Source organism: Streptomyces sp. NPDC046831 (assembly GCF_040645305.1).
GTDB lineage: Bacteria > Actinomycetota > Actinomycetes > Streptomycetales > Streptomycetaceae > Streptomyces.
Genome location: NZ_JBEYXZ010000035.1, coordinates 10,240 through 67,152, shown reverse-complemented (window position 1 = coordinate 67,152; position 56,913 = coordinate 10,240). Strand labels below are relative to the sequence as shown.

Below are 56,913 nucleotides of genomic sequence, written 5' to 3'. Positions count from 1 at the left end.
GAGCGACTTGGCGACGGCGAGCGGATTGTCGCTGCCGCCCGCGATGACGACGAGCCGGTCGCCCAGCACCCCCGTCAGCACCTGGAGCTTGGCGTGCCGGGCCGCCCGCCGGATCGCGTCGACCGTCAGTTCCGAGTCGCCGTCGGGCGCGGTGCCGAGCACCACGCACACGTGCTCGGGCGAGTTCCAGCCGAGGGCGGCGGCGCGCGAGACGGCCCCCTCGTCCGCCTCGCCGCTGAGGACGGCGTTGACGACCAGTGACTCCAGGCGGGCGTCCCAGGCACCGCGTGCCTCGGCGGCCTGGGCGTAGACCTGGGCGGTGGCGAAGGCGATCTCGCGGGCGTAGACCAGCAGCGCCTCCCTGAGCACCGACTCGTCCCCGGGGGCCGCCACTTCGTCGATGGCGGACTCCATCACCTCGATCGTGGTGCGCACCATTTCCACTGTCTGCCGCAGGGTGATGGCCCGGGTCAGCTCGCGGGGCGCGGTGCCGAAGACGTCGGTGGAGATGGCCTGGGGCCTCTCCGGGCGCCGGAACCACTCGGTGAAGGCGGCGATGCCGGCCTGCGCCACCAGCCCGATCCAGGACCTGTTCTCCGGGGGCATGGCCCGGTACCACGGCAGCGTCTCGTCCATGCGCGCGATGGCCTGGGCGGCGAGCGATCCGGAGGACTTCTCCAGCCGCTTCAGGGTCGCGGAGTGCGGATGGAGGCCGTGCGCGGCGGGTTCGTGGGTGCGGATCTCTGGTTCGGGCACGGGGACAAGACTGCCTTATCCGGACTCCGGGGCGTGCCGGGGGTCACGGCCCGGCCGGCGGCCGGGGACTACGGTGGTCTGCGTGATGGACGTACGGCGCGCCGACGAGCGCTACCGGGGCGGTGATCCGGATGCCGGGATCGAGTCCCGGCACGCCTTCTCCTTCGGCCCGCACTACGACCCCGGCAACCTCCGCTTCGGCGCGCTGATCGCCTGCAACGAGGAGCACCTCGCCCCCGGCGCCGGCTTCGGCGAACACCCGCACAGCCACACCGAGATCGTCACGTGGGTGGTCGAGGGCGAGCTGACGCACCGGGACTCGGCGGGCCACGCCACGGTCGTCCGCCCCGGCGACGTGCAGCACCTGAGCGCGGCGGCGGGCGTGCGCCACGTCGAGCGCAACGACGGCACGGCCCCGCTGACCTTCGTGCAGATGTGGCTGGCCCCCCTGGAGCCCGGCGGCGCCCCGTCCTACGAGGTGGTGCGCGGCCTCACCGGCGCCACGCCGTACGCGGTCCGCCGGGCGGGCGCGGTCCTCCACGCCTTCCGCCTCTCCCCGGGCGAGCGCAGGGCACTCCCGGACGCGGCCTCCGCGTACGTCCACGTCGTACGCGGAGAGGTCCGCCTGAACGGCGAACGCCTGGGCCCGGGCGACGCGGCCCGCATCACGGACGCGAAGGACACGGAGGCGGTGGCCGTGACGGCGGCGGAACTCCTCGCATGGGAAATGCCGGACCCCGCCCCGAACCCCGCCGAACCGCCGAGCAGTTGAGCCGGCGTTTCGGCTGAGGTCGGCCATGCCCACCGGCCCGTCCGGTGTTTCAGCCGAGACCGGCCACCTCGCACCGGCCCGTCCGGCGTTTCAACGAGGCTGACCGTCCCCACCAGCCCGTCCGGCGTTTGAGGACGAGGCCGTCCAGGCCGAACGGGGGGCCGGGGGCGCAGCCCCCGGTACGGGACGGGTAGGGGCGGCGGGGGCGAGAAAAAGCCCACCCCGAGCCCCGCCCCCGGCCAACCTCAGCCCCGCACCTCCGCAAGCACCGCGTCGGTGAACCGCGGCCACACCTCCACCGCCCACGCCCCGAACGCCCGGTCCGCCAGAGCCACGCACGCCACCCCCGCATCCGGATCGACCCACAGAAACGTCCCCGACTGCCCGAAGTGCCCGAACGTCCGCGGCGACGACGACGCCCCCGTCCAGTGCGGCGCCTTCCCGTCCCGGATCTCGAACCCGAGCCCCCAGTCGTTGGGGTTCTGGTGCCCGTACCCCGGCAGCACCCCCTTCGTGCCCGGGTACTGCACCGTCATCGCCTCGGCGACCGTCCGCGGGTCCAGCAGCCGGGGCGCCTGCACCTCCGCCGCGAACCGGGCCAGGTCCTCCACCGTCGACACCCCGTCCTTCGCCGGGGAGCCGCCGCCGTCCAGCGTCGTGGCCGCCATGCCCAGCGGCTCCAGGACCGCCTGCCGCAGGTACTCCGCGAACGGGATCTCCGTCGCCTTGGCGACATGGTCCCCGAGCTGCTCGAAGCCGGCGTTGGAGTACAGCCGCCGCTCACCGGGCGGGGCCGTCACCCGGTGCTCGTCGAAGGCCAGCCCCGAGGTGTGCGCGAGCAGGTGACGGACCGTCGATCCCGGCGGGCCGGCCGGCTCGTCCAGCTCGATCGCGCCCTCCTCGTAGGCGACGAGGACCGCGTAGGCCGCCAGCGGCTTGGTGACCGATGCCAGCGGGAAGCGCCGGCCGGCCGGGCCGTGCGAGCCGAGCACGGTGCCGTCCGCGCGGACGACCGCGGCGGCGGCGGTGGGGACGGGCCAGTTCTCGATCAGCGCCAGGCTCTGCAAGGACATGGCTACGAATCTAAGCGCTCCGGTCGCGCACCCCGCACCGAGGGGTCGCTCCGCGCCCGGGACGCCCACCCGGCACGGGGCGGGGGACCGGTCCGCGCCCGGGACGCCCACCCGGCACGGGGCGGGGGACCGGTCCGCGCCCGGGACGCCCACGCGGGGTCCGCGCACGGGACGCCCACCTGGCACGGGGCGGGGGACCGGTCCGCGCCCGGGACGCCCACCCGCACGCGGGTCCGCGCCCCGGTGGCCCACCCGGGACGGCGGGACCGGTCCGCGCACGGAACGGCACCCGCACCGCACCGAGGGCCCGGTCCGCGCACCGGACCCGCACCGCATCCAGGGGGCGTTCCCCGCACGGGCCGGGGGCGCCGCACCGGCGCCCCCGGCCCGCACGCCGGGCCGCGCAGGCCCCCGCGGCCCGGGGCCCTCCGGGCCGCCGCCCGAGCCCCACCGCGGAGCCCGCCCCCGCCGCCTCACAGCTGCAACCGCATCGAGGGGTCCGGCTTGCGCACGAACCCCAGCGACGCGTACAACGGCTCGGCCTCCGCCGACGCGTTCAGGTCGACCTGGCGTACGCCCTGACTCCGGAACCACTCCAGCAGCGTCTCCATGCAGGCGCGGGCATAGCCGCGGCGGCGCACGGCCGGGTCCGTCGCCACGCTGAAGACGTGGCCCACCCGCCCGTGCGGATTGCCCGCACGCCCGATCCGGTACTCGACCGTCCCGGCCACCAGCGCCGCCAGCGCCCCCGGCCGCTCCGGGTGGTCGACCACGAACGCCGCGAAGCCGCCGTCCGGCTCCGCGAGCCGGCGGCGCACGGTCGGCAGGGACTCCGTGTGCCACTCCGCCGAGGAGTCGGCGGAGAAGACGGAGTCGATCATCACCTGGCGCAGGCGCAGCAGTTCCTCGGCGTCCTCGGGCAGGGCGCGGCGTACGGCAGTCATGGCGGCACGGTAGCCACCGGAGCCGTGGCGCGTCCTCCTCGTTTCGCGACGGGTTCCGCTTGCCTGGAGCGCACTCCAAGGTCATAGCGTGGAGGCCATGACGGTGACGCAGACCACGGCTGCCGGAGTCGAGGACACCGGGCAGACCGCAGGACCCGCCACGGGCAGCGCCGACCCCTGCTCCGCCCCGCCCCCGCGGCACCCGCGGCCCGACGGGCAGGACGGCTACACGATCAGCGAGGTCGCCGCCCTCACCGGCCTGACGGCCCACACCCTGCGCTGGTACGAGCGGATCGGGCTGATGGCCCACGTCGACCGTTCGCACACCGGCCAGCGCCGCTACACCAACCGCGACCTGGACTGGCTCGACCTCGTCGGCAAGCTGCGGCTGACCGGCATGCCGGTCGCCGACATGGTCCGGTACGCGGAGCTGGTGCGGGCGGGCGAGGCGACGTACGGCGAGCGGTACCAGCTGCTCCAGGCCACCCGCCGGGACGTCCTGGCCCGGATCGCCGAACTCCAGGACACGCTCGCGGTGCTCGACCGCAAGATCGGCTTCTACGCGGACGCCGGGCGCGCCTACGAAACGGAGAGGACTCGATGACCGACAGCAGGTTGCCGACCGTACGGCTGGGCGAGAGCGGGCCGGAGGTCGGCGTGCAGGGCCTCGGCTGCATGGGGATGAGCTTCGCCTACGGGCCCTCGGACGCCCGGGAGTCGCGGGCCACGCTGGAGCGTGCCCTGGAGCTGGGCGTGACCCTCTACGACACCGCAGACTCCTACGGCGCGGGGGAGAACGAGCGCTTCCTGTCGCCGTTCTTCCGGGCGCACCGCGACGAGGTGGTGATCGCCACCAAGTTCGCCCTGTCGATCCCGCCGGACGAGCCGACGAAGCGGATCATCCGCAACGACCCGCCGTACATCCGCCGGGCCGTCGAGGCGAGCCTGAAGCGCCTGGACGTCGACGTCATCGACCTCTACTACATGCACCGCCGTCACGTGGACGTCCCGATCGAGGAGAGCGTCGGGACCATGGCCGAGCTGGTGCGCGAGGGCAAGGTGAAGCACCTGGGGCTGAGCGAGGTGACGGCCGGGGAGCTGCGGGCGGCGCAGGCCGTGCACCCGATCGCCGCCGTGCAGTCGGAGTGGTCGCTGTTCAGCCGGGACATCGAGGCGCACGTCGTGCCGGCCGCCCGGGAGCTGGGCGTGGGGCTGGTGCCGTACTCGCCGCTGGGCCGGGGTTTCCTTGCCGGCACGTTCACCGACGCCGAGCAGGACCTCACGAACGACGACTTCCGCCGCACGATGCCGCGGTTCCAGGGCGGCAACGCCGCAGCGAACGCGGCGCTGCTGGAGCCCGTCCGCGCGGTGGCCGGGGCCCACGGCGTCTCCCTCGCCCAGGTGGCGCTGGCCTGGGTGCAGCAGCGGTCGGCCGTGCACGGCCTGCCGGTCGTCCAGATCCCGGGCACCCGCAAGCCCCACCGGGTGGAGGAGAACGTGGCGGCGACGCGGATCGTGCTGACCGAGGAGGAGCTGGCGCTGCTGGAGCCCGTCGCGGCGAAGGTCGCGGGCACCCGCTACGCGGACATGTCCTTCACATCGGCGGGCCGCGAGTAGCGAACGGCGCGGAACCAGCCCCCCGGGGCGGGGCGGTTCCCCGGCCGCGGTCGACCGCCGGGGCCTCACGGCTCGTCCGGCGCGGAACCAGACCTCGAACGAGGCGGGAAACCCGGTCTCGGCCGTCGGCCGCCGAGCGCCCCCGGCCGGCCGCCGGACGCACCGCCGCCCGCCCGGCGCAGCTCCCGCGACGGACAGGCAGGCGTCCGCGACGGCCCGTGGGGGGCTCATCCGGCCGGGAAGCACCACCCGGCAGGCAGTCCCTGCCCGGCGGGAACCAGCCACGGCCAAGCCGTGGGCCCGGCCCCGCCGGCGGACGGCCGGCGGCCCGCCCGGCGCAGGCCCCGCCACCGAGCAGGCACGCCCGGCACGGCCCGCGGGGGTTCCTCACCCGGTGGGGAACCCCGCCGGCTACAGCTCCGCCAGCAGCTGCGCCTTCTTCGTGGTGAACTCCTCGTCCGTCACCAGGCCCGCCCGGTGCAGTTCGCCGAGGTGGCGGATCCGCTCGGCGATGTCGGCCGGGTCGCGGCGCGGGGCCGGGACCGGCAGGGGCGTGGCCGGGCCGCTCGCCCGGGCCGCGGCCAGCACGGCCGCCGCGAACGGCAGCGACTCGTGCACCGGCCCGTACCCGAGGCCGAACACGACCGCGGCCGGATCCTGGTCCGGCTGCGGGGGCCGCGCGGCGTCCGGGACCCGGCGCAGCAGCCGCAGGTGCCCCTCGAAGACCTCGGGGGAGCGCCACTCCACTCCGCCGAGGTCGGCGACCGGGAAGCTCTGGTCGCCGGCCTTCCACTTCGCGGACGACGCGCCGGCCCAGGACCACCGGAAGCGCACCGTCGTGCCGTCGAAGGACGCCTTCGCGTCGTACGCCTTGAACCGCAGCGGCGCCTCGGGCGCGGCCACCAGGTGGCGCTCGGCCGGACCGGTGCCGCCGAGCCGGCCGCGCAGTTCGTCGGCGTAGTACTCGGCGAGCGTCTCCCGCTCGGCGGGCAGCACCAGCCGGTAGGGGTCGCATCCCTCCCGCAGCTGGCCCGCGGCCGCCTCCATCAGCGGATCGGCGCCGGGCCGGGGCTCCGCCCGCAGGACGACGGTCCCGCGCCGGCCCGCCGTCAGCGTCACACCCGCGAGCGCGGCCAGCGGTACGCGGCGCTCCCCGAGCGCCTGCAAGAGCTTCGGTGTGCGCAGCCCCCGCTCGTAGCGGATGAGGACGGAATCGGACGTGAACTCCCAGGCGGCGTGAAATCCGGCCAGTACGTCACCCATGCGGCTCATCGTAGGCGGCACGAGCTTCTTCGTCCCCTCCCCGCGCGGACCGCGGTTTCTGCGCCGCTACGCGCGTCCGGCCGTCAGGGTGCCGGTCACGTCCCGCCGGCACCCGTCGTCGTCGGTGGCGCACCGGACGGTGTCATATGCGCCAACTCCGATCTCGGCGAGGTTCGTCAGGCTGTCGGTGCCCGGCTCGAAGTACCCGGCGTGCCCCCTGGCCTGCCGCGCCGAGAGCACCCGCGCCCCGAACGCGGAGGAGACCGGGTCGGCGCCGTGCCCGAGGCCTCCGAGCTCCAGGTAGGGCACGTCCTGGATCCAGTCGGTGGCGTCCCGCATCGCCCACACCCGGGCGGTGGTGCGCAGGTGTGCCGCGCTGGGCACCCGCATGCCGGGGCTGCCCGCCACCGCGATGTCGCTCACCCGGGCCGGCAGCGAGCGGGCGCCGACGCCGCACACCACGGAGCCGTAGCTGTGGCAGAACAGCGAGACCGGTCCGCGGCCGGGCAGCGCCCGCACCAGCGCGTTCAGCCGGACCGCGCCCTCCTCGGCGCGCATGGCGGTGGCCGCGTCCACGCCGAGCCCGCTGGGCGCGGTGTAGTCGGCCCAGGCGATCACGGCGGTGCGGGTCGCCGGGCTCGCCGTGCGCTCGGCCGTGTGCAGCGCCTTCGCCATTCCGGCCGGCGCGGAGTACGGGCGGGAGGTCCGCTGGAAGGTGAGCACGTCGGTGTCGACGCCGGGCACGACGACGGAGATCCGCTCGGCCTTCGCCAGATCGCCGAACACCTCCGCGACCCGGCCGGAGCCCTGCGGGTCGAAGGCGAGGACCTGCCGATTCCCGGCCATCAGCGCCGTGTAGCGGTGCATGCGGCGGCCCGCGTCCTGCTGCCCGGCGGCGGTGAGCCGGCTGTCGTGCATGCGTTCCAGCTCGGCCGCGCGGGCCTGCCGGAGCGCCACGCGGTTCGCCCGGTAGCGCAGCTCGACGGGCGCGCCGTTCATGTTGCCGACCGCGAGCGGATAGCGGCGGGCGAGCCGGTTGCGGTCGTGGGCGGTCAGGGAGGCGAAGAAGCGGGCGATCCGCGCGGGCGCGGCGTCCGGGCCGGGCAGCCGGTGGCCGCGCAGGTGCCCGTGCTCCCAGGCGGTCACCGAGGCACGGAGCGCGTTGGCCCCCGGGTGGCTGCGCAGGGCGGTCCAGCCCGTGGTCGCCAGCATCACGAAGACCACGGCCAGGGCGAGCAGCGCACGCCAGACGTTGAATTGCGGGGAGGTGTCGAAGGAAGTCACTGAAAGGACACACTAGGAGAACGAGAGGGTCTCGCGTCAATCGAGTGACAGGGATCACGTTTTGATCCGCGCGATCGGGGCTCCGGCCCGCACGCCAGTTCAAGAGTCCCTGTGCGTACGGCAGTTCAGGTGCCGTCGTGGGTGCGCCAGTTCCCGGTGAGCGCGGGACCCACCTGGTCCAGATACGCGGCCGTCAGGGCCCGGATGGCCGCCAGGCTGACGTCGTCGCCGCAGCTCCACTGACGCCTCGTCACCCGCATCACCCCGCCGAAGGCGGCCACCGCCAGCCGCGGCCGCGGGTCGGCGTCCACGTCCAAACCCTCCCGCTGCGCGAGCAGGCACGCGATCCGCTCCTCCGTCTCCGCGGACCGGCGCAGATGCGCGGCCAGCAGGACGGGCGTCGACTCGATCAACCGGAACATGCGCAGGTACAGGTCGACCGGGACGACGGCCGCGACGGCGTCGCCGATGGTGTCCCAGCCCTCCAGGACGGCCCGGCGCAGCGCCTCCAGCGGGGCCTCCCCGGGCGGACGGGCGCGCAGCGACCGCACGAAGTGGGCCTCCACCATCTCCTGCACGGCGAAGGCGGCGTCCTCCTTGCCGGCGAAGTAGCGGAAGAAGGTGCGCTGGGAGACCTCGACGGCCTCGGCGATCTCGTCGACGGTGGTGCTCTCGTAGCCCTTGGTCGTGAAGAGTTCCAGCGCGACCCGCAGGAGCGCGTCCCGCGTGCGCCTCTTCTTCAGCTCGCGCAGGCCGGGAGGTGGCGCCGCCCCGGCCTCGGCGGCAGCCGCCGTCTTGCTCAACTCTCTCCGCACCTTCCGGGGCCGTGCCTGATCCCCCAGGTGAACCGCTTCCCCAATTCAGACTATAGGGGTGCGACATGTCAGTGACCGACAGGTGACCCGCTTTGTCAACTGTCAGTGGCTGTCACTAGCCTTGAAGTATGACTAGTCAGACCACCGTCGATTCGACCGGGCCGGGGGGCAAGGCGTCTTCGGGCCCGTCGGGCCCGGCGCCGGCCGGGGGACTGCGCGGGCACCCCTGGTTCACGCTCATCACTGTCGCCGTAGGGGTCATGATGGTGGCCCTGGACGGCACCATCGTGGCCATCGCGAACCCGGCGATCGCCAAGGACCTCGGCGCGAGCTTCGCCGACGTCCAGTGGATCACCAACGCCTACTTCCTCGCCCTCGCGGTCTGCCTGATCACCGCGGGCAAGCTCGGCGACCGCTTCGGGCACCGGCAGACCTTCCTCATCGGCGTGACCGGCTTCGCCGCCGCCTCCGGAGCCATCGGCCTGTCCCACAGCATCGCGATGGTCGTCACCTTCCGGGTCTTGCAGGGACTGTTCGGCGCGCTGCTGATGCCCGCCGCGCTCGGACTGCTGCGGGCCACCTTCCCGGCCGAGAAGCTCAACATGGCCATCGGCATCTGGGGCATGGTCATCGGCGCCTCGACCGCGGGCGGCCCCATCCTCGGCGGCGTCCTGGTCGAGCACGTCAACTGGCAGTCCGTGTTCTTCATCAACGTGCCGGTCGGCCTGCTCGCCCTGGTCCTGGGCGCGCTCATCCTGCTCGACCACCGGGCGGAGAACGCGCCGCGCTCCTTCGACATCCTCGGTATCGCGCTGCTGTCGGCCGCGATGTTCTGCCTGGTGTGGGCGCTCATCAAGGCCCCGTCGTGGGGCTGGGGCGACGGGTGGACCTGGGCCTTCATCGGCACCGCCGTCCTCGGCTTCGCGCTGTTCGCCTTCTGGGAGACCAGGGTGAAGGAGCCGCTGGTCCCGCTGGGGCTGTTCCGCTCCGTCCCGCTGTCGGCGGGCGTGGTCCTGATGGTCCTCATGGCCATCGCCTTCATGGGCGGCCTGTTCTTCGTCACCTTCTACCTGCAGAACGTGCACGGCATGAGCCCCATCGACGCCGGCCTGCACCTGCTGCCGCTGACCGGCATGATGATCGTCGGCTCCCCGCTCGCGGGCGTGCTGATCACCAAGCTGGGCCCGCGCGTCCCGCTGGCCGGCGGCATGGCGGCCACCGCGGTCGCCATGTACGGGATGTCCACGCTCGAGGTGGACACCTCCAGCGCCACCATGTCCCTCTGGTTCGCCGTCCTGGGCTTCGGCCTCGCGCCCGTCATGGTCGGCGCCACCGAGGTCATCGTCGGCAACGCGCCCCTGGAGCTGTCCGGCGTGGCCGGCGGGCTCCAGCAGGCCGCGATGCAGATCGGCGGCAGCCTCGGCACGGCCGTCCTGGGCGCCGTGATGGCCTCCAAGGTGGACAACGACCTCGCCGGCAACTGGGCCGACGCCAAGCTGCCGCCGCTCACCCCGGCGCAGCTCGACCAGGCCTCCGAGGCGGTGCAGGTCGGCGTGGCCCCGGTGCCCAAGGGCGTGCCCGAGCAGGTCGCCGCGCAGATCACGTCCGTCGCGCACGACACGTTCATCTCCGGGATGAGCCTCGCCTCCCTCGTCGCCGCCGGCGTCGCGGCCGTGGCCGTCCTGGTCGCGCTGCTCACCAGGCGCGGGGTGAACGCCGAGGCCGGCGCGGGCGTCGGCCACCTCTGACGGTCCGTCGGTCCCGCGTTCGCTCGTCAGGGTGACTCCGCTCAAGATCGCTGGCCCTCGGCGCGCGCCGCAGGTCACAGTGGGTCAAGCCCTCCGCAGGGCATGGGGGGTGGACGGCTGCGGCGCGCTGCTGGAGGGGGGCAGCGCGCGGGCAGCGGCACCGGAGCCGCGAAGGACCCCGGTGCGGGGAGGATGGCGCGCCGCCACCGGGGTACCCGCACCACAGAACCCCGTGCACGACAACGCTGCACAGGGTTCGGGGAGTTGATGACGGCGGGCACGGGCACGACGCGCGCGGGCACCCCGGTTCACGTGGCCGGACGGGACTACGGAACCGGCCGGACCGCGCGACGCCCGGCGTCGTCGGGATCGTCCGCGCGATCGGCGGCCGCGGGGTCCCCGGCCGCCGGCCGGGGACCGGCCCCCGCCAGCACGGCCACCTCCGCCCGCAACGCCCGCACCTCCGCGGCGAGCGCCTCGATCGCCTCCGTCTGCCGCCGCTCCTCCTGGTCGTCCCGCTCGAACCGGGCGATGAACCACGCGGCGATGTTCGCGGTCACCACACCGAGCAGGGCGATCCCGGACAGCATCAGCCCGACGGCCAGCACCCGGCCCAGCCCGGTGGTCGGCGCGTGGTCCCCGTACCCCACGGTCGTCATCGTCGTGAAGGACCACCACACCGCGTCGCCCAGGGTACGGATGTTCCCGTTCGGCGCCTCCCGCTCCACCGACAGCACGGCCAGCGACCCGAACATCAGCAGCCCCACCACGGCACCGGCCACGTACGTCGTCAGCCGGATCTGCGAGGCCAGCCGCGCCCGGCGCCCGACGAGCAGCACCGTCGCCACCACACGCAGCAGCCGCAGCGGCTGGATCATCGGGAGCACCACGGCGCACAGGTCGAGCCAGTTGCGGCGGACGAACTCCCATCGCCGCCGGGTCAGCGACAGCCGTACGAGGTAGTCCACGGCGAAGGCGCCCCACACCACCCACTCCACGGCCGTGCAGGCGGACGTCACCGGCCGGCTCGCCCCGCTGTCCACGATCGGCACGGCATAGGCGGCGGCGAACGTCACCGCGAGGGCCAGCAGCGGGCGCTGGGTGCGCCGTTCCCAACGGGTCTGCGCCGAGACTTGGTCCATGGCCGCATCGTAGGGACACCGGGGACGCCGCAGGGGGCGGCGGAGCCTCGAGCCCCGCCGCCCCCTGCGAAAGGACGCGCGTCGCGCGCGTGTCAGGCGTCGCCGCCCGCCGTGCCCGGGTCGGCCGCCGAGACGTCGAGCAGCCGGTAGCGGTCGACGGCCTGCTTCAGCACCGACCGGTCCACCTTCCCCTCACGCGCCAGCTCCGTCAGCACGGCGACCACGACCGACTCGGCGTCGATGTGGAAGAACCGCCGGGCCGCCCCGCGGGTGTCCGCGAAGCCGAAGCCGTCGGCGCCCAGGGACTGGTACGTGCCCGGCACCCAGCGCGCGATCTGGTCCGGCACCGACCGCATCCAGTCGGACACCGCCACGAACGGGCCCTCGGCCCCGCCGAGCTTCCGCGTCACGTACGGCACCCGCTGCTCCTCCTCGGGGTGCAGCAGGTTGTACTCCTCGCAGGCGACGGCCTCGCGGCGCAGCTCGTTCCAGGAGGTCGCCGACCAGACGTCCGCCCTGACGTTCCAGTCCTCGGCGAGGATCCGCTGTGCCTGCAGCGCCCACGGCACCGCCACGCCGGACGCCATGATCTGTGCCGGCACCGCGCCCGAGGTGCCCTCGCTCAGGCGGTGGATGCCCTTGAGGATGCCCTCGACGTCCACGTCCGCCGGCTCCGCCGGCTGCTGGATGGGCTCGTTGTAGACGGTGAGGTAGTAGAAGACGTCCTCGCCGTGCGGGTGCTCCTCGGAGCCGCCGTACATCCGGCGCAGTCCGTCGCGGACGATGTGCGCGATCTCGTACGCGTACGCCGGGTCGTACGCCACGCAGGCCGGGTTGGTCGAGGCGAGCAGCTGCGAGTGGCCGTCCGCGTGCTGCAGGCCCTCGCCGGTGAGCGTGGTGCGGCCGGCGGTCGCGCCCAGGACGAACCCGCGCGCCAGCTGGTCGGCCATCTGCCAGAACTGGTCGCCGGTGCGCTGGAAGCCGAACATCGAGTAGAAGACGTAGACCGGGATGAGCGGCTCGCCGTGCGTGGCGTAGGCCGAGCCGGCCGCGATGAGCGAGGCCGTGCAGCCCGCCTCCGAGATGCCGTCGTGCAGCATCTGCCCGGTCGGCGACTCCTTGTAGGCGAGCAGCAGGTCGCGGTCGACGGACTCGTACTGCTGGCCGAGCGGGTTGTAGATCTTCGCGCTCGGGAAGAAGGAGTCCATGCCGAAGGTGCGGTACTCGTCCGGCGCGATCAGCACGAACCGCCGGCCGAGCTCCTTGTCCCGCATGAGGTCCTTCAGCAGCCGGACGAAGGCCATCGTCGTCGCGATGGCCTGCTGGCCGGAGCCCCGCTTGACCCCCGCGTACGCCTTGTCGTCCGGCAGCGCCAGCGGCTTGGAGCGCACGACCCGGGTGGGCACGTAGCCGCCGCAGCCCTTGCGCCGGTCGTGCATGTACTGGATCTCCTCCGAGTCGCGGCCCGGGTGGTAGTACGGCGGCGGGCCGGACTCCAGGGCCTTGTCGGAGATCGGCAGGTGCAGGCGGTCGCGGAAGCGCTTGAGGTCGTCGACCGTCAGCTTCTTCATCTGATGGGTGGCGTTGCGGCCCTCGAAGTTCGGGCCGAGCGTCCAGCCCTTGACGGTCTTGGCCAGGATGACCGTCGGCTGGCCCTTGTGCTCCACGGCCGCCTTGAAGGCCGCGTAGATCTTGCGGTGGTCGTGGCCGCCGCGGCCCAGGTGCAGGATCTGGTCGTCGGTCATGTTCTCGACCATCGCGCGCAGGCGGTGGTCGTCGCCGAAGAAGTGCTCGCGGATGTACGCGCCGGACTCGGTGGCGTAGGTCTGGAACTGGCCGTCCGGCGTGGTGTTCATCTTGTTGACCAGGATCCCGTCCCGGTCCTGGGCGAGCAGCGGGTCCCAGGTGCGGTCCCAGATCAGCTTGATCACGTTCCAGCCGGCACCCCGGAAGACGGACTCCAGCTCCTGGATGATCTTGCCGTTGCCGCGCACCGGGCCGTCCAGCCGCTGCAGGTTGCAGTTGACGACGAACGTCAGGTTGTCCAGGCCCTCGCGGGCGGCGATGGACAGCTGGCCGAGCGACTCCGGCTCGTCCATCTCGCCGTCGCCGAGGAAGGCCCACACGTGCGACTTCGAGGTGTCGGCGATGCCCCGGGCCAGCATGTAGCGGTTGATCCGGGCCTGGTAGATCGCGCCGATCGCGCCGAGGCCCATGGAGACCGTCGGGAACTCCCAGAAGTCCGGCATCGAGCGCGGGTGCGGATAGCTGGAGAGGGCGAAGGGGGCCTTGGACTTCTCCTGGCGGAAGCCGTCCAGGTGCCGCTCGGTCAGCCGGTCCAGCAGGTACGCGCGGGCGTAGATGCCCGGGGAGGCGTGGCCCTGGAAGAAGACCTGGTCGCCGCCGTCCCCCTCGTCCTTGCCGCGGAAGAAGTGGTTGAAGCCGACGTCGTAGAGCGAGGCGGAGGAGGCGAAGGTGGCGATGTGCCCGCCGACGCCGATGCCGGGGCGCTGGGCGCGGGAGACCATCACCGCGGCGTTCCACCGGGTCGCGTTGAGGATCCTGCGCTCGATCTCCTCGTTGCCGGGGAAGAACGGCTCGTTCTTGGTGGGGATGGTGTTGACGTAGTCCGTACTGCGCATCTCGGGCACGGCGACGCGCTTCTCGCGGGCTCGCTCGATCAGCCGGAGCATGAGGTAGCGGGCCCGCTCGCGGCCTCGCTCGTCGACCGCGGCGTCGAGCGAGTCCAGCCACTCCTGGGTCTCCTCGGGGTCGAAGTCAGGAACCTGACTCGGAAGGCCGCCAATGATGATCGGGTTTCGATCGGATCCGGAAGCCACGCTGTTCCTTACCTGTCAGTGGGCGACAATTCTGATACGTTGACCAGGATTTTCCTGGGTTTTCTGCCTGTGCCTGCACCGTTCCCCATCGTGTACCTCGGGGAGGGCAAAGTCATCTCTACCGAGGGGTAGTCGGGGTACTCGGGACCAATGGCCCGGTCCGGCAGGGTTCCGAAACGGGCAAAATCGGGCAGAAGGGTGTGGTGTGCGTCACCCCCGGTCGCGCTACGGTGTCAGGAGTTGCGGCGACACCGCCGGGATCGTCACCGTTTCGGCGGTCTGAACCGCCGGGTACTTGCGCGATCCGGCCCGCCCGTGTGGACTACGGCCAATGCTTCGCGCACGCGCGTGGCTGAAGACCTATCTCGCAACATCATCAGGAGGCAACCCGTGAGCGCGACCGCGGACCACGCGGAGGAGCGGACTAACCCGGCCGTGAGGCTGGGCTTCCAGCCCGGGCAGGTGGTCCAGGAGATCGGCTACGACGACGACGTCGACGAGGAGCTCCGCGAAGCCATCGAGGACGCCGTCGGCAGCGAGCTCGTCGACGAGGACTACGACGACGTGGCCGACGCCGTGGTGCTGTGGTTCCGCGACGACGACGGCGACCTGACCGATGCGCTGGTGGACGCCACCACGTACATCGAAGAGGGCGGCCCGATCCTGCTCCTGACGCCGAAGACCGGCCGATCGGGGTACGTGGAGCCGAGCGACATCTCGGAAGCCGCGACGACGGCGGGTCTGACGGCCAGCAAGAGCGTCAGCGTGGGCAAGGACTGGAGCGGCAGCCGGCTGGCGACGCCGAAGGCCGCGAAGTCGAAGAAGTGACCGTGCGCGGGGCGGTGCGGTACCTCCCCGGGGCCCCGCGCCCCCGGCCCCCCGCCCCGGCCCGAACGGCCGCGTAGCCCCACGCCCCGGGCCCGTCGGGCCCGGGGCGTCGCGGACGGGCCGGTGCCGCACCGGCCCGTCCGCCGGCCCGCGATGGCCGCTGCGTAGGGTGTTCCCACCCGAACAGCTCCGTCGAAGGGATGCAGGACATGGCGATCCAGGCAGGCGACAAGGCCCCCGACTTCGAGGTGAAGGACAACCACGGCCGGACCGTGCGGCTGTCCGACTTCCGCGGCGAGAAGAACGTGGTGCTGCTCTTCTACCCGTTCGCCTTCACCGGCGTGTGCACCGGCGAGCTGTGCGCGCTGCGCGACAACCTGCCGACGTTCGTCAACGACGACACCCAGCTGCTCGCCGTGTCCAACGACTCCATCCACACCCTGCGGGTCTTCGCCGAGCAGGAGGGCCTGGAGTACCCGCTGCTCAGCGACTTCTGGCCGCACGGCGAGGTCTCCCGCGCCTACGGCGTCCTCGACGAGGACAAGGGCTGCGCCGTGCGCGGCACCTTCATCATCGACAAGGAGGGCGTCGTGCGCTGGACCGTGGTCAACGCCCTGCCCGACGCGCGTGACCTCAACGACTACGTGAAGGCCCTCGACACCCTGTAGATCTGTCGGCTCCAGGGCCTGCGGGAGGCGGGAACCCGTCACTAGGATCGACACGTTGATCCCATATCCGATGCACGACGGGGCTCCCCGCCCCCGGACACCAATGGAGGACTCGTGGGAGTCAGCCTCAGCAAGGGCGGCAACGTATCGCTGACGAAGGAGGCCCCGGGCCTGACCGCCGTCATCGTCGGTCTGGGGTGGGACGTGCGCACCACGACCGGCACCGACTTCGACCTGGACGCCAGCGCGCTGCTGCTGAACTCGTCCGGCAAGGTCGCCAGCGACCAGCACTTCGTCTTCTTCAACAACCTCAAGAGCCCGGACGGCTCCGTGGAGCACACCGGTGACAACATCACCGGTGAGGGCGAGGGCGACGACGAACAGATCAAGGTCAACCTCGCCGGCGTGCCGGCGGACGTAGAGAAGATCGTCTTCCCGGTCTCCATCTACGACGCCGAGAACCGCCAGCAGTCCTTCGGCCAGGTCCGCAACGCGTTCATCCGCGTCGTCAACCAGGCCGGCCAGCAGGAGATCGCCCGGTACGACCTGAGCGAGGACGCCTCCACCGAGACCGCCATGGTCTTCGGCGAGCTGTACCGCCACGGCGCGGAGTGGAAGTTCCGCGCCATCGGCCAGGGGTACGCCTCCGGCCTGCGTGGCATCGCCCAGGACTTCGGCGTCAACGTCTGAAAGCTCCTCAGGCTCTCCGAGGCGAGGCGCGTCTCGGCAATCGTCCGGCGTCGCACGGTTTGCGTGCGGCGCCGGACGTGCAGGACAACGAGGGAAGTACTACGGGGAGGACCAGCATCATGGGCGTCACGCTCGCCAAGGGAGGCAACGTCTCCCTGTCCAAGGCCGCACCCAACCTGACCAACGTCATGATCGGGCTCGGCTGGGACGCGCGCTCCACCACCGGAGCCCCCTTCGACCTGGACGCGAGCGCGCTGCTGTGCAACAGCGGCCGGGTGCTGGGCGACGAGTGGTTCGTCTTCTACAACCAGCTCAAGAGCCCCGACGGCTCCGTGGAGCACACCGGTGACAACCTCACCGGCGAGGGCGAGGGTGACGACGAGTCGATCCTGGTGGACCTCACCAAGGTGCCGCTCCACTGCGACAAGATCATCTTTCCCGTCTCCATCCACCTGGCCGACGAGCGCAACCAGACCTTCGGCCAGGTCAGCAACGCCTTCATCCGCGTGGTCAACCAGGCCGACGGCCAGGAGCTCGCGCGCTACGACCTCAGCGAGGACGCCAGCACGGAAACGGCCATGATCTTCGGTGAGCTCTACCGGTACCAGGGCGAATGGAAGTTCCGGGCTGTGGGACAGGGGTACGCGTCCGGTCTCCGGGGGATCGCTCTAGACTTCGGAGTCAACGTTTCGTAAAGCCGAGTGCGGCGCGGGGTAAACCTACCCCCAGACACCGTCTGGGGAGGGCCCCCAACACACGATGGGGTAGCCAGTGCTTCTGAAAACCTTCGGCTGGTCGTTCGCGGTCACCGCGCTCGGCCTGGTCGCGGCTGTCTTCTACGGGGGGTGGACCGCTTTCGGCATCGTGGCCATCCTGTCCGTCCTCGAGATCTCGCTGTCGTTCGACAACGCGGTGGTCAACGCCGGAATCCTGAAGAAGATGAGTGCCTTCTGGCAGAAGATCTTCCTCACGATCGGCGTGCTCATCGCCGTCTTCGGCATGCGGCTGGTCTTCCCGGTCGTGATCGTCGCCGTCAGCGCCAAGATGGGCCCCGTCGAGGCCGTCGACCTGGCGCTGAACAACAAGGACCGCTACCAGGAACTGGTGACCGACGCCCACCCGGCGATCGCCGCGTTCGGTGGCATGTTCCTGCTGATGATCTTCCTGGACTTCATCTTCGAGGACCGGGACATCAAGTGGCTGGCGTGGCTGGAGCGCCCGCTGGCCAAGCTCGGCAAGGTCGACATGCTGTCGGTCTGCATCGCGCTGATCGTCCTGCTGATCACGTCCTTCACCTTCGCCACCCACGCCCACCAGCACGGCGGCGCACACGTCGACAAGGCGCAGACGGTGCTGATCGCCGGTATCGCCGGCCTGATCACCTACATGGTCGTCGGCGGCCTGTCCGGCTACTTCGAGGACAAGCTGGAGGAAGAGGAGGAACGCGAGCACGAGGCGGAGGAGGAAGCCGCGCGCAGCGGCAGGCAGCGATCGGCGGTCGTGCTCGCCGGCAAGGCCGCGTTCTTCATGTTCCTCTACCTCGAGGTCCTGGACGCCTCCTTCTCCTTCGACGGGGTGATCGGCGCCTTCGCCATCACCAACGACATCGTCCTGATGGCGCTGGGTCTCGGCATCGGCGCCATGTACGTGCGGTCGCTCACGGTCTACCTGGTCCGCCAGGGCACCCTCGACGACTACGTCTACCTGGAGCACGGCGCGCACTACGCGATCGGCGCGCTCGCCGTGATCCTCATGGTCACCATCCAGTACCAGATCAACGAGGTGATCACCGGCCTGGTCGGCGTGGTGCTGATCGCCTGGTCCTTCTGGTCCTCCGTCCGCCGCAACCGCGCGCTCGCGGCGGCCGCGGAGAAGGGCGAGGGCTCGGACGACAGGACGGAAATCTCCTCCGGGGTGTGACAGCCCTCCGGGTGAGGAACGCTCTGAGCGGGGCGGCCGGGCGAGGACGACGGCAGGTCGAGCCGGGTCCTCGGGCCGCCCCGCGGCGGGTGCAGGGGCGGGAAGTGGGGGCGGGATCAGGACATGGGGCTCTTCGACGGTCTACTGGGAGGGCGCGCGGCCGAGTTCGACTCGGGCAGCGCCGCGAGCAACGCCATCGAGCTCACCAAGCGGCACCACCACGTGTCGCTGACCAAGCAGGGCGCGGCCAGCGGGCACCTGCGCGTGAACCTGGCCTGGCGCATGCGGACCTCCGACATCGGCGGTCCCACGCGGGAGAGTCTGCTGCGGCACCCCCTCCGGGCGCTGAAGCCGCCCGAGGTGATCGGCCACAGCCAGAGCATGGTGAACGTCGACCTCGACCTCGGCTGCCTGTACGAGCTGGCCGACGGCACCAAGGGGGTCGTCCAGCCGCTCGGCGGCTTCCTCGGCGACGTGAACGCGGCGCCGTACGTCAAGCTCAGCGGCGACGACCGGTTCGGCTCGGGTTCCGGTGAGACGATGTACGTCAACCTCGACCACCGGGACGCCATCAAACGGCTGCTGGTCTTCGTCTACATCTACGACCAGACGCCGGCCTTCGACCGTACGCACGCCGTCGTCACGCTGTACCCGAGCAGCGGGCCGCGCATCGAGATCGGCCTCGACGAGCGGCACCCTCAGGCCCGCTCGTGCGCGGTCGTGCTGATCGAGAACGTGAAGGGCGAGATCGTCGTCCGCCGCGAGGTGAAGTTCGTCTACGGCTTCCAGGCGGAACTGGACCGCCTGTACGGGTGGGGACTGCAGTGGGGGCGGGGCTACAAGACGAAGGCCGAGCGCTGAAGGTTCCGCCCCGGTGAGCGCCGGCCGCCCTCCTCGTGCGACGGGCTCGGCGGCCGGTTCCCGGCGGCCGGCCGCGTCCCCGGCCCGGCGGCGACGGCCCGGTGCCCTCACCCCCGGGCGCCCGGTGCACGCGCCCCCACCGGGCACGGACCCCGGCCGCGCGGTTCCCCGCACCGGCTGAGGAGCTGAACGGCCTGTCGCTTCGGCGCCCGGTGCGACGGCCGGCCCGTGCGCGGCCGTCCGGCTACCGCCCGATGAACTGCGGTCCCTGCGGCGGCAGCCGGAAGTCCGGGTCGGGGGCGGTGGCCGCCACCGGCGGATACCCGTACCCGGACGGCGCGGCAGCGGTCGGCGGCGGTGCCTGCGGATACCCGTACGCGGTCGACGCGGCGGCCGGCTGCGGGTATCCGTACGCCGGCTGGGGCGCCGCGGGCTGCGCCGGGGGACGTTCGTAGGTCGGCTGCTCCGGCGGCAGCGGCTGCGCGGCCGTCACCGCCGTGGACACCGGGGCGGCGGTGGGGGCGGCGGTGGCCGCAGCCCGCGTCGTCGCCCCGGACTCCGGCTGCTGGAACTCCTCCGCCTCGTCCACCGAGATGCCGAAGTCGGTCGCGAGCCCCTTCAGCCCGTTCGAGTACCCCTCGCCGAGCGCCCGGAACTTCCAGCCGTCGCCCCTGCGGTACAGCTCGCCGCAGATCAGTGCCGTCTCGTGGCCCGTCTCCGGCTTGACGTCGAAGTACGCCAGCGGCTCCGCGTCCGGGACGGCCGCGTCGTGCACCAGGATGCGCAGCGCCCGGACCTGGTCGAACGTGACACCGTCCGCGGAGGCGACCAGGAGGATCCGGCCGACCCCGGGCTCGACGCCGGCGAGGTCCGTCTGGATCGTGTCGGTCAGGCCCTCGGCGACCCGCTTCTTCCCCAGCCGCCACACCTTCCCCGAGGGGTGCCGGGGCTGGTTGTAGAAGACGAAGTCCTCGTCCGAGCGCACCCGGCCGTCGGGACCGAGCAGCAGCGCCGAGGCGTCGACGTCCGGGACTCCCCGGCCGGGCGTCCAGCGCAGCACGGCGCGCACCGTGGCGGCCTCCAGCGGGACGTTCGACCCCTTCAGCATGGCGTGCGTCATGCCGTCATCCTGCCTTCCCGGTCCTGCTCACGACAATGCGGGGTGCGCCCTTCCGCGCCCGGTCTCCGGGCTCCGCGAGACCACCGTCATAGTGGGGTCACCATAAGTTCACACCGGTCGGGAACCTCCGACACCGATTCGTACGTACTATTACCGGCCACCTTTTCGGCTTTCTTCACCGGCCCCTTTTCGTCTCCACGGGGGAGCTCCATGCGTCATTTCGGGCACATCGCCCCAGAGGTGCGGCAGCGCCTCTTCCACCGGGAGCCGTGCGCGTTCACCGCCGACTCCCCGGCCCGGCTGCTCTCCGCCGCCCTGGGCGCCACGCTCTACAGCCCCGCGACACGTCAGCGGCTGGCCGGCGACATCCTCAAGCAGGCCGGGCGCGGTGTGGTCTCGATGGTGCTGTGCCTGGAGGACTCCATCGACGACGCCGACGTCGTGGCGGGCGAGGAGAACCTGATCCGGCAGTTCGCGGAGCTGGACCGGCTCCCGGAGGCGGACCTGCCGCTGCTGTTCGTGCGGGTCCGCGCCCCCGAGCAGATCCCCGACCTGGTGCGGCGCCTCGGCCCGGCCGTGCGGCTGCTGTCGGGCTTCGTCCTGCCGAAGTTCACCGCCGAGCGCGGCGTCCCCTTCCTGGAGGCGCTGCACGGCGCCGAGGCGGCGAGCGGACGGCGGCTGTTCGCCATGCCGGTCCTGGAGTCGCCGGAGCTGCTGTACCGGGAGTCGCGCGTGGAGACGCTGGAGGGCATCTTCCGCGCCGTCGACAAGTACCGGGACCGGGTGCTCGCGCTGCGCCTGGGCGTGACCGACTTCTGCTCGTCCTACGGGCTGCGCCGCGCCCCCGACATGACCGCCTACGACGTCCAGGTCGTCGCCTCCGTGATCGCCGACGTGGTGAACATGCTGGGCCGGGCCGACGGCACCGGCTTCACCGTCACCGGCCCGGTGTGGGAGTACTTCCGGGTGCAGGAGCGCATGTTCAAGCCACAGCTGCGGCAGAGCCCCTTCCTGCAGGTGCAGGCGGCGGAGCTGCGCGAGAAACTGATCGAGCACGCCATGGACGGGCTGCTGCGGGAGATCACACTCGACCAGGCCAACGGCCTGCTGGGCAAGACCTGCATCCACCCCTCGCACGTGACGCCCGTGCACGCGCTGTCGGTCGTCAGTCACGAGGAGTTCAGCGACGCCCGGGACATCCTGCGGCCGGAACGCGGCGGCGGGGGTGTGCTCCGGTCGGCCTACACCAACAAGATGAACGAGGTGAAGCCGCACCGCGCCTGGGCCGAGCGGACCCTGCTGCGCGCCGAGGTCTTCGGCGTCGCCCGCGAGGACGTCGGATTCGTGGAGCTGCTCGCCGCCGGGGCGGCCGGCTGACCGCCGGGTCCCCGGCCGCCCCCCACCGACAGGGAACGCATGAACAACGTACTGAACCACGGCGTCTGGACCGGCACCTGGGTCGCCGAGCGGCTCGGGGTCGAGCTCCTGGGCGACGACGAGCTGACGGGCCTGCTGGGGCTGGCGCTGCGCCGCAACCCCAAGCGGGCGCACCTGCTCGTGTCCAACGTGCTCGGCAAGCACGTACCGCAGTCGCCGTCCGTGGTGTACGGGCACGGGGTGGCCCTCGGCCGCCGGGTGCGCGAGCTGCTGGGCGCCGAGGAGGCGCGCAGGGCCGTCGTCGTCGGCTACGCCGAGACCGCCACCGGCCTCGGCCACTCGGTCGCCGACGGCCTCGCCGCCGCCCCCTACCTGCACTCCACCCGCCGCCCGGTGCCCGGGGTCGCGCCGGCGGGCGGCTTCGAGGAGTCCCACTCGCACGCCACCTCGCACCTGCTGCTTCCGGAGGACCCGGCACTGCTCGGCGGGGACGGGCCGCTGGTGCTCGTCGACGACGAGTTCTCCACCGGCAACACGGTGCTGAACACGATCCGCGAACTGCACGCGCGTCATCCGCGCAAGCGGTACGTGGTGGTCGCGCTGGTCGACATGCGCTCGGCCGCCGACGCGGACCGCCTCGCGGACTTCGCCCGGGAGATCGGCGCCCGCGTCGACCTGGTGGCGACGGCCTCGGGCACGGTGCGCCTGCCCGACGGCGTCCTGGCCCGGGGGCAGGAGCTGGTCGCGCGCCACGAGCCGGCGGGCGTCCCGCGGCAGCACCGGCCGGCCGGGGCGGCCCCGGCGGCCGTCCCCGGGCAGCGGGCACGCCGCGCCGCCCGCTTGGAGCTGCGCTGGCCCCGCGGCGTGCCCGACGGCGGACGGCACGGCTTCACGCCGGCGCACCGGGTGCGCCTGGAGCGCGCCCTGCCCGCCATGGCCGCGCAGATCGCCGAGTCGCTGCCCGCGGGCGCCGGCCGCGTGCTGGTCCTCGGCTGCGAGGAGCTGATGTACGCACCCCTGCGGCTGGCCCGCGAGCTGGAGCAGCTGGTCGGCGCCGAGGTGCGCTACTCCACCACCACCCGCTCGCCCGTCCTCGCCGTCGACGACCCCGGCTACGCGATCCGCACCCGCCTCGTCTTCCCGGCGCACGACCGCCCCGCCGACGGCCCCGGCGAGCGCTACGCCTACAACGTCGCCGGCGCCGGCTTCGACACCGTCGTCGCCGTCGTCGACTCGGCCGCGGACACCCCCGAACTGCACGCGCCCGACGGCCTGCTGGCCCAGCTCGCCGCGCACACCCCGCACGTCGTGCTCGCGGTCGTGCCGTCGTACGTCCCCGCACCGCCGCCCGCCCCCGAAAGGCCCGCCATGCTGCCCGAGCCCCTCCGCGGCCCCGCCTTCTCCTCGTACGCGCCCGAGGAGGTCGGCTGGCTGCTGCAGGACCTCTCGGACGTCACCCTGGAGGCGCCGACCGAGGAGCGGGAGGAGGCCATCCAGAGCGGCGGCGCCCACTACGCCGAGTCGCTGCCGGTGGAGTACCAGCCCAGCGAGCAGTACCAAAAGCTCTTCCACGCGGCGCTCAGGACCTCCGCCGCCCGCATCGCCCGGGCCGTGGGCGTCGTCACCGAGGCGGTCCTCACCGAGCGGGGCCCGCGCCCGGTCCTGGTCTCCCTGGCCCGCGCCGGCACCCCGGTCGGCGTCCTGATGCGCCGCTGGGCCCGCCACCGGCACGAGCTGGACCTGCCGCACTACGCCGTCTCCATCGTGCGCGGCCGCGGCATCGACGCCAACGCGCTGCGCTGGCTGGCCGAGCGGTACGACCCGGCGGACGTCGTCTTCGTCGACGGCTGGACCGGCAAGGGCGCCATCACCCGGGAACTGGCTGCGGCCGTCGAGGAGTTCGAGAAGTCGGACGGGGTCAGCGGGTTCCACCCGGAGATCGCGGTGCTGGCCGACCCGGGTTCGTGCGTGCGCACCTACGGCACCCGGGAGGACTTCCTCATCCCCTCCGCCTGCCTCAACTCCACGGTGTCGGGCCTGGTGTCCCGCACCGTGCTGCGCGCGGACCTGGTGGGGCCGCACGACTTCCACGGCGCGAAGTTCTACCGCGAACTCGCCGGCGCGGACGTCTCGTCGGTCTTCGTCGACGCCGTCTCCGCCCGCTTCGCGGAGGTGGCGGACGCCGTGGACACGGCGGTCAAGGAGCTGCTGAGCGGCGACCGCACCCCCACCTGGGAGGGCTGGGCGGCGGTCGAGCGCATCAGCGAGGAGTACGGCATCCACGACGTCAACCTCGTCAAGCCCGGCGTCGGCGAGACCACGCGGGTGCTGCTGCGCCGGGTGCCGTGGAAGATCCTGGCCCGGGCCGGCGCCGGCGCGGACCTCGACCACGTGCGCCTGCTGGCCGGGCAGAGAGGGGTTCCCGTCGAGGAGGTGGGCGAACTGCCGTACACCTGCGTGGGGCTGATCCACCCGAAGTTCACGCGCGGGGCGACCGGGGCCGACGGCAGGGCGGTGGCGCTCTGATGCCGGTGATGGTGGCCAGCGACCTCGACCGCACGCTCATCTACTCGGCGGCGGCGCTGGCGCTGACGATGCCGGACGCCCGGGCGCCCCGGCTGCTGTGCGTCGAGGTGCACGAGAGCAGGCCGCTGTCGTACATGACGGAGAGCGCGGCCCGGCTGCTGACCGACCTGGCCGGCACGGCGGTGTTCGTGCCGACCACGACCCGGACACGCAAGCAGTACCTGCGCATCAACCTGCCGGGCCCGGCGCCGACGTACGCGATCTGCGCCAACGGCGGCCATCTGCTGGTGGACGGCGTGTCGGACGGCGACTGGCACCGGCAGGTCACCGGTCGGCTGGCCGACGAGTGCGCCCCGCTCGCCGAGGTGAGCGAGCACCTGCTGACCTCGGCCGACCCGGTGTGGGTGCGCAAGCACCGCGTCGCCGAGGACCTCTTCGCCTACCTCGTGGTGGAGCGCGAACTGCTCCCCGAGGACTGGGTGAAGGAACTCGCCGTGTGGGCGGGCAACCGGGGCTGGACGGTGTCCCTGCAGGGCCGCAAGCTCTACGCGGTGCCCGGGCCGCTCACCAAGAGCGCCGCCGTCCGCGAGGTGGCCCGCCGCACCGGCGCCGACCTCACGCTGGGCGCCGGCGACTCGCTGCTCGACGCGGACCTGCTGCTCGCGGTGGACCGGGGCTGGCGCCCCGGCCACGGCGAACTGGCCGACAGCGACTGGACGGCCCCGCACGTCGGCGCGCTGCCGGAGCGCGGAGTGCTGGCGGGGGAGCGGATCGTCCGCGAGTTCCTGCGGGCCTCACGCGGGCGGTAGCGGGATGCGCCCCGGCTCCGGCGGCCGCGCCGGCCTCAGCCGCAGCAGCCTCCGCCGCAGCACCCGCCTCCGCCCTGGCCGCCGGACCGCGGGGCGGGCGCGGGGGCGCTCGCCGTGCCGCCCACGGCCACCGTGGACAGCAGCTTGACCGTGTCGCCGTGACCGGCGGGACAGGTCGCCGGGGCGGAGGACTCCGCCATGGGACGGTTGAGTTCGAAGGTGTCGCCGCAGCTTCGGCAGCGATACTCGTAGCGTGGCATACGCACAGGTTAATGGGCGGGAACGGGCAGGAGTAGCAGATCCTCGCTCCGCCCGAGCCGGTTTCTGTCCAGTTCCCGTGCGGAGAAATTGAAAAGATCGCTGATAATTTTGTACTGCCGCGAGAACCGCGAGTGCCGCGAGTCGGCCGGGGGTGAGGGGGCTGGCGGCCGCTTGAGCGGCAGCTGTGTCTACCCGTGCGAGCAACACGGAGTGCGGAGGGAGACGCAGTCGTGACCGAGGCAGGACAGGGGGCCGGTGCTCCGGAGGAGGGCCGCAGGCCACGCGGCCGCCGGACGGCGCCGAAGTGGCAACGCCAGGCGGAGGGCGACCTCCCCGCCGGCGACCCGGGGGAGGACATGCCGGCGGAGAAGGAACCCGCACCCGACGTCACCATGCAGCTCAGGGTGGATCCACCGCCGATGGACGCCACCATGCAGCTGAAGACCGTACGGCTGGAGCCGCAGGAGCCGCCCCCGCCCGCGGATGCCACCATGCAGCTGCGCGTCGTCGAGCAGCCGGTACCCGGCGGCCGCGCCGACCGCCGCAGGAACGCGCAGCCCTCCCCTCAGGGCCGCCTCGCCGCCCTCCTCGCCCCCGCCGCGGCGCGGTGCGCGCCGCTCACCCGCCTGCTCGAACCGTATGCCCGGAGAATCGCCCCGTACGCCCGCCGATTGAAGCCGGCCTATCCGCGGCCGGGCCGCACCGGCTGGCGCCGCTGGGTGCCCTCCTGGCGGCAGTGGCTCGGCGCCTGGCTGGCCGCCACCGGCCTGTCCGCGCTGTTCCTCGCCGTCGCCTACGCCGCGACCGACATACCGGACAACCTGAACAGCTACGCCACCCAGCAGGACAACGTCTACTTCTGGTCGGACGGCACGCCCATGGCCCGCACCGGCTGGGTCCAGCGGCAGGCCATGCCGCTGAAGGACATACCCGAGGACGTGCGCTGGGCGGTGCTCGCGGCCGAGAACGAGAGCTTCTACACCGACCCCGGGATCTCCGCCAAGGGCATCACGCGCGCCCTGCTGCGCACGGTCGGCAGCGGCGACACCGAGGGAGGCTCCACCATCACCCAGCAGTACGTCAAGAACGTCTACCTGAACCAGAACCGCACCCTCAGCCGCAAGTTCACCGAGGCGATGATCGCCCTCAAGCTCGACAACAAGATGAGCAAGGACAAGATCCTCGAGGGATATCTCAACACCAGCTGGTTCGGCCGCGGCACCTACGGCATCCAGCGCGCCTCCCAGGCGTACTACGGCAAGGACGTCAGCAAGCTGAACGCCGGCGAGGCCGCCTTCCTCGCCTCCCTGCTCAAGGGCGCCGGCCTGTACGACCCCACCCTCAGCTCCGCCAACCACCAGCGGGCCGTGGAGCGCTGGTCCTGGATCCTGGACCGGATGGTGAAGATAGGCAAGCTGTCGCCGGCCGAGCGCGCCACCTACCGGACCTTCCCCGAGCCGCTGAAGACCAACCCGCTCTACGACACCGGTGAGCAGAGCGACTACCTGGTCGAACTCGCCACGCAGTACGTCAAGAAGGCCGCGGACATCTCCGACAAGGACTTCGACCTCGGCGGCTACCAGATCTACACGACCTTCGACCGCGGGCGGCAGAAGGCCCTGACCGACGCCGTCACCAGCGCCCGCAAGAAGGCCCTGAAGAGCGACCCCGGCACGGCGGGGACCGCCCACTACGGCGCCGCCTCGGTGGCCACCGACGGCCGCATCCTCGCCGTCTACGGCGGACCCGACCACCGCAAGCAGGGCTACAACGAGTCCAACGCCACCACCGTCCCCGCCGGTTCGGCGTTCCTGCCGTTCGTCTACGCGGCCGGCCTCGAACACGGTGTGGTCAAGCGGCGCGACGAGCCCCGCACGCAGATATCCCCGGAGTCCGTCTACGACGGCGACGACGGCGTGCCCGTCACCACTCCGGAGGGCCCCTACTGGGACCGCAGCGGCCGCAAGGTCGCCGCCCACAACGACGGCAATAAGTCCTGGGGGCGGATCACGCTGCGCAAGGCCCTCGCGGAGTCCGTGAACACGCCGTTCATGCAACTGGGCATGGACACCGGCCTGGACAAGGTGAAGGAGACCGCCGTGGCCGCCGGACTGCTCCCCTCCAGCCTGGGCCGGCAGGTGCCCGACCTCTCCCTGGGCAGCTCCACGCCCAGCGCCATCCGCATGGCCAGCGGCTACTCCACCTTCGCCGCCGAGGGCCGGCACACCGAGCCCTTCTCGGTGCGCCGTGTCACCCACAACGGCTCCGCCGTGCCGCTGGACTCCCCGGAGAGCCGCCGGGCCGTCGACGCCCGCGTGGCCGAACAGGTCACCCAGGCGCTCACCGACTCCTTCCGCGGCGCCCACCCGGCCGACGCGCCCGCCACCGCCGACGTCGCCGGCAAGGCCGGCACCACCGAGAAGGACACCGCCGCCTGGTACGTCGGCACCGCCGAGTCGGTGTCGACGGCGGTGGTCGTCTACCGCATCGACCTGGCCAAGAGCCTGGAACCGCTGCCGCTGGAGGGCATCGCCGGCACGAGAGCGGACAGCGTCCCGTACCGCATCTGGGCGGGCGCGACCAGACCGCTCGGCTGACCCGGCCGCCCCGCCGCACCCCGGCACCCGCCCCCGACGCCCCAGACCACCTCCCAGATTGAGCCGCGCATGAAGTCGACATCCGGTCGCCGCCGCAAAGCCCGCGCACCCCGCCGCACCACCCGCCCCCAGTTCCTGACCCTGGCGGCCCTGCTCGTCGTCGCGTCACTCGTGGGAGGCTTCCTCGCGCTGACCCGCTCCGACCACACCGCGCCCACCGCCTCGGCCGACGGCGGCAAGGGCAAGGGCTCCACGTCGAAGGGCGGCAAGGAGCCCGAGTGGGACGGCCGGACGAAGGTGCTCGGGGACGGGTCCACCTCGTACACCGGCCCGCAGAAGGGCGAGTTGAAGCCCGAGCCGCTCAAGCCCGGCGAGAAGCCGCCCCAGTTCGTCGTCTTCTCCTGGGACGGCGCCCTGGAGGGCGACGACCACCTCTTCTCCCACTACCGCGAGCTGGCCAAGCGGTACGACGCCCACATGACCTTCTTCCTCACGGGCATCTACCTGCTGCCCAAGAGCAAGAAGGACCTCTACCACCCGCCGCAGCACCCCGTGGGCTCCGCGGCCATCAGCTACCCCACCGACGAGCACATCCGCACCACGCTGGAACAGCTGCGCGAGGCCTACGAGGACGGCAACGAGATCGGCACCCACTTCAACGGCCACTTCTGCGGCGAGAAGGGCGGCGGCGACTGGAGCGTCGAGGAGTGGAAGAGCGAGATCGACCAGTTCTTCTCGTTCGTGGAGAAGTGGAAGACCAACACCGGCTACACCGACATCGCCCCGCTGCCGTTCGACTTCAGGAAGCAGGTCACCGGCGGCCGCGCGCCCTGCCTGGAGGGACAGGCCAACCTGCTGAAGGCCGCCAAGAGCTACGGCTGGCGCTACGACGCCAGCTCCGCCGGCGACTTCCAGATATGGCCGGTGAAGAAGAACGGCATATGGGACTTCCCGCTGCAGATGCTGCCGTACGAGAACGGCAAGTTCCAGGGCCTGTCCATGGACTTCAACTTCCTCTACAACCAGTCTGAGGGCGAGACCGAGGGCGACCCCGCCAAGTACCCGCAGTGGGAGCAGCAGACGGTCGACTCGTACCTGGCCGGTTTCAACCGCGTCTACTACGGCAGCCGGGCCCCGCTGTTCATCGGCAACCACTTCGAGGACTGGAACGGCGGCATCTACATGAAGGCCGTCGACCAGGTGGTGGAGAAGGTGTGCACCAAGAAGGAGGTCAAGTGCGTCTCCTTCAAGGAGCTCGCCGACTGGCTCGACGTGCAGAAGCCCGAGACCCTGCAGAGCCTGCGCAATCTCGACCCGGCGCAGTCGCCGGACTGGTCGACGGTGGTGAAGTGAGGGCCCAACTCTCCTGCTCCCCTTGCGTATCCCCCTTCACCACCACCCCTCGGGCCGTGGGAAGATGCGGGTCCCGGTATCGGTGTACCGGCGTAGAGGGGAACACCATTGAAATCGAGAAGATTGAGCCGTAAGAGGCGCCGCGCGAGCATAGTCACCGCAGCCGCCGCATCGGTCGTCGCCGGCGCGGTCCTCGTGCCCAACTGGAGCGCGGGCGCGGCCGTGTCGGACGACCCCACGGTCGACCCGGCGACGAAGGCCACCTTCCAGCGACTGGCGGACGCGGTCTTCACCGACCGCACCGACGCCCTGCTGGACGGCGGCGCCACGGGGAACAAGCGGCAGACGTCCCGGTTCTCCGACGACGTCCGCCTGTCCTCCAAGCTCTCGAAGAACGAGAGCTCCGCCCTGTCCCAGCTGCGCGGCCGCAAGTCGCGCCTGGCGGCGCTGGGCGAGAAGTACAGCGCGGCCACCACGAGCGTCACGCTCGACGCCACGCGCGTGAAGGGCCGCAAGGCGACCGTCGCGGTCACCGAGACCACGACCCTCACCTACGAGAAGGTCCGGGGCAACGAGCCGAAGACCACCGGCTTCCAGGCCCACCACGAGCTGACGTTCAGCGCGGACCGCCAGGGCGACTGGCAGCTGACCGGTATCCGCGACACCGACGACGGCGTCGCGGTCAACCAGGTCGCCGCTCCGTCCGTGGCCGCCACCGCGGCCGACGACGACAACCCGCCCGCGGCGACCCGCTCCGCGACCACGCGGCCCGCTCCGGCCAACCCGAAGAACTTCTCCGCCGGCGGCTACGACTACAAGGCCATGGCCGCCTACGCGACGAAGTACTGGAACAACTACAACCCGGCGTACCCCGACTTCAACGGGGAGGGGGCCGGCGGCGACTGCACCAACTTCGTCAGCCAGTCCCTGAAGGCCGGCGGCTGGAAGCACGTGCCCGGCTACACGTACGACTTCCACAAGTGGTTCGGCACCGCGGACATCCAGTCGGACTCGTTCGTCGGCGTCAACGAGTTCTCGTGGTTCGCCCTGTCCTCCAAGCGGGTCACCAGCCTCGCCAACGTCTACCAGCTGGACGTCGGCGACGTGCTGCAGGTGGACTTCAACAAGGACGGGTCCAAGGACCACACCATGATCGTCACGTCGCGCAGCTCGCAGGGCGTGCCGTACCTGACGTACCACTCCACCAACACCTACAACAGGTCGGTGGCGAGCATCATCGCCTCGTACCCGACCGCGGCGTACTACGCCTACCGCACCTGACCAGTGCCGTACGGGGCGGGGCGCCGGTTCAGTGGCCGGCTCCCCGCTCCTCCCGTATCCGCGCGACCACGCCGGCCACCGTCCGCCGTACCGCCTCGGTCTCCGTCAGGAAGTGCCAGTAGTCGGGGTGGCGGCCCTCCAGGCCGGCGACCGCGCGGTCCAGGCGGGCCACACAGTCGTCCAGCGGGCGCGCGTGCCGCGGGTCGGGCGTCGTCCGGCCCGCCATGGCCAGCCGCTGGGCGTCCCGGATCGCGAACCGGGTCCGCCCGATCTCCCGCTCCGGGTCCCTGCGCACCGCGTCCAGCCGCGTCAGGCGGTCGCCGACGGCCGACACGGCCTCGTCGGTGACGTTCAGCAGCGCCCGCACGGTCGACAGCAGCGCGGTGGCGTCCGCCCAGCGCTGGGCCGCGCGGGCCTCCCGCGCCTCCTTCAGCTTCAGCTCGGCCTGCCGCACGTTCTCCGCGGCCTGCTCGGGCACGTGCTGCAGATCCTGCCAGCAGGCGGCCGTGAACCGGCGCCGCAGCTCGCTCAGCACCGGCTGGACCTGCCCGGCGCGCGTGGTCAGCGCCTGCGCCCGGGTCCGCAGCGAGACCAGCCTGCGGTCGATCTCGGCGGCCCGCTCCGGCAGCCGCCCGGCCTCGGCCCGGATCGCCTCGGCCTCCCGCGCGACCCGCTCGGCCCGCTCCAGCGTCTGCGGCACTCCGTGCGCCCCGGCGCCCTGGTTGAGCCTCGTCAGCTCGGGGGACAGGGCGGCGAGCCGGGCGGCGAGGTCGTCGGCGCGAAGTCCCGTGCCGCGTACGGCGTCCAGGGCGTCGCTCGCGGCGCGCAGGGCCTGGCGCGCGCGCTCCACGGCGGGCACCAGCCGGGCGAGCTGGGTCTCGGCCTTGCCGAGCAGCGGCCCGAGGCCGGCGCCAAAACGGTCCAGCTCCTCCTTGACGCGGACCAGTTCGTCCCTGGCGGCGGTCAGTTCGGTGCGCGCCCGGGCGGCGACGGAGGCGTCGAGGTCGTCCCGGTCCAGATCGTGGGCGTCGACGGCCTGGATGTAGCGGCCGCTGACCTCGTCGATGCGCCTGCCGAGCGCCTCGAAACCGGAGGCCGCCCGGCGGGCGGCGGGGGAGTCGTCGACGGCCGTGATCGTCTCTACGGAGATCCGCAGGTCCCGCTGGGCGGTGTCCAGTTCGTAGAACGCGGCCGCGGCGGCGTCCTTGGCGGCCTGTGCCTGTGCCCGCTGGCTCTCGGCCCGCCCTCCGCCGAACCAGCGCCGGGTGCCGCCGCCGGCGAACGCGGCGGGCAGGGTGAGCGCGGCCAGCAGGGGCAGGCCCGCCAGGGTCAGGACGTCACGGACGGCGGCCGGGGTGCGCCGGGGCCGCGGATACGGCGAGTGCGGACGCGGAGGTGTCGCCGGTGTCGCCGTCACATCCCTCTCCCGTGCTGTGATGGGCCCTGCGTGCAGTCATTCTCCCACCCGTACAGGACGAACACACGGGCCGATCAGTTCGTGTGCGGGCCGCCGGACTGCCGTCGCCGGGCACGCGACCTGACGGCGGCCGTCGGTGCGGGCCGCCCCGCCGGAGCCGTGCGCCCGCCGGAAGCCCGGCCCCGGCGCACGCGTTTGCGGGGCAGTGGCCCGGGGCATGTAGGCTGTCCACTCGTCTCGGGTGCGTAGCTCAGGGGTAGAGCGCCTGCCTTACAAGCAGGATGTCGGCGGTTCGAAACCGTCCGCGCCCACCGAGGAAGTACGTGCGCGGCCCAGGTACCCGGGTGGGAGCCTGGGCCTTCGCCGTGCCGGGGCGGTTCCGGCGTCCCGCCCCGCAGCGTTCAGGTCTGCGCGTCCCCGTCCGTGGGCGCCTCGTGGGCGTGCTTCAGCCGGCTGCGGGCCTCCACGCCGTCGCCGCCGGTCAGCTCCGACCAGTACCGGTGCGTGCTGACGAACACCGCCAGCTCGTGCTCGCGGCGGCGCAGCTTCTCCACCTCGGCCTGTTCGTCGGGCGTCCAGCCCGGGGACGCGGGCCGCTCCACCTTGCGCCAGCCGCCTTCGTCACTGAAGCCGTCGAGCGGTTCGACCGACCAGGGAAGCCGCTTGAGCAGGGCCGACAGCTCGGCCCGGACCTGATGCAGCTCCTCCTGACCGGCGCGGAGGTCACTGGGGAAGTCATAGGTCGTAGCCACGGCGCAATGGTACGCCTGTTCGAATTAGGGGCGCGAGTTTCGCACGGCAGTTCATGCGAACGGGTGGGAGCCGCCGGGCGCCGGGCGACCGGCGAGACGCCGGACGCGGTCGCGGGGCTGCCTCGCGGCGCCGTCTGGGCGGGGCCGCCGTCCTGGAGGACACTGGGGGCATGTGCCGGAGCATCAAGACCCTGCGCCCGCCCGCGTTGCCCGAGGAGGCCACGGAGGACGAGATCCGGGCGGCCGCGCTGCAGTTCGTGCGGAAGGTGTCCGGCTTCAGGGCGCCCGCCGTCCACAACCAGGAGGTCTTCGACCGTGCCGTGGAGTCGATCGCGGACGCCACGGCGGAGCTGCTGGCCGGGCTGGAGGTGCGCGGGCAGGCTGCGCGGCGGGCGGCCGGATAGCCGGGCGCGGCCCGGCCCCGGCCGACGGGATGCCGCGTGGGCCCGGGCGACGGGATGCCGCGTGGGCCCGCCGGGTTGCGGCTGCCCGGCCGCCCCACGCGGAGCCTCGGCGGGCTACGACGCGTCGCCCGCTGCGGCGCTGTGGCCGGCCACTACGCCGGCCGGCCGGTCACGACGCCTCGGTCGGCACACTGGGCGTCGCGGGGCTACGACGCCTCGCCTCCTACGGCGCTGCTGTGGCCGGCCACGACGCCGCCCGCCCGGCCACTGCGCCCCGCCCGGCCACTGCGCCCCGCCCGGCCACTGCGCCCCGGCCCACTGCGAAGCCGTGGCCCATTACGCAGCCGTTGCCGGCTGCGGCGCCTCGGCCGGCTGGGGTGTCCGGCGCATCAGGAACGCGGCACCCGAGCCGGCGGCGAACAGCGCACCCACGGACACCGCCGTCGCCAGCCAGCTGGCCCCCAGCCACTGGGTGCCGAAGTAGCCGAGGGCCACGCTGTAGGTGGCCCAGGACAGCCCCGCCAGAGCGGACCAGGGCAGGAAGTCGCGGACGCGGTGGTGGGCGGCACCGGCACCGAAGGAGACCACCGACCGTCCGGCCGGCGCGAACCGGGCCAGGACCACCAGGGCGCCACCGCCCCGGGACAGCGCCGCACCGAGTCGTTTCTGCGCCGTGCTCAGCCGGCGCGAGCGGGAGATCGCACGGTCCAGACGCTCGCCGCCGCGCCAGGCCAGGCGGTACGCGACCAGGTCGCCGAGCACCGACGCGGTGGCCGCGCACAGGGTCAGGGCCAGTACGCCGGGGACGCCGTGGGGGACGTGCCCCGTCGCGGCGCCCGTGCCCGCGGCCGCCGCGGTGGCGGCCGTGACGATCAGGACGCCGCTGGGCAGGACCGGCAGGAAGACGTCGAGGACGACGGACAGCGCCACCACCGCGTAGATCCACGGAGTGCCGGTGAGCGACCCCACTCCCCCGAGACTCTCCAGCACCGATGCTCCCGTGACGCCCCCCGTGGACCGGACCTGCCGCGACGTCGCGGGGGAGCGGCGGGGGCGGCCTGATGACAGCCATACAGCGTACGCCGGTTGGGGCGCGGGGAGTTCACCGGGGGCTCTCGTGTTCGACACGGTCCCTTCACCCGGCAGCCCGCCCGTCCCCGCGCCGCGCCGGACCGCCAGCCCGCCCGCCACCGCCCAGCCGGACCGCCCGCCGGCGGCCGCGTGTGTACGCGTCCCCCGTGCCGCTCGGGGCGGCGAGGGCGGCCGGGCGTGGGCAGGACGGGAGCGTCGGGTCTGAGCAGGGGGAAGCGCCGGGCCCGAGGAGGGCGGGAGCGCGCCAGCCGAGAAGGAGGGGACCGCCAGGCCGGAGCAGGACATGACCGCCAGGCCCGAGCAGGAGGGGAGCGCCGGGCCCGAGTTCGCGAGCCGAACGGAAGCCTTGGGCCTGGGAGGGCCGGTACCAAGCCGAACGGGAGCGCGCCAAGTCGAGCAGGACGGGACCGCCAGGCTCAAGCCGAACGGGACCGCCAGGCCCGAGCAGGACGGGACCGCCAGGCTCAAGCCGAACGGGACCGCCCGGCCCGAGCAGGACGGGAGCGCCGGCGAAGGGTCCGGATCACCGCCGCACACCGCACGCGGGTCGCTGTCGGCGGAGCAGTCGCCGGTCGCCGGGGCCGTTCAGGAGGTGAGCCGGGACGTCCACACGGTCGTCAGCCGGGCCCGCCCGCCCTCCTCGGTCTGGGCCTTCTCCAGGCGCAGCCGCGCCGAGCGGCCCTTCAGGGTCAGCGTCATCAGCTGGTTGCCGAACCAGGGCCCGGCCGTCCTGCGCCAGGTCACCGGCGGCCGGGAGCACCGCCCGTGGCGGGCGAACCGCCGCCCGAGCGCACGCGCCACCGCGCTCCAGCCGAAGCGGAAACCGAGCCGGATCGACAGCGGTACGGAGTTGTGGACGGGGGAGCAGGTCAGCTGCAGCACGCGGGCACTGGGGGAGCCTCGTCCGGCGGAGGGCCGCCACGCGGGCTCGGCGACGTAGGCGTGGTGCACGTCCCCGGACAGCACGCACACCGTCGCCGGTGCCCCGGGTCCCGAGCCGGCCTCGGCGATCAGGTCCGCCAGGTCCGTGAAGGAGTCGGGGAACGCCGCCCAGTGCTCCAGGTCGGCCCCCCGGCGCAGGCGCTCCCCGATCCGCGCCCAGCGCGCGCCCCGGTCCCCCCGGCACAGCGCCGAGCTCCACGCCTCGACGTCGTGCACCAGGTGCGGCAGCAGCCAGGGAAGGGAGGTGCCGATCAGGAGATGGTCGCAGGAGCCGGGGCGGTCCAGGACCTGCTCGCGCAGCCACGCCGCCTCCTCGGAGTTCAGCATCGCCCGGCTGCCCTCGTCCAGGACGCGGGCGGCCCGGGAGTCGACCATCACCACCCGCACGCGGCCGAAGTCGCGGCGGTAGCTCCAGCGGGCCGACGCCGGGTCGGCGTCGGCCCCGGCGGCGAAGGCGCGCAGCACGCCGGTGCCGTCGGGGGTGGCCCGGACGGCCGCGTAGACGGGGTCGGCGGCCAGCTCGTCCGGCGAGAGGTTCCCCAGGTGCTGGTGCACCCAGTACGACATCAGGCCGCTGAGCAGCCGTTCCTGCCACCAGTCGGTGGCCCGCATGTCGGCCAGCCAGGAGGCGGAGGTGTTCCAGTCGTCGACGACGTCGTGGTCGTCGAAGATCATGCAGCTGGGCACGGTGGACAGCAGCCAGCGCACCTCGGGGTCCAGCCAGGACTCGTAGTAGAGGCCGGTGTACTCCTCGTAGTCGGCGACCTCCCCGCCCGGAGGCTCGGTCAGGTCGCGGCGGGCGGCCAGCCGGCGCCGGGTCGCGTCGGAGGTCTCGTCGGCGTACACCTGGTCGCCCAGGAGCAGCAGCACGTCCGGGCGTTCGCCGTCCGGGGCGGCGGCGATCCGCGCGGCCAGGGTGTCGAGGGCGTCCGGGCCGACCCGGTCCTTGCCGTCGGCCGGGGGCGCGGCCCAGCGGCACGAGCCGAAGACGACGCGCAGCTCGTCCCCCTCGGCGGGCGTGCGGATGACGGAGGGCGGGAACGCCCGGTGCCCGTCGTTCCGCGCCGAGCCGGACTCCTGCGCCTCGGGTTCCTGCGCGCCGGGCCCGCCCCGCTCCTGCGCGCCGGGTCCGCCCGGCTCCTGCGCCCCGGATCCGCCGGGTTCCGCGGACTCCCCGGGCGCGTCGGACAGCGGCCACACGCGGACGCCGTCGAGCAGGACCTCGTACGGCACGGTCGTGCCCGGCGTCAGCCCGGTCACCGGCACCAGCGCGTAGTGGTGGCCCTCGACCTGGAAGGTGCGGGCCTCCCCGCCGGCACCGTCCGCGCAGCGCACCTTGGCGGTGCACGGACGGCTCGCCTCGACCCAGACGGTCGCCGACGTGCCGTCGACGTACCGCAGGAGTGGTCCCAGGCGCAGTCGGACCATCTCGAATCCCCTCTCCGTCGCCCCGCCGTCGCCCCGTACGGTACGGAACGACGGCGGGCGGCGGGGAAACCCCCTGGTCAGCAGCTCGCGAGGTAGCCCTGCAGCGCGCTCTTCTCCGCGGAGTCGACGGACAGGCCGTAGTAGTACTTCACCTGGACCCAGGCCCGGACGTAGGTGCACAGGTACGCGGTCCGCGACGGCACCCAGGTCGAGGGGTCCTGGTCGCCCTTGGCCTGGTTGACGTCGTCGGTGACGGCGATGAGCTGCGGTCGGGTCAGGTCGTTGGCGAAGGCCTGGCGCTGCGCGGTGGTCCACTTGCCCGCCCCGGAGTCCCACGCCTCGGCGAGCGGGACGAGGTGGTCGATGTCGAGGTCGGCGGCCGCGGTCCAGGTCGCGCCGTCGTAGGGGGAGTACCAGCTGCCGCTGGTGGCCGCGCAGGAGGAGTCGGTGACGACGCCGGACCCGTCGCGCTTGAGGACGGTCTCGCGGGTGTTGCAGGTGCCGCTGACGGTGATCCAGTGCGGGAACAGGTCGCGGTCGTAGCCGGTGCGGTTCTCGGCCGTCACCGTGAGCGAGGCGAGGTAGGTGCGGGCGGTGGACCCGCTGACCGGGGTGGGGAGCGCGGCGGAGGCGGTCGGGCCGTTGAGCAGCCCGACCGACGCTATGAGCCCGGTCAGGGCCGCCAGGACTCCGGCCCGTCGACGCGCGTAGAACTTCGGCATGCGAACTCCCGTGGGGATCTGGGGTGGTGGTCACGAGCAGGGGAATGCTCGCGACGCCGTGTTGCGGTGGGGTGTGCGTCGGGTGAGAACCTAATGACGCGTACATGACGCAACAAGAGGTGTGCGGAAGCCGTTCGCGGGATCTTCACAGCGGGGTGGGCCGGCCCGGGGCGCGGACGGCGTGGATCACGGGTGGATGCCGCAGCTCACCGGGCCGGCGGGCAACCGCGGGCGGTCGCGTACCATGGAGCGCGCAGAAGGGGAGTAGCTCTTCGCCGGACCGTCGACATACTGCTCAGCTCGTCTGAGCCGGCGCCCGGAGGCAGGCCTCGTTCCACGGGGCCGGCCAGCGAGACCTTCGGCAAGCAGTGCATGCCCGAGCCGTACGGCGCGGGCCTTCCGTGTGCTGCCGTGCCGAGGTTTCCCATCGCGTTCGCAGCGCTCTCGGCGGGCAGCCCCGACCGATTGAGGAATCGTGATCAGTCTCAGCGTCCTGGCGCTCACGTTCGGCCTGGTGTTCCTGGCCGAGCTCCCGGACAAGACCGCTCTCGCCGGGCTCGTCCTCGGCACCCGCTACCGCGCCTCGTACGTTTTCGCCGGTGTCGCCGCCGCCTTCCTGGTGCACGTCGTGCTCGCCGTCGCCGCCGGCAGTGTCCTCACGCTCCTGCCGCAGCGGATCGTCCACGCGCTGACGGGCGTGCTGTTCCTCGGCGGCGCGGCGATGCTCCTGCTGCACAAGGGCGACGGCGAGGAGGAGACCCGCACGCCGGACGGGCAGTCCTTCTGGAAGGTCGCCGGGACCGGTTTCATGCTCATCCTCGTCGCCGAGTTCGGTGACCTGACCCAGATCATGACCGCGAACCTCGCGGCCCGGTACGACAGCCCGCTCTCCGTCGGCCTGGGCGCCGTGCTCGGACTGTGGGCGGTGGCCGGAATCGGCATCGTCGGCGGTAAGGCCCTGATGAGGCGGGTGCCGCTGGGGCTCATCACCAAGATCGCGGCGCTGCTGATGACGGCTCTCGGGGTGTGGAGCCTGTACGAGGCCGTGGCGGGCTGAGCCGAACGGAAGGTGAACACTCCGGGGTGCGGTGGCGGGATGCGGCCTTGTTTTGTACCGTAGAGAAACAAAGTGGCTCCCGCCCGTTCTCCCTGACCGGCGGGCGGGGCCGCCTTGTCCCTCCCGGGGCCCGTCCTCCGCCCCTCACCGCGCCTTGGAGCTGCCGATGACGGCCACCGCCGTGCTCACCGCCCGCGCCCTCCTGCTCGACATGGACGGCACCCTGGTCAACTCCGACGCCGTCGTCGAGCGGGTCTGGCGCCGCTGGGCCGACCGGCACGGGCTGGACGGCGACGAGGTCATGAAGGTCGTCCACGGCCGCCAGGGACACGCGTCGATGGCGCTGCTGCTGCCCGACCGCCCGAAGGAGCGGAACCTCGCCGAGAACGCGCGCATGCTCGCCGAGGAGACCTTGGACATGAACGGCGTGGTCCCCGTCCCCGGGGCCCCGGAGTTCCTCGCCTCCCTGCGGGGGCTGCCGCACGCGCTGGTGACCTCCGCCGACGTCGCGCTGTCCACGGCCCGGATGGCCGCCGCCGGCCTGCCGCTGCCGGACGTGCGGGTCACGGCGGAGTCCGTCGGCGCGAGCAAGCCCGACCCCGAGGGCTTCCTCAAGGGCGCCGCCGAACTGGGCGTCGCGCCCGCCGACTGCGTGGTCTTCGAGGACTCCGGCGCGGGGATCGCCGCCGGACGCGCCGCGGGGATGAGGGTGGTCGGCGTCGGCCCGCGCGCCGCGGTCCACCGGCCGGACGCGCTGGTCGGCGACCTGACGAAGGTACGGGTGGAGGCCGCGGCGGACGGGACGGTCCGCCTGCACGTGGGCTGAGCCGGGGCCGGCGTCCCCGCTCGTCCGTGGCACCCGTCGGCGGCCGCCGACGGGACATCCGGTCACCCGGTGATCCAGTGCCCCGGGCCGTTCTCCGGTGATCGCTCCGTGGGGAGGCCCCATGGGGCGATCACCGGCTCCGTGGGCGGTCGCCTACGGCTCGGACGTCTCCGACTCCAGGCTCGCCCGCGTGGCGGGGCCGTACACGCCCGGTTCGTCCGTGCGGACGCCGCGGGCCCACTGGTAGGTGCGCACGGAGCTCTCCAGCTGCTGGTCGTAGTGGCCGTCGGCCTCGTCCATGTACAGGTACAGCTGGCGCATCCGCAGCTGGAGTTCGGTGACCTCCGGGCCCTGGTCGCCGGGGCGCAGGACCGGGGGCGCGGCCACGGTCTCCGTCGGGCCGGCGGTCGCGGCCGGCCCGGCCGGTCCGGCGGACGCGGAGGGGGACGCGGACGGCGGCGCGCTCGACGCCGAGGACGACGGGACCGGCGACTGCGACGGGCTCGCACTGGCGGACGGCGACGGATGCGCGGACGCCGACGGCGGGGACGTGCCGCCGGCCCGCGCCGGGGACGACGGTGAGGGCGTCGGTGCGTCCGGGACGCCGGGGCGCACCTCCTCGGGCGCCGCTCCGTCCCGCGCCGGCGACTCGTACGACAGCAGCCCGCTCGCGAACCCGGCCACGGCGGTCACGGCGACCACGGCCCCGGACACGGCGAGCAGGGCGGTACGGCGGCTCCGGCCGCCGCCGCGCCGGGCCCCGTCACCGGAGGGCGCGGTGCCGGCCGCCGGATCATGAGCGTGGTCGTGGGGGTCCCCGGTACCGGGGCGGTCGACGTGCCCCGGCGCGCCCGCGTGTCCCGGCCCGAGGACGGTGAGGCCTCCGGTGCGCGGTGCCGCCGTCGGCGGAGAGGGGAGCGGTGGGGCGGTGGTATCCGGCGGCAGTGGGGCGCCGATCGCGGCAAGGGGCCGGGTTTCGGGGTCACCCTCGGGGGCGTGCCCGACGGCCGCCGGGCCGCCGGCCGCGTCCACCATCGTGCCGATGACGGTGTCGGCGTCCGGGCCGCCGGTGGTGGTCCCGGTGCTCGCGCCGTCGGTGGTGGTCCTGGCGTCGGGGCCGCTGGTGGTGGTTGGGGCGCTCGCGCTGTCGGTGGTGGTCCTGGTGCCCGCGCCGCCGGTGGTGGTTCCGGTGCCCGCGTCCTCGCTCGTCTTCCGGGCGGTGCCCGCTATTCCGGTCTCCCTGACCACGATTCCCGCGCCCGCCGTCTGCGCGTCCGCGCCTGCGGCCGCCCGCAGCACGTCCGGCGCCGGTTCCGCCGCACCCGACGCCGGTTCCGCCGCACCCGGGGCGTGGGACGCCTCCGCAACCGGCGTGTGTGCGCTGGGCGCATCCGGGGTGGACGCCTGCGTGCCGGACGCTCCCGCGCCGAACGCGTCCGTGCCGGACGTGTCGGACGTGTCCGTGCCGGACGCCTCCGCTTCCTCGGTGATCCCGGCGGTCATGTCCACGTACGGTCTGATGCGCAGCGGATTGAAGTCCTCCGCCGCGGCGGCCTCGGCCGTCCGCGCGTCGCGCAGGGCGTCCGCCATCCGCTGCCCGCAAGGGCAGGACGGGGTGTTGTCCGCGCCCCTGGACGCCCCGCACTCCGGGCAGACGTGCCCCTCCGGCTGCTGCACGCGTCCCTCCCCTTCCTTGCGGTTTCAAGGATTATGCAGATCTTCCGCACAACCTCCCCGCGAAGCCCCCGGAATGGCGGCCTCCGGAAGGTCTCAACAGGCCATAACGGCTCACACCGATCACGATGGGAGATGTCACAAGAGCCGCGGGAGGTCTTCATGGCCGGGGATGCGCAGGGCATCACGGGGAAACTGCGGGACGCACATCCCTCCCCCGCGCCGCCGTCGCGGGACGGCAGCGGTACGGGACCGGTGTCCCGCAACGTCCTCGTCTCCATCGGGGCCCTGCTGCTCGGCCTGCTGCTGGCGGCGCTCGACTCGACGATCGTGTCGACCGCGCTGCCGACCATCGTCAGCGACCTCGGCGGCCTGGAGCACCTGTCGTGGGTGGTGACCGCCTATCTGCTGGCCTCGACCGCCGCGACTCCGCTGTGGGGCAAGCTCGGCGACCAGTACGGACGCAAGAAGCTGTTCCAGACCGCGATCGTCATCTTCCTGATCGGTTCGGCGCTGTGCGGCATGGCGCAGAACATGCCCCAGCTGATCGTCTTCCGGGCGCTGCAGGGCCTCGGCGGCGGCGGGCTGATCGTGCTGTCGATGGCCATCGTCGGCGACGTCGTCCCGCCCCGTGACCGGGGCCGCTACCAGGGGCTCTTCGGCGCGGTGTTCGGCGCCACGAGCGTGCTCGGCCCCCTGCTCGGCGGGCTGTTCACCCAGCACCTGAGCTGGCGCTGGGTGTTCTACGTCAACGTCCCCGTCGGCATCGTCGCCCTCGCCGTGATCGCGACCGCGCTGCGCATACCGCGCAGGGCGGCCCGCCACGTCATCGACTACCTCGGGACCTTCCTCATCGCCGCCGTGGCGACCTGCCTGGTCCTCATCGCCTCGCTGGGCGGCACGACCTGGGGCTGGGGTTCGCCGCAGGTCGTCGGTCTCGCCGTGCTGTCCGTCGTTCTCACCGTCGCCTTCGTGGCCGTGGAGCGCCGCGCGGCCGAACCCGTCCTGCCGCTGAAGCTCTTCCGCATCCGCACCTTCACGCTGTCCGCGGTCGTCAGCTTCATCGTCGGCTTCGCCATGTTCGGCGCGCTGACCTATCTGCCGACGTTCCTCCAGGTCGTGCACGGGGTGTCCCCGACCATGTCCGGCGTGCACATGCTGCCGATGGTGGTCGGCATGCTGCTGGCCTCGACCGGGTCCGGGCAGATCGTCAGCCGTACGGGCCGCTGGAAGGTCTTCCCGCTCACGGGCACCGCGGTGACCACGATCGGCCTGCTGCTGCTCCACCGGCTCGACGAGAACAGCTCCAACGCCGAGATCAGCGGCTACTTCTTCGTCTTCGGCCTGGGACTCGGCCTGGTCATGCAGGTGCTGGTGCTCATCGTGCAGAACGCCGTCTCGTACGAGGACCTGGGCGTGGCCACGTCCGGCGCGACCTTCTTCCGCTCCATCGGCGCCTCCTTCGGCGTGGCCATCTTCGGCACCCTCTTCGCCGGCCGCCTCGGCGACAAGCTCGCCGCCGCCCTGGCGGGCGCCTCGCTGCCGCCGGGAGCCTCCGCGGACGCCCTGAAGTCCGACCCGCGCGGCATCGCCGCCCTGCCGCCCGCCCTGCGCCCGGCGGCCCTGAGCGCGTACGCCTCCGCCATCACCGACGTCTTCCTGTACGCGGCGCCCGTCGCCGCGGCCGGCTTCGTCCTGGCGTGGTTCCTGAAGGAGGACAAGCTGCGCGGCTCCGTCACCGCGCCGGACGGCACGGAGACCTTCGTGACCAACCCGGTCGAGCGGTCGTCGTACGACGAGGTCTGCCGTGCGCTGTCCGTGCTCGGCACGCGCGAGGGACGGCGGCAGATCTACCGGGACATCACCGAGCGGGCCGGCTACGACCTGCTGCCCGCGGCGAGCTGGATGCTGCTGCGCACCAGGAAGTACGGCTGGGTGGAGCCGGCCGTGCTCGCCGAGCGCGGCCCCGTCCCGCTGGGCGCCGTCCTGGCGGCCGCCCGCCAGGTCGAGGAGCGGCGGCTGGGCGAGCGCCGGGGCCTGGACCTGGTCCTCACGCCCGCGGGGGAGGAGGTCGCCGACCGGCTGGCACGGGCCCGGGAGGACTCGCTCGCCGAACTGCTCGGCGACTGGTGGGGGCCGGACCGGCCGACCGACCTGGCGCAGTTGGTGAAGGAGCTGACGGCGGAGCTGTGCGGCTCGGACGCGGAGCGGCCGCACGACGGGCGGGCGGTGTCGCGGTTCTCTTGAGGCGCGTGGCGGGTGGGTGGGGGGTGTGCGCGGTCCTCGTGCGGTGCGTGGTGGGTGGGGGGTGTGCGCGGTCCTCGTGCGGTGCGGGGCGGGTGGGTCGTGTCGTGCGGTGCGCCGGGCGCCCCGGTCGGTCAGTGCAGCGGCTTGGTGAACCAGTGCTCGGCGTACGGGTCGTCGTTGTGGCGCTCGGTCTCCGCGTAGCCGAGCCGCGCGTACAGGGCGCGGGCCTCCACCAGGTCGCTCCGGGTGTCCAGGATCATCCGCCGCGCGCCGAGTGCCCGGGCGGCCTCCTCGGCGGCCGCGACGAGGAGCGCGGCACCGCCCCGGCCGCGCACCGACGTCTTCAGGAAGACGCGGGTCAGCTCGGCGGTCGCCGCGTCCAGCAGACGGACGCCCGCGGCGCCGGCGGGTGTGCCGTCGTACCGGGCGACCAGCAGTTGCCCGCCCGGCGGGGTCAGGTCGGCGCCCGGCTGCCGGGCGATCTCCCGCTCCAGCTCGTCGGGGTCCGTGTGGCGTCCCTCGTGCAGCAGGTACCAGCGGTCGCTCACCTCCGTGTAGTACGCCCGCCACAGGGCGGCGGCGACGGGGGAGTCGTACGGCTCGGGGAAGATCGTCCAGGTCATGGCCGGCATTGTCGGGCGGTTGCGGGCCGGGTCCGCAACCGAATACCGGCCCCGCCACCCCGTCCGGTCGCCGTTTGTCGCCTGCCTTCCGGGCAACCCGATGGGAGAACCGGCCAGTTGGGCCGACCACATCCGGAAGGCATTCATGTCCACAGGCCTGATCATCGCTTTGATCGTGATCGTCGCGGTCGTCGTCGTGGCGGCCGCACTGATGCTGCGTAGTCGCGCAAGCGGCGGCGGGCAGAGCCTCAAGCGGCGCTTCGGTCCCGAGTACGACCGGACCGTGGCCCGGCACGACGGCGACACCAAGGCCGCCGAGCGCGAGCTCGCCGCACGTGTCGAGCGGCACGGCGGGCTGCGTCAGCGGCCGCTGGAGCCGGCCGAGCGCGAGCGGTTCGAGGCGCGCTGGACGGCCGCTCAGGAGCGGTTCGTCGACTCGCCGCGGGAGGCGGTGGCCGAGGCGGACCGGCTGGTCGCCGAACTGGCCGAGGTCCGGGGCTTCCCGGGCGGCGGTCAGTACGAGGAGCAGCTCGCCGCTCTGTCCGTCCACCACGCGCATCACGTGCACGGCTACCGGCGCGTGCACCGCGCCGCGCACGCGCCCGTCGACGGCGCCGAGGAGAGCCGTCCGGGCACCGAGGAACTGCGCGAGTCCATGGTCGGGGCCCGCGCGCTGTTCGAGAAGCTGCTGGACTCGGGGGACCGCGCGGCCGGCGGCCACCGCACGGTGGCCCGCGACGACGGGCGGGCCCACCGTGCGTCGTGGGGCTTCAACCGTCGCCACGTGAAGGAGGGGTGAGTGAGATGGCGGACGTGACGCCGCGAAAGGACACGCCGGGTGAGGACAGGACGACGGCTCCGGGCCGTGACCCGGTGACCGGCGCCGGGCCGGTGGGGGACGCGACCGGTCACGAGACGGCCGCTGCCGGGATCGGGCTGCCTGCGGAAGAACGGAGCGGTCTGCACGGGGCGGCTGCGGAGGACCGGGCCGCCGATGCGGGCCGCGAGACCGAGCACGGCCGCAATGGGGTTCCGGCTGCGGTCGTCGGCCGGGAGACCGAGGCGGGGGGCGAGGGGGCGCACGGTGCGGTCTCTGCCGGGACTGCCGCCGGGACTGCTGCCGGGGCTCCTGGCGGAACTCCCGGCGCGGTGGATGAGGGTGGGGCCACCTCGTCGCCGCTGTTGGCGCGGGACGAGTGCGATGCGTTCGGTGGACGTCTGCGGCATGCCGTCACCGGGTTCGTGGACGCCCCCAGGGACGCCGTGGAGGAGGCGGATCGTGTCGTGGAGGAGCTGGCCGATCGCCTCGCGGAGGCCCTGACCCGGCGGCGGCGCACTCTGCGGGCCGCCTGGCAGGCTGCGGACTCGGGCAAGTCCGCGACGACCCCGGACACGGAGCAGCTTCGGCTGGCGCTGCGTGACTACCGGGAGCTGGCCGACCGGCTGCTCCACATCTGACGGCGCGGCGCCCGGTGCCACGCCCGGTCGCCGGGCGTGGCACCGGGCGCGTTCGCCGTGCAGCGCGTGATGCGGTCGCTGTGCAGCGCCCCGTCGTGGGTGGGTCGGGGCCGCGCCGGGGGGTGTCCGTCCTCGGACCGGCGCGAGTGCCGTCGCTCACCGGCGCACCGGGGTCGACGCGCCGGCCGCTGCGGGCGGACACCCCCCGACACGGCCCCTGCCGTCCGTGGGCGGGTGCGGGTGCGGTGGGGGCGGGTGCGGTGACGCAGGATGCCCTGCGCGGCTGCGGGCGGGCCCCCGACACGGCCCCTGCAGTTCGCGGGTGGCTGCGGATGCCCTGCGTTGCTGGCTGTCGTGCGGCGGGCGCCCCCGGACGCGCCCTGCCGTACGGGGAGTGGCTGTGGGGGCGGATGGCCGATTGCGGGGGGCTGTGGTTACCGCTGACCGGTCGCCCGGCGGTTGTGCCAGTCGGTTACCACCTGTTCGACGTCGTACCGCTTCAGGCCCAGTGGGGGGCCGGGGGGTGGCTTGAGCATCATGTCGAGGATCTTGCTGTTGATCTCGGTGATGATCTTCCGGACGGCCTGTTCCGAGGGTGCCGCGTAGGCCGCCGTGAGCGCGTCCTCGGCCTCCTTGCGCAGGGCGAGCGTCGGTGGGAGGACCGACATTCCCTCGCGGGCCATCTTGCGCTTGACCCACCACAGTTCGTCGTAGGCCGACTCGTCCGGCAGGGGCCTGCCCGCGCCCGGCAGGCGGTCGAACTCGCCGCGTGCCTGGGCGTCACGGATCTGCTTGTCGACGAAGGACTCGAACGGAACGCCCGGGGGTTTACGCTCGGTCATGTGTCCATTGTGCCGGACGTGCCCGGGCCGGGCGATTTATCATGCCGCCGCGGTGTGCCAACCCGGCGCTCCGCCAACGGCGTTGGCGCAGCCGAGACTCGGGCGCCCGAATCGTGAGGAGCGCACGTGCTGGAACTCACCATGGCATCCGTGTCCGGGACGGACGCGGGCGCGACGGCCGGGATGCTGATGGCCGACGCGCCCAGCGACCCGGGCGCCGTGCTGCGGGTGGGCCGGGACCGGGCCGTGTGCCGACTGGTGACACCCGACGACTGGCTGTTCGTCTCGCGTGTCCACCTGGAGTTCCTGTGCGGTCCCGAGGGCACCTGGCAGCTCACCTGGCTGCGCGGGTCGCAGGCGGATCCGTCCTCCGAGGTGCGCCTGACGATCGGCGAGTACACCCAGCCCCTCGTCTACGGCGGGACCGTCCCGCTGCCCCGGGGCGGCCAGGGCGAGATCGTCGTCCAGGACCGCACCAGCCCGCGCAGCATCAACGTCGGCTTCTACCACGAGGTCTGAGCCCTACGGCAGCACCCGCGCCAGCGCGAAACCGTCGTGCCCCTTGGACCCCACCGTCTGCACCGCGGTGCCGTCCAGGCGCGGGTGTTCCGCGATCATCTCCAGGGCCGACCGGGTCCCGCGCACGCTCGGATCGGCGCTGTCCCGGTCGGTCACGCGCCCGCCGCGGACGACGTTGTCGAGGACGATCAGGCTGCCCGCGCGGGTCAGCCGCAGGGCCCAGTCCAGGTAGCGCGCGTTGTTGACCTTGTCGGCGTCGATGAAGACCAGATCGAAGGGTGGCGGGTTCTCGTCGGCGAGCTCGGGCAGTGACTCCAGGGCCGGACCCACCCGGACCTCGGCGATCCGGTCGAGGCCGGCGCGGGCGAGGTTGCGGCGGGCGACGTCGGCGTGGTGGGCGTCGTACTCCAGGCTGATCAGCCGGCCGTCGGACGGCAGCGCGCGGGCGAGCCAGATGGTGCTGTAGCCGCCGAGCGTGCCGATCTCCAGGATCGTCCGGGCGCCCTGGATCCGGGCGAGGAGCTGCAGGAGTTTGCCCTGGTTCGGCGCGACGTTGATGTGGGGCAGGCCCTCCGCGTCGCTGTCCCGCAGAGCGGCCCGCAGGGCGTCGTCCTCCGGGGAGAGCAGGGCGGTGAAACAGGCGTCGACGTCTTTCCAGAGCTGCGCGTCGCTCATGTATCAGGCCTTTCGTGTGTCTAGTTAGAGTCGCTAACTAGCGGCCTGACGAATCTAGCCGGACACCCGCCTTCTGTCGGCGCCTTTCCGGCCATACGGCTTCGTGCGTCGCCCTGCCGACACCGCAGGTCCCGGACCGAGGTCCGGGACCCGCGGAGGGAGCCTCAGCCCGCGGGCTGCTCCACCGACGGGGGCGACCCCGGCAGCGGGCGGCCCGCCGACTCCGCCATGAACCACACCGCCGCGCCGCCGATCACCGCCGCGGCCATCATGTAGTAGGCGGGCATCATCACGTTGCCGGTCGCGCCGATCAGCGCCGTCACCACCAGCGGGGTCGTGCCGCCGAACAGCGACACCGAGACGTTGAAGCCGATCGAGAGCGAGCCGTAGCGGACCCGGGTGGGGAACAGGGCCGGCAGGGCGGCCGGCATCGAGGCGGTGAAGCAGACCAGCAGCAGGCCCAGCGCGCCCATGCCCAGGGCGACCGCCGCCAGGCTGCCCTCGCGGATGAGGAGCAGCGCCGGCACCGACAGCGCCAGGAAGCCGGCGCAGCCGGCCGCGATCACCGGACGCCGGCCGACGCGGTCGGTCAGCGCCCCGGCGAAGGGCTGGACGATCATCATCAGGGCCATCACGCCGAGCACGACCAGCAGACCGTGCGTCTCGTCGTACTTCAGCTCGCTCGTCAGGTAGCTCGGCATGTACGACAGCAGCATGTAGTCGGTGACGTTGTAGACCAGCACGAGCGCGACGCACAGGAGCATCGCCTTCCACTGGCCCGTGACCATCTCGCGGACCCGCACCTTCCGCCGGGCCGCCCCGGCCTTCCCGGCCCGGGCTGCCTGTTCGGCCTGCGCCGCGAACGCCGGGGTCTCCTCCAGGCGCATCCGCAGGTACAGGCCGATGATGCCCATGGGACCCGCGATCAGGAACGGGATCCGCCAGCCCCACGCCGTCAGGTCGTCGGGGGACAGCAGGACCGTCATCAGGGTGACCAGGCCGGCGCCGCCGATGTAGCCGGCCAGGGTGCCGAACTCCAGCCAGCTGCCGAGGAAGCCGCGCCGCTTGTCCGGGGCGTACTCGGCGATGAAGGTCGACGCGCCCGCGTACTCGCCGCCGGTGGAGAAGCCCTGCACCAGCCGGGCCGCCAGCAGGAGCAGCGGGGCCCCGACGCCGATCACCGCGTAGGACGGGATCAGGCCGATGGCGAAGGTGCCCACGGCCATCATGATCATCGTGATGGCCAGCACCTTCTGGCGCCCGACACGGTCGCCGAGCGGTCCGAAGACCATGCCGCCCAGCGGACGGACCAGGAACGCCGCGGCGAAGGCGCCGAACGTCGACAGCAGCTGCGCGGTCGGGTTGCCGGTGGGGAAGAAGACCTTGCCCAGGGTCACCGCTATGTAGCTGTAGACGCCGAAGTCGAACCACTCCATCGCGTTGCCCAGCGCGGCGGCCTTCACGGCGCGCCGGACGAGTGCCGGGTCGGTAACGGTCGGGTCGGAGTTCTTCGCGAGGGACAGGGAAGGGGAAGCGGTGACGCTGGCAGCCGACAAGACGCGCTCGCCTACCTTTCGACGGGGACGGGGAAACGACCCACCCGGCAGCGATGGAAGGTAGGCCGAAAACCGACCATACGAGGCCAACTGCCCTCACCTTCCGTAGCCTGTTGTTGCGGTATGCAGCTAAATGCGGGATATGCAGGCACTCTCGCTCGCCCGGTGCGCCCGTGTGCACGGGCCACTGTGATGCTTCTCGCGCCCCGGAGGCGCAACCGGACCGCCTCCGCACTATGGTCATCCGGACAAAAGGCGAGCGGATGTCAGGTGAACCGGGGGTTGTCCGCGTCTCTCACCGGGGGTGGTGCGATCCCCTAGGGTTCGCGGAGGGATCCCGCGTGCGCGGCGCGCGGGACGAACGGGGCGGGAGGCCGACGGGGCGTGGCGAACGTGGAGCACAGCGGGGGACCGGCCGGGGCGTTCGGGACGGCGGCGGCCGACACGGCCGGGGACCGGCTGGGCGCGGCCCGGCTGGGCCTGTGGCTGATAGCCGGCCTCCTGGCGATACGGCAGGTGGCCGTCGTCCTGGCCACCCCGCGCGGGGAACGGCTGACCGACCTGGAGACCTGGGTCGGGCCGGACGGCGTCCTGCACGTCAACGGATCCCTGTACGACTCGACACGCTTCACCGGCACCCCCTTCGGCGGGCTCGTCCTGAAACCGCTGACCAGGGCCGCCGAGCAGGCCCTCGGCTGGGGCTGGACCTTCGGCACGCTGGTGCTGGTGGCCGCGCTCGGCCTGATCGCCGTCCGCGCGCTGCCGCAGCCGGTCGGCCGCCGCACCTCGCTCCTGGCCGCACCCGTCGCGGTCAGCCTGCTCATGCTGTCGCTGCCGGTGCGCAACACGCTCTGGCTCGGCCAGACCAGCATCATCCCCGTCCTGCTCGTGCTGCTCGGCTGCTTCACCGTGCGCGGGCAGCGGGCCGGCGGCGCGCTGATCGGCCTCGCGGCCGCGCTGCAGCCCACCGTGCTGCTGTTCGCGCCGCTGCTGTGGCTCACCGGCCGCCGCCGCGCCGCACTGAGCACCGGCGCCACGTTCGCCGTGTGCACGGTGCTCGCCTGGGCGGCGATGCCCCACGACTCCCACACCTACTGGGTGCACCACATGGCGGGCGTCGGGCTCGGCGGCCGGGCCGACGCGCTCGCCAACCAGTCGCTGCACGGCGCCCTGCTGCGGACCGGGCTGACCGGGCCGCTGGAGGTCGCCCTGTTCCTGGCCCTCGGCACGGTCGTCGCCGTCCTCGGGGTGCGCCGGGCCGTGCGCTACGCCCGGGACGGGCAGCTGCTGCTCGCGGTCGCGATCACCGGCTGCGCCGCGATCGCCGTGTCGCCCACCGCCTGGCAGCACCAGCTGCTGTGGGTGCTGCTCGCGGTCGTCGGCCGGGTCGGCCGGCGCGCCTCCGACCGGTACGTGTGGCCGGTGGCCGTCGTGCTGGTGATGACGCTGCCCGCGAAGATGATGCTGCCGAACGTGGCGGCGCTGCACCCGCTGCGGGACAACGTCGTCCTGCTGGCCGCCCTGGCCGCGGCGACCGCCCTGCCGTTCCTGACCCGCGAGTCCGCGTACTACCGCGCGCCCGTCCCGACGCGGTACGCGCCGCCGGTGCCGGCCCGCTTCCGGCACGTCCCCCTCGCGCCCGTCCTGCGCCGGGTCCTCACCCGCCCGAACCTGCTGCTCGAACTGCTGCTGATCCGCGTCACCTACGCCGCCTACCAGCAGGTCCGGCTCGCGGCCGACGGCGGCCGGGCACGGGCCGAACGGCACGGCGAGCAGATCCTGTCCGTCGAGCGGTTCCTGCACATCGACATCGAGCACGCGGTCAACCACGCGGTGGTGCGGGCCGGCTGGCTGCGGGACTTCTTCGACTTCTACTACGAGTCGTTCCACTTCGTCGTCCCGCTGACCGTGCTCGGCGTCCTGTACTGGCGCCGCGCGGCCGACTACCGCTGGGCCCGCGCCTCCCTCGGCTTCGCCACCCTGCTCGCCCTGGCCGGCTTCTGGCTCTACCCGCTGGCCCCGCCGCGCCTGATGCCGGCCCTCGGCATCATCGACACGGTGCACGGCGTCCAGGACTTCTCGAAGCCGGACTACGGCACGCTGACGGCCGTCACCAACCAGTACGCGGCGATGCCGTCCCTGCACTTCGGCTGGTCGCTGTGGTGCGGGCTGGTGATCGCGGTGGTCGCGCCGAAGGGGTGGATGAAGGCGCTCGGCCTGCTGCACCCCCTGTTCACCGTCTCGGCGATCGTGGCCACGGGCAACCACTGGGTGCTGGACGCGGTGGGCGGCGCCGCCGTGGTCGGCGCGGGCTTCGGGCTGACGTACCTGCTCCAGGGGCCGCGCGTCCGGGCCGTGACGGCCGCCGCGGCCGCGGCCGGTGAGGAACCGGCCGCGGTGCGGGAGAAGGACCCCATGCCGGGCTGATGCCTGCGGGAGCGCCCGCAGCCGCCCGGCCGCCGGCCGTCTGCCGTGCGCGAGTGCTGCGCGGGGCGCCGGCGTGCGGACGCCGATGCCTCGTGCGGGCGCGCGGGAAGGGCGAGGGCGGCGCCGAGGACGGGGACCGCGGACATGCGAAGGCGGCGGCCCAGGGGATCGGGGGCCGCCGCCTTCGCGTCTGTGCGGTGAGGGGGCTCACTTCGTGGGTGTGCCGTCGGACCTCACGTTGTTCTGCCGGTGGCTCAGTACCAGCCGTGGGCCTGCCAGAAGTTCCAGGCGTCGACCGGGCTGCCGTAGCGGGAGTTCATGTAGTCCAGACCCCACTTGATCTGGGTCGCGGGGTTGGTCTTCCAGTCGGAGCCGGCGGAGGCCATCTTCGAGGCCGGCAGGGCCTGGACCAGGCCGTAGGCGCCGGAGGAGGCGTTGGTGGCCGAGACGTTCCAGCTGCTCTCGTGGTCGACGATCTTGCTGAAGGCGTTGTACTGCGCGGCGTCCGGGATCATCTGGCGGGCGATCGCCTGAGCGCTGGCGCCGGAGCCGCCCGAGGCGGCCTGGGCGGGAGCTGCGGACAGGGCCATGCCGGCGGCGGCTGCGGCCACGGCGGCGGTGGTGAAGGCCTTCTTCGGGGTGGCGATGCGGCGGATGACGGAGACGGTCACAGAGATCCTCTTGCGTGGGGGACGGGAACGTCGCGGGCACTCGGCGGCCAGGCGGTGCGTGGCCGGTTCATGCGTGGGCGCCGCGGTCCGTGTGGTCCGTGGCGCCCTGCGACGTGGTCCAGAGAAGCAGTCGGCGAATATGTCCGCAAGCACCCCTTTTACTAGTTGTGGTCGCATTCGACGGATAGGTCGCCTGTGTGAGCGGCGTCTCAATGTCCAGGTCGGCGCGGGTAATGGCGTGTGCATGCCACGAGCGTCCGGCTACGGTTCCGCTTCGTAGGTGAGCTGCGTCATGTGCGCGGCCTCACCGGGCCCGTCACCGCGGGCGCACGTCACCTCACGGTGCGGGTGCGTCGAATGTGACCGGCGCCTCGAAAGCGGCCCGGCGCGTGGCCCGGCGCAGCGCCCTGAGGACCGCCGGCCCGAGCACGAGGGTCAGGACGACGGTGACGACGGCCCGGCCGAGGTCCCAGCCGAGCGAGGTGGCCACGCAGTACGCGACGAAGCGGGCGAGGTTCGCGGTGACGGCGGCGTGCGGATCGAAGGCGATCGACGACGCGCCCAGCCCCAGGAAGGGCCAGCCCTGGAGGTTCATGACGGTGCCGTAGGCGAACGCGGCGAGGAAGCCGTAGGCGGCCAGCAGCAGCAGTTCGGCGCGGCCGCGCAGGCGGTCGGGGCCCGGCAGCAGGCCCGCGCCCATGGTGAACCAGCCCATGGCCAGCATCTGGAACGGCATCCAGGGCCCCACGCCGCCGGTCAGCAGGGCGGAGGCGAACATCGTCACGGAGCCCAGCACGAACCCGAAGCCCGGGCCGAGGACGCGTCCGCTCAGCACCATCAGGAAGAACATGGGCTCGATGCCGGCGGTCCCCGCGCCGATCGGGCGCAGGGCGGCGCCCGTCGCGGCCAGCACCCCGAGCATGGCCACGGCCTTGGGTCCGAGACCGGACTCGGCGATCGTGGCGGCGACCACCGCGACGAGCAGGACGAGCAGGCCCGCGAAGAGCCAGGGCGCGTCCTGCGCGTGGGCGCCGAGCTGCGAGCCGGGCGGAGCGAGGAAGGGCCAGCCGAAAGCGGCGACGCCGACGGCGCTGACGAGGGCGAGGGCGGCGAGGGAGCGCGGACCGAGCCGCACGGCGCGTACCTGGCGCTGGGCGGGGTGAGCCGGCGGCCGGGCGGCGTGGGGTCGGCGCCGGGCGGTGCGGGTCGGCAGCGGGGCGTCGTCGGCCGGCCGCGGGGTGCCGGTCATGCCAGGGCCTCGCGCACCTGGGCCACGGTCAGCCACTGCTGCGGGGCCAGGATCTTGGTCACCTGCGGTGCGAACGACGGCGAGGAGACGACCACCTCGGCCGTCGGGCCGTCCGCGATCACCTCGCCGTCGGCCAGCAGCACCACCCGGTGGGCCAGCTCGGCCGCCAGTTCCACGTCGTGCGTGGCGAGCACGATGGCGTGCCCCTCGGCGGCCAGGGCCCGGAGGATCGTGGCCAGGCGGGCCTTCGCCGCGTAGTCGAGGCCGCGCGTCGGCTCGTCCAGCAGGAGCAGCGGCGGGCGGGCGGTGAGCACGACGGCCAGCGCCAGCGTCAGCCGCTGGCCCTCGGACAGGTCGCGCGGGTGGACGTCGTCCGCGATGCCGGGCAGCAGCTCGCCGACCAGGGCGCGGCAGGTGCCGGGTGCGGCCTGGGCGTCCCGGTCGGCGGCGGCGCACTCGGCGGCGACCGTGTCGGCGTACAGCAGGTCGCGCGGCTCCTGCGGGACGAGGCCGACGCGGCCGACCAGGTCGCGGGGCGGGGTGCGGTGCGGGACGGCGCCCCCCACCCGGACCTCGCCGGCGGAGGGCGCGAGCAGGCCGACGAGGGTGCTGAGGAGCGTGGACTTGCCGGCGCCGTTGCGGCCCATCAGGGCGACCGTCTCACCCGGGGCGACGGCCAGGTCGACGTGCCGCAGGGCGTCGACCCGGCCGCGGCGCACGGCGAGGGCCCGCACGTCGGCGGCGTGCGCGGGGGCCGCCGCGGCGCCCGCCGGCTCGGCGGTGGCGGCGGGCCGCCCGCGGCGCAGACGGGGGAAGGCCCACCGGCGCCCTGGCGTCCCCTTGGTACGGCAGGGCGCCCCGGGCCCGATTCCGGGCGTACGGGAGGCCGGGTCCTCCGGGGTGGCGGAGGCGGGCTGCCGGTCCGGGGTGTCCGGTACGGGTTCGGTCGGTCTGGGCGGGGTGTCCGGGGTGGGTCGGGTCGGTCGGGCCGGGGTGGCGGAGGCGGGCCGGCGGTCCGGGGTGTCCGGTACGGCTGCGGCCGGCCGGGTGGCCGGGGCGTCGTCCGGCCCGCGCTGCCCGGTCCCGGCGAGCCGCTCCCGCAGGTCCGCCGCGCGGCGCCGGGCGTCGCGGACCGTCAGGGGCAGCGGCCGCCAGCCCGCCAGGCGCCCCAGGCCGACCACCGGCGGGTACACCGGGGAGACGGCCATGACGTCCGCCGGGGCGCCGACGACGGGGGCGGCGCCCGGTGCGGGCAGCAGGACGACCTGGTCGGCGTACTGGACGACCCGCTCCAGCCGGTGCTCGGCCATCAGGACCGTCGTGCCGAGATCGTGCACGAGGCGCTGGAGCACGGCGAGGACCTCCTCCGCGGCGGCCGGGTCGAGCGCCGAGGTGGGTTCGTCGAGGACGAGCACCCTCGGGTGCGGGGTGAGGACGGAACCGATCGCCACCCGCTGCCGCTGCCCGCCGGAGAGCGTGGCGATGGGCCGGTCGCGCAGGCCGGCGAGGCCGAGCAGGTCGAGGGTCTCCTCGACGCGCCGCCGCATCACGGCCGGGGGGAGGCCCAGCGACTCCATGCCGTAGGCGAGTTCGTCCTCGACGGTGTCCGTCACGAAGTGGGCCAGCGGGTCCTGGCCGACCGTGCCGACGACGTCGGCGAGATCGCGCGGCCGGTGGGTGCGCGTGTCCCGGCCGGCCACCGTGACACGGCCGCGCAGGGTGCCGCCCGTGAAGTGCGGGACGAGGCCGCCGACCGCGCCGAGGAGGGTGGACTTGCCGACGCCGGACGGGCCGACGAGCAGCACGAGTTCGCCCTCGGGGACTTCCAGGTCCACGTCCCGGACGGTGGGTCCGGCCGCCCCGTCGTACGTCACGGAGACGTCCTCGAAGCGGATCACGACGGCTCCTCGGTCGGTGCGGGTTCCTGCGGAACGGCGGGTTGTTCGGGCGGGGGCGCGACGAACGCGGGGAGCAGCCCGACGAGTACGGCCGCCGCGGGCCACAGCGGCAGCCCCGGTGCGGCCAGGGGCACGACCCCGGGGTGGAGGGCCTCGGGGTCGCGGGCGGCGGCGAGGGCCAGCACGGCCGCGACCGCTCCACCGGATCCGGCGACCAGGCAGGCCCGCGCGTTCCAGGTGTCGGGGCGGTAGCGGGTGCGCGGGGAGCGGCGGCCGCCCAGCCGGAGGCCGGCCAGGGCGGCGACGAGCCCGGCGAGGAGGACCGGCGGTCCGTAGGTGCCGCCCTCGGCGGTGAGCAGGCCGTACGTCCCGGCGCACACGCCGAGCAGCCCGCCGAGGGTGAGGGCACCGGTGGTGCGGCGGACGGCGGGCGGCACCTCGGCCGTACGGCCGTAACCGCGCGCGTCCATCGCCGCGGCCAGGGCGACCGAGCGCTCCAGTGCGCTCTCCAGGACCGGCAGCCCCACCTGGAGCAGCCCGCGCAGGCCCCGGTCGGGGCGGCCGCGCAGGCGCCGGGCGGCCCGCAGACGACGGACGTCGGCGACCAGGTGCGGGGCGAAGGTGAGGGCGACGACCACGGCGACACCCGTCTCGTACAGGGCGCCCGGCAGGGACTTCAGCAGGCGGGCCGGGGCGGCGAGGGCGTTCGCCGCGCCGACGCAGACGAGCAGCGTGGCCAGCTTCAGGCCGTCGTAGAGGGCGAAGACGAGACCCTCGGCGGTCACCCTGCCGCCGAGCCGGATGCCCTGCGCCCAGTGGGGGAGGGGCACCTCGGGAAGCGTGACGACGACGTGCGTGCCCGGGATCGGCGAACCGAGGACGACGGCGAAGGCCAGCCGGACCAGGAGCACGGCGAGCGCGAGCCGGAGGAAGGCGGTGTACGACCGGGCCGACGGCGTGTCCGGCCGGCAGGCGGCGACGACGTACGCCGAGACCGTGAGCAGCAGCGCGAGCAGCAGCGGGTTGGTGGTACGGGTCGCGGCGGTCCCGAGGGCGAGGGCCCACACCCACCAGGCACCGGCGTGCACACCGGCCCGGCCCCGGACACCGCGCCCGGGAACACCGGCGGGACGGGCGGCCCGGGCGGTTCCCCGGGACGTCGCGGCCGGTCGGCCGGTTGCCGGGCCGGCGCCGCGCGCGTCCTGCGAGCACCGGCCCGGCGGCACCGGGCGCGGCCGCGCCGTCACGGCACCGCGGGTCCCCTCCGGGCGCCCGGCCGGGGCGGCGGTACGGCGGCGCGCGGCGCGGGCGCCGGATATGCCTCCGACCGGGCCGGCCTGCACCTGGTCGGTATCGGCTGCCGGGCGCGGGTGCCGGGCCGCCGCGGCCGGCCGGACCGGCCCCCCGTTGCCGGTGCGGGGTGCGGCGTCCGGGTGCTCGTCGGCCCCGGCCGGGTGGGCCGGTTGCGTGCAGGCGTCGGTGTCGCGGGCGGCGCAGGGGCGCTCGTGGCCGGGCCCGGGCGGGGGGACCGGCGCCTCGCCGGTGCCGGGTACGGGGTGCGGGTGTCCGGCCGGCGGGTTCGGGCGGGCCGGGGACGCAGCGGTGCCGGCCACGGCGTCCCGACCCGCGGCCGATGCGGCTCCGCGAGTCCCCGCCGTGGCGGCGCCGCGGGCCCCGTTCGCGTCCGCGGGGTCCTCGGCGTCGTTCGTGTCCGCGGCGTCCTGGGGGTCGTTCGTGTCCGCGGGGTCCTGGGGGTCGGTCGTGTCCGCGGGGTCCTGGGCCGCGTTCGTGCCTGCGGCGTCCTGGGGGTCGTTCGTGTCCGCGGGGTCCTGGGGGTCGGTCGTGTCCGCGGGGTCCTGGGCCGCGTTCGTGCCTGCGGCGTCCTGGGG

Annotated in this window: 47 protein-coding genes, 1 tRNA gene and 1 pseudogene (1 of these 49 only partly in view); 25 read left to right on the top strand and 24 right to left on the bottom strand. The window is 73.4% G+C overall.

What is annotated here, in order from left to right; genetic code table 11:
* A protein-coding gene (gene fasR / locus ABZ920_RS25265; protein WP_361509196.1) for a fatty acid biosynthesis transcriptional regulator FasR crosses the window boundary here: on the bottom strand, positions 1-756 show its 5' portion. 450 nt of this gene lie to the left of the window's left edge; 756 of the gene's 1,206 nt are visible here — the first part of the coding sequence; its start codon is at positions 754-756; its stop codon lies off the left edge, out of view.
* 85 nt (positions 757-841) lie between these two features.
* Between fasR and ABZ920_RS25260 the strand changes: the two genes are divergently transcribed.
* A complete protein-coding gene (locus ABZ920_RS25260) occupies positions 842-1,528 on the top strand; it encodes a pirin family protein (RefSeq protein ID WP_361509222.1) in 687 nt (228 codons plus the stop codon).
* A 245-nt stretch (positions 1,529-1,773) separates the two neighbouring features.
* On the opposite strand, the gene ABZ920_RS25255 is transcribed toward ABZ920_RS25260, so the two are convergent.
* On the bottom strand, positions 1,774-2,601 hold the full coding sequence (locus ABZ920_RS25255) for a serine hydrolase domain-containing protein (protein ID WP_361509193.1): 828 nt from the start codon (positions 2,599-2,601) through the stop codon (positions 1,774-1,776).
* Between the two features lie 473 nt (positions 2,602-3,074).
* A complete protein-coding gene (locus ABZ920_RS25250) occupies positions 3,075-3,545 on the bottom strand; it encodes a GNAT family N-acetyltransferase (RefSeq protein ID WP_361509190.1) in 471 nt (156 codons plus the stop codon).
* A gap of 97 nt (positions 3,546-3,642) precedes the next feature.
* On the opposite strand from ABZ920_RS25250, the gene ABZ920_RS25245 reads away from it, so the two are divergent.
* Together ABZ920_RS25245 and ABZ920_RS25240 are read left to right on the top strand one after the other, a co-directional pair.
* The gene (locus ABZ920_RS25245) at positions 3,643-4,149 is read left to right on the top strand and encodes a MerR family transcriptional regulator (RefSeq protein WP_361509187.1); all 507 of its coding nucleotides are present in this window, start codon (positions 3,643-3,645) and stop codon (positions 4,147-4,149) included.
* A complete protein-coding gene (locus ABZ920_RS25240) occupies positions 4,146-5,162 on the top strand; it encodes an aldo/keto reductase (RefSeq protein WP_361509184.1) in 1,017 nt (338 codons plus the stop codon). Before ABZ920_RS25245 ends, ABZ920_RS25240 begins: the two co-directional genes overlap by 4 nt.
* Positions 5,163-5,573: 411 nt before the next feature.
* Here the strand turns inward: ABZ920_RS25240 and ABZ920_RS25235 are convergent, their stop codons facing one another.
* The 3 genes from ABZ920_RS25235 to ABZ920_RS25225 all read right to left on the bottom strand — a co-directional run bounded on the left by ABZ920_RS25235 (position 5,574) and on the right by ABZ920_RS25225 (position 8,512).
* Positions 5,574-6,425 (bottom strand): DUF4429 domain-containing protein, encoded by an 852-nt coding sequence (locus ABZ920_RS25235; RefSeq protein ID WP_361509182.1) that lies wholly within the window; start codon positions 6,423-6,425, stop codon positions 5,574-5,576.
* Between the two features lie 66 nt (positions 6,426-6,491).
* Entirely contained in the window at positions 6,492-7,709 is a 1,218-nt protein-coding gene (locus ABZ920_RS25230; RefSeq protein ID WP_361509180.1) for an alpha/beta hydrolase, read from the bottom strand.
* 125 nt (positions 7,710-7,834) lie between these two features.
* Entirely contained in the window at positions 7,835-8,512 is a 678-nt protein-coding gene (locus tag ABZ920_RS25225) for a TetR family transcriptional regulator (protein WP_361509177.1), read from the bottom strand.
* Positions 8,513-8,652: 140 nt separating this feature from the next.
* Between ABZ920_RS25225 and ABZ920_RS25220 the strand changes: the two genes are divergently transcribed.
* Entirely contained in the window at positions 8,653-10,272 is a 1,620-nt protein-coding gene (locus ABZ920_RS25220; protein WP_361509174.1) for an MFS transporter, read from the top strand.
* A gap of 326 nt (positions 10,273-10,598) precedes the next feature.
* Here ABZ920_RS25220 and ABZ920_RS25215 read toward each other — a convergent pair whose 3' ends face one another.
* Positions 10,599-11,414, bottom strand: coding sequence for a potassium channel family protein (locus tag ABZ920_RS25215; RefSeq protein ID WP_361509171.1), 816 nt, complete (start codon positions 11,412-11,414; stop codon positions 10,599-10,601).
* A gap of 92 nt (positions 11,415-11,506) precedes the next feature.
* Entirely contained in the window at positions 11,507-14,254 is a 2,748-nt protein-coding gene (aceE, locus tag ABZ920_RS25210; RefSeq protein ID WP_361509168.1) for a pyruvate dehydrogenase (acetyl-transferring), homodimeric type, read from the bottom strand.
* Positions 14,255-14,644: 390 nt separating this feature from the next.
* Here aceE and ABZ920_RS25205 point away from each other — a divergent pair, with 390 nt between their 5' ends.
* The 6 genes from ABZ920_RS25205 to ABZ920_RS25180 all read left to right on the top strand — a co-directional run bounded on the left by ABZ920_RS25205 (position 14,645) and on the right by ABZ920_RS25180 (position 19,221).
* Positions 14,645-15,082, top strand: a complete 438-nt coding sequence (locus ABZ920_RS25205; protein ID WP_361509165.1) for a DUF3052 domain-containing protein — start codon at positions 14,645-14,647, stop codon at positions 15,080-15,082.
* Positions 15,083-15,291: 209 nt separating this feature from the next.
* A complete protein-coding gene (locus tag ABZ920_RS25200) occupies positions 15,292-15,750 on the top strand; it encodes a peroxiredoxin (RefSeq protein ID WP_361509163.1) in 459 nt (152 codons plus the stop codon).
* A 114-nt stretch (positions 15,751-15,864) separates the two neighbouring features.
* Positions 15,865-16,440, top strand: coding sequence for a calcium homeostasis/redox stress adaptation protein (locus ABZ920_RS25195; RefSeq protein ID WP_361509160.1), 576 nt, complete (start codon positions 15,865-15,867; stop codon positions 16,438-16,440).
* A gap of 119 nt (positions 16,441-16,559) precedes the next feature.
* Entirely contained in the window at positions 16,560-17,135 is a 576-nt protein-coding gene (locus ABZ920_RS25190; RefSeq protein WP_361509158.1) for a TerD family protein, read from the top strand.
* A 76-nt stretch (positions 17,136-17,211) separates the two neighbouring features.
* On the top strand, positions 17,212-18,360 hold the full coding sequence (locus ABZ920_RS25185) for a DUF475 domain-containing protein (protein WP_361509155.1): 1,149 nt from the start codon (positions 17,212-17,214) through the stop codon (positions 18,358-18,360).
* Positions 18,361-18,483: 123 nt separating this feature from the next.
* Positions 18,484-19,221, top strand: a complete 738-nt coding sequence (locus ABZ920_RS25180) for a Tellurium resistance (RefSeq protein ID WP_361509153.1) — start codon at positions 18,484-18,486, stop codon at positions 19,219-19,221.
* A 244-nt stretch (positions 19,222-19,465) separates the two neighbouring features.
* Here the strand turns inward: ABZ920_RS25180 and ABZ920_RS25175 are convergent, their stop codons facing one another.
* The gene (locus ABZ920_RS25175; RefSeq protein ID WP_361509150.1) at positions 19,466-20,341 is read right to left on the bottom strand and encodes a TerD family protein; all 876 of its coding nucleotides are present in this window, start codon (positions 20,339-20,341) and stop codon (positions 19,466-19,468) included.
* A gap of 210 nt (positions 20,342-20,551) precedes the next feature.
* Here ABZ920_RS25175 and ABZ920_RS25170 point away from each other — a divergent pair, with 210 nt between their 5' ends.
* Genes ABZ920_RS25170 through ABZ920_RS25160 form a run of 3 tightly spaced genes read left to right on the top strand, consistent with a single transcriptional unit; the run spans position 20,552 to position 25,053 of the window.
* Complete coding sequence (locus ABZ920_RS25170) at positions 20,552-21,718, top strand: HpcH/HpaI aldolase/citrate lyase family protein (protein ID WP_361509148.1); 1,167 nt, start codon at positions 20,552-20,554, stop codon at positions 21,716-21,718.
* A gap of 39 nt (positions 21,719-21,757) precedes the next feature.
* On the top strand, positions 21,758-24,244 hold the full coding sequence (locus ABZ920_RS25165) for a phosphoribosyltransferase (protein WP_361509145.1): 2,487 nt from the start codon (positions 21,758-21,760) through the stop codon (positions 24,242-24,244).
* Positions 24,244-25,053 (top strand): HAD family hydrolase, encoded by an 810-nt coding sequence (locus ABZ920_RS25160; RefSeq protein ID WP_361509143.1) that lies wholly within the window; start codon positions 24,244-24,246, stop codon positions 25,051-25,053. The genes ABZ920_RS25165 and ABZ920_RS25160 overlap by 1 nt, the downstream gene beginning before the upstream one ends.
* Before the next feature lie 35 nt (positions 25,054-25,088).
* Here the strand turns inward: ABZ920_RS25160 and ABZ920_RS25155 are convergent, their stop codons facing one another.
* Positions 25,089-25,313 (bottom strand): zinc ribbon domain-containing protein, encoded by a 225-nt coding sequence (locus ABZ920_RS25155; protein WP_361509140.1) that lies wholly within the window; start codon positions 25,311-25,313, stop codon positions 25,089-25,091.
* Between the two features lie 492 nt (positions 25,314-25,805).
* On the opposite strand from ABZ920_RS25155, the gene ABZ920_RS25150 reads away from it, so the two are divergent.
* The 3 genes from ABZ920_RS25150 (at position 25,806) to ABZ920_RS25140 (ending at position 30,545) form a co-directional block, all read left to right on the top strand.
* The gene (locus tag ABZ920_RS25150) at positions 25,806-27,911 is read left to right on the top strand and encodes a transglycosylase domain-containing protein (protein WP_361509219.1); all 2,106 of its coding nucleotides are present in this window, start codon (positions 25,806-25,808) and stop codon (positions 27,909-27,911) included.
* A 69-nt stretch (positions 27,912-27,980) separates the two neighbouring features.
* A complete protein-coding gene (locus ABZ920_RS25145) occupies positions 27,981-29,264 on the top strand; it encodes a hypothetical protein (protein WP_361509137.1) in 1,284 nt (427 codons plus the stop codon).
* Positions 29,265-29,414: 150 nt separating this feature from the next.
* Positions 29,415-30,545, top strand: coding sequence for an amidase domain-containing protein (locus tag ABZ920_RS25140; RefSeq protein ID WP_361509216.1), 1,131 nt, complete (start codon positions 29,415-29,417; stop codon positions 30,543-30,545).
* A 28-nt stretch (positions 30,546-30,573) separates the two neighbouring features.
* On the opposite strand, the gene ABZ920_RS25135 is transcribed toward ABZ920_RS25140, so the two are convergent.
* Positions 30,574-31,962, bottom strand: coding sequence for a hypothetical protein (locus ABZ920_RS25135; RefSeq protein ID WP_361509134.1), 1,389 nt, complete (start codon positions 31,960-31,962; stop codon positions 30,574-30,576).
* Between the two features lie 239 nt (positions 31,963-32,201).
* On the opposite strand from ABZ920_RS25135, the gene ABZ920_RS25130 reads away from it, so the two are divergent.
* A tRNA-Val gene (locus tag ABZ920_RS25130) sits at positions 32,202-32,273 on the top strand.
* A 90-nt stretch (positions 32,274-32,363) separates the two neighbouring features.
* Here the strand turns inward: ABZ920_RS25130 and ABZ920_RS25125 are convergent.
* A complete protein-coding gene (locus ABZ920_RS25125; protein WP_361509131.1) occupies positions 32,364-32,714 on the bottom strand; it encodes a hypothetical protein in 351 nt (116 codons plus the stop codon).
* Between the two features lie 170 nt (positions 32,715-32,884).
* On the opposite strand from ABZ920_RS25125, the gene ABZ920_RS25120 reads away from it, so the two are divergent.
* Positions 32,885-33,118: a DUF2277 domain-containing protein gene (locus tag ABZ920_RS25120; protein WP_361509128.1), complete on the top strand. Its 234-nt coding sequence runs from the start codon at positions 32,885-32,887 to the stop codon at positions 33,116-33,118.
* Between the two features lie 336 nt (positions 33,119-33,454).
* Here ABZ920_RS25120 and ABZ920_RS25115 read toward each other — a convergent pair whose 3' ends face one another.
* From ABZ920_RS25115 to ABZ920_RS25105, 3 genes are all read right to left on the bottom strand, one after another.
* The gene (locus ABZ920_RS25115) at positions 33,455-34,108 is read right to left on the bottom strand and encodes a VTT domain-containing protein (RefSeq protein ID WP_361509125.1); all 654 of its coding nucleotides are present in this window, start codon (positions 34,106-34,108) and stop codon (positions 33,455-33,457) included.
* Positions 34,109-34,795: 687 nt separating this feature from the next.
* On the bottom strand, positions 34,796-36,580 hold the full coding sequence (locus ABZ920_RS25110; RefSeq protein ID WP_361509123.1) for an alkaline phosphatase D family protein: 1,785 nt from the start codon (positions 36,578-36,580) through the stop codon (positions 34,796-34,798).
* Positions 36,581-36,657: 77 nt separating this feature from the next.
* A complete protein-coding gene (locus ABZ920_RS25105; RefSeq protein WP_361509120.1) occupies positions 36,658-37,302 on the bottom strand; it encodes an HNH endonuclease family protein in 645 nt (214 codons plus the stop codon).
* Between the two features lie 475 nt (positions 37,303-37,777).
* Between ABZ920_RS25105 and ABZ920_RS25100 the strand changes: the two genes are divergently transcribed.
* Complete coding sequence (locus tag ABZ920_RS25100) at positions 37,778-38,359, top strand: TMEM165/GDT1 family protein (protein ID WP_361509117.1); 582 nt, start codon at positions 37,778-37,780, stop codon at positions 38,357-38,359.
* 166 nt (positions 38,360-38,525) lie between these two features.
* Positions 38,526-39,185 (top strand): HAD-IA family hydrolase, encoded by a 660-nt coding sequence (locus ABZ920_RS25095; RefSeq protein ID WP_361509115.1) that lies wholly within the window; start codon positions 38,526-38,528, stop codon positions 39,183-39,185.
* 153 nt (positions 39,186-39,338) lie between these two features.
* On the opposite strand, the gene ABZ920_RS25090 is transcribed toward ABZ920_RS25095, so the two are convergent.
* Positions 39,339-40,862: a peptidoglycan-binding protein gene (locus ABZ920_RS25090; RefSeq protein ID WP_361509112.1), complete on the bottom strand. Its 1,524-nt coding sequence runs from the start codon at positions 40,860-40,862 to the stop codon at positions 39,339-39,341.
* Between the two features lie 159 nt (positions 40,863-41,021).
* On the opposite strand from ABZ920_RS25090, the gene ABZ920_RS25085 reads away from it, so the two are divergent.
* Positions 41,022-43,106, top strand: a complete 2,085-nt coding sequence (locus ABZ920_RS25085; RefSeq protein WP_361509213.1) for an MFS transporter — start codon at positions 41,022-41,024, stop codon at positions 43,104-43,106.
* Positions 43,107-43,237: 131 nt separating this feature from the next.
* On the opposite strand, the gene ABZ920_RS25080 is transcribed toward ABZ920_RS25085, so the two are convergent.
* Positions 43,238-43,729 (bottom strand): GNAT family N-acetyltransferase, encoded by a 492-nt coding sequence (locus ABZ920_RS25080; protein WP_361509108.1) that lies wholly within the window; start codon positions 43,727-43,729, stop codon positions 43,238-43,240.
* Between the two features lie 145 nt (positions 43,730-43,874).
* Between ABZ920_RS25080 and ABZ920_RS25075 the strand changes: the two genes are divergently transcribed.
* Both ABZ920_RS25075 and ABZ920_RS25070 read left to right on the top strand, forming a co-directional pair.
* The gene (locus ABZ920_RS25075) at positions 43,875-44,528 is read left to right on the top strand and encodes a hypothetical protein (protein WP_361509105.1); all 654 of its coding nucleotides are present in this window, start codon (positions 43,875-43,877) and stop codon (positions 44,526-44,528) included.
* A gap of 416 nt (positions 44,529-44,944) precedes the next feature.
* A pseudogene (locus ABZ920_RS25070) lies at positions 44,945-45,187 on the top strand (hypothetical protein); the annotation flags it as partial.
* A 434-nt stretch (positions 45,188-45,621) separates the two neighbouring features.
* On the opposite strand, the gene ABZ920_RS25065 reads toward ABZ920_RS25070, so the two are convergent.
* On the bottom strand, positions 45,622-46,029 hold the full coding sequence (locus tag ABZ920_RS25065; RefSeq protein ID WP_361509102.1) for a DUF1992 domain-containing protein: 408 nt from the start codon (positions 46,027-46,029) through the stop codon (positions 45,622-45,624).
* Positions 46,030-46,155: 126 nt separating this feature from the next.
* Between ABZ920_RS25065 and ABZ920_RS25060 the strand changes: the two genes are divergently transcribed.
* Positions 46,156-46,548 carry a hypothetical protein gene (locus ABZ920_RS25060; protein ID WP_361509099.1) on the top strand — a complete coding sequence of 131 codons (393 nt, stop codon included), beginning with the start codon at positions 46,156-46,158 and terminating at the stop codon, positions 46,546-46,548.
* Positions 46,549-46,551: 3 nt separating this feature from the next.
* On the opposite strand, the gene ABZ920_RS25055 is transcribed toward ABZ920_RS25060, so the two are convergent.
* Both ABZ920_RS25055 and proP read right to left on the bottom strand, forming a co-directional pair.
* Positions 46,552-47,223 carry an O-methyltransferase gene (locus tag ABZ920_RS25055; protein WP_361509096.1) on the bottom strand — a complete coding sequence of 224 codons (672 nt, stop codon included), beginning with the start codon at positions 47,221-47,223 and terminating at the stop codon, positions 46,552-46,554.
* A 164-nt stretch (positions 47,224-47,387) separates the two neighbouring features.
* On the bottom strand, positions 47,388-48,779 hold the full coding sequence (gene proP / locus ABZ920_RS25050) for a glycine betaine/L-proline transporter ProP (RefSeq protein ID WP_361509093.1): 1,392 nt from the start codon (positions 48,777-48,779) through the stop codon (positions 47,388-47,390).
* 384 nt (positions 48,780-49,163) lie between these two features.
* Between proP and ABZ920_RS25045 the strand changes: the two genes are divergently transcribed.
* A complete protein-coding gene (locus ABZ920_RS25045) occupies positions 49,164-51,206 on the top strand; it encodes a bifunctional glycosyltransferase 87/phosphatase PAP2 family protein (protein ID WP_361509090.1) in 2,043 nt (680 codons plus the stop codon).
* 254 nt (positions 51,207-51,460) lie between these two features.
* On the opposite strand, the gene ABZ920_RS25040 is transcribed toward ABZ920_RS25045, so the two are convergent.
* From ABZ920_RS25040 to ABZ920_RS25025, 4 genes are all read right to left on the bottom strand, one after another.
* Positions 51,461-51,877, bottom strand: coding sequence for a transglycosylase SLT domain-containing protein (locus tag ABZ920_RS25040; protein WP_361509087.1), 417 nt, complete (start codon positions 51,875-51,877; stop codon positions 51,461-51,463).
* A 337-nt stretch (positions 51,878-52,214) separates the two neighbouring features.
* Positions 52,215-53,126 (bottom strand): ECF transporter S component, encoded by a 912-nt coding sequence (locus tag ABZ920_RS25035; RefSeq protein ID WP_361509084.1) that lies wholly within the window; start codon positions 53,124-53,126, stop codon positions 52,215-52,217.
* Positions 53,123-55,024 carry an ATP-binding cassette domain-containing protein gene (locus tag ABZ920_RS25030; RefSeq protein WP_361509081.1) on the bottom strand — a complete coding sequence of 634 codons (1,902 nt, stop codon included), beginning with the start codon at positions 55,022-55,024 and terminating at the stop codon, positions 53,123-53,125. The genes ABZ920_RS25035 and ABZ920_RS25030 overlap by 4 nt, the downstream gene beginning before the upstream one ends.
* Positions 55,021-56,112, bottom strand: coding sequence for a CbiQ family ECF transporter T component (locus ABZ920_RS25025; RefSeq protein WP_361509210.1), 1,092 nt, complete (start codon positions 56,110-56,112; stop codon positions 55,021-55,023). Before ABZ920_RS25025 ends, ABZ920_RS25030 begins: the two co-directional genes overlap by 4 nt.
* Positions 56,113-56,913: the final 801 nt, after the last annotated feature.

Coding starts and splice junctions, on each gene's coding strand:
- ABZ920_RS25260 (WP_361509222.1), top strand. CDS start 842: ATGGACGTACGGCGCGCCGACGAGCGCTACCGGGGCGGTGATCCGGAT.
- ABZ920_RS25255 (WP_361509193.1), bottom strand. CDS start 2,601: ATGTCCTTGCAGAGCCTGGCGCTGATCGAGAACTGGCCCGTCCCCACC.
- ABZ920_RS25250 (WP_361509190.1), bottom strand. CDS start 3,545: ATGACTGCCGTACGCCGCGCCCTGCCCGAGGACGCCGAGGAACTGCTG.
- ABZ920_RS25245 (WP_361509187.1), top strand. CDS start 3,643: ATGACGGTGACGCAGACCACGGCTGCCGGAGTCGAGGACACCGGGCAG.
- ABZ920_RS25240 (WP_361509184.1), top strand. CDS start 4,146: ATGACCGACAGCAGGTTGCCGACCGTACGGCTGGGCGAGAGCGGGCCG.
- ABZ920_RS25235 (WP_361509182.1), bottom strand. CDS start 6,425: ATGGGTGACGTACTGGCCGGATTTCACGCCGCCTGGGAGTTCACGTCC.
- ABZ920_RS25220 (WP_361509174.1), top strand. CDS start 8,653: ATGACTAGTCAGACCACCGTCGATTCGACCGGGCCGGGGGGCAAGGCG.
- ABZ920_RS25215 (WP_361509171.1), bottom strand. CDS start 11,414: ATGGACCAAGTCTCGGCGCAGACCCGTTGGGAACGGCGCACCCAGCGC.
- ABZ920_RS25200 (WP_361509163.1), top strand. CDS start 15,292: ATGGCGATCCAGGCAGGCGACAAGGCCCCCGACTTCGAGGTGAAGGAC.
- ABZ920_RS25190 (WP_361509158.1), top strand. CDS start 16,560: ATGGGCGTCACGCTCGCCAAGGGAGGCAACGTCTCCCTGTCCAAGGCC.
- ABZ920_RS25180 (WP_361509153.1), top strand. CDS start 18,484: ATGGGGCTCTTCGACGGTCTACTGGGAGGGCGCGCGGCCGAGTTCGAC.
- ABZ920_RS25175 (WP_361509150.1), bottom strand. CDS start 20,341: ATGACGCACGCCATGCTGAAGGGGTCGAACGTCCCGCTGGAGGCCGCC.
- ABZ920_RS25170 (WP_361509148.1), top strand. CDS start 20,552: ATGCGTCATTTCGGGCACATCGCCCCAGAGGTGCGGCAGCGCCTCTTC.
- ABZ920_RS25165 (WP_361509145.1), top strand. CDS start 21,758: ATGAACAACGTACTGAACCACGGCGTCTGGACCGGCACCTGGGTCGCC.
- ABZ920_RS25160 (WP_361509143.1), top strand. CDS start 24,244: ATGCCGGTGATGGTGGCCAGCGACCTCGACCGCACGCTCATCTACTCG.
- ABZ920_RS25155 (WP_361509140.1), bottom strand. CDS start 25,313: ATGCCACGCTACGAGTATCGCTGCCGAAGCTGCGGCGACACCTTCGAA.
- ABZ920_RS25150 (WP_361509219.1), top strand. CDS start 25,806: ATGCAGCTGCGCGTCGTCGAGCAGCCGGTACCCGGCGGCCGCGCCGAC.
- ABZ920_RS25145 (WP_361509137.1), top strand. CDS start 27,981: ATGAAGTCGACATCCGGTCGCCGCCGCAAAGCCCGCGCACCCCGCCGC.
- ABZ920_RS25120 (WP_361509128.1), top strand. CDS start 32,885: ATGTGCCGGAGCATCAAGACCCTGCGCCCGCCCGCGTTGCCCGAGGAG.
- ABZ920_RS25110 (WP_361509123.1), bottom strand. CDS start 36,580: ATGGTCCGACTGCGCCTGGGACCACTCCTGCGGTACGTCGACGGCACG.
- ABZ920_RS25105 (WP_361509120.1), bottom strand. CDS start 37,302: ATGCCGAAGTTCTACGCGCGTCGACGGGCCGGAGTCCTGGCGGCCCTG.
- ABZ920_RS25095 (WP_361509115.1), top strand. CDS start 38,526: ATGACGGCCACCGCCGTGCTCACCGCCCGCGCCCTCCTGCTCGACATG.
- ABZ920_RS25085 (WP_361509213.1), top strand. CDS start 41,022: ATGGCCGGGGATGCGCAGGGCATCACGGGGAAACTGCGGGACGCACAT.
- ABZ920_RS25080 (WP_361509108.1), bottom strand. CDS start 43,729: ATGACCTGGACGATCTTCCCCGAGCCGTACGACTCCCCCGTCGCCGCC.
- ABZ920_RS25075 (WP_361509105.1), top strand. CDS start 43,875: ATGTCCACAGGCCTGATCATCGCTTTGATCGTGATCGTCGCGGTCGTC.
- ABZ920_RS25065 (WP_361509102.1), bottom strand. CDS start 46,029: ATGACCGAGCGTAAACCCCCGGGCGTTCCGTTCGAGTCCTTCGTCGAC.
- ABZ920_RS25055 (WP_361509096.1), bottom strand. CDS start 47,223: ATGAGCGACGCGCAGCTCTGGAAAGACGTCGACGCCTGTTTCACCGCC.
- ABZ920_RS25035 (WP_361509084.1), bottom strand. CDS start 53,126: ATGACCGGCACCCCGCGGCCGGCCGACGACGCCCCGCTGCCGACCCGC.